This is a genomic window from Methylobacter svalbardensis (assembly GCF_037671525.1).
Classification (GTDB): domain Bacteria; phylum Pseudomonadota; class Gammaproteobacteria; order Methylococcales; family Methylomonadaceae; genus Methylobacter_A; species Methylobacter_A svalbardensis.
The window spans coordinates 1-45,169 of record NZ_JAWPOH010000030.1 but is presented as its reverse complement, the minus strand read 5'-3'; the positions used below and the strand labels follow the sequence as shown (position 1 = coordinate 45,169).

47 protein-coding genes and 3 pseudogenes are annotated in these 45,169 nt (G+C 46.7%); 17 read left to right on the top strand and 33 right to left on the bottom strand.

The window, feature by feature from the left end; all coding sequences use genetic code 11:
* The 5 genes and pseudogenes from RW114_RS12510 to RW114_RS12490 form a co-directional block, all read left to right on the top strand.
* Nucleotides 1-121, top strand: a pseudogene (locus RW114_RS12510) (IS701 family transposase); the annotation flags it as partial.
* A 318-nt stretch (nt 122-439) separates the two neighbouring features.
* Nucleotides 440-787: a hypothetical protein gene (locus tag RW114_RS12505; RefSeq protein ID WP_340123091.1), complete on the top strand. Its 348-nt coding sequence runs from the start codon at nt 440-442 to the stop codon at nt 785-787.
* 18 nt (nt 788-805) lie between these two features.
* Nucleotides 806-1,630 carry an MOSC domain-containing protein gene (locus RW114_RS12500; protein ID WP_340123090.1) on the top strand — a complete coding sequence of 275 codons (825 nt, stop codon included), beginning with the start codon at nt 806-808 and terminating at the stop codon, nt 1,628-1,630.
* A gap of 78 nt (nt 1,631-1,708) precedes the next feature.
* Nucleotides 1,709-3,517, top strand: a complete 1,809-nt coding sequence (locus tag RW114_RS12495) for a Na/Pi cotransporter family protein (protein ID WP_340123089.1) — start codon at nt 1,709-1,711, stop codon at nt 3,515-3,517.
* 46 nt (nt 3,518-3,563) lie between these two features.
* Nucleotides 3,564-3,821, top strand: a complete 258-nt coding sequence (locus RW114_RS12490; RefSeq protein WP_340123088.1) for a hypothetical protein — start codon at nt 3,564-3,566, stop codon at nt 3,819-3,821.
* A 10-nt stretch (nt 3,822-3,831) separates the two neighbouring features.
* Here the strand turns inward: RW114_RS12490 and RW114_RS12485 are convergent, their stop codons facing one another.
* Both RW114_RS12485 and RW114_RS12480 read right to left on the bottom strand, forming a co-directional pair.
* The gene (locus tag RW114_RS12485; protein ID WP_340123087.1) at nt 3,832-4,485 is read right to left on the bottom strand and encodes a M48 family metallopeptidase; all 654 of its coding nucleotides are present in this window, start codon (nt 4,483-4,485) and stop codon (nt 3,832-3,834) included.
* A 150-nt stretch (nt 4,486-4,635) separates the two neighbouring features.
* Nucleotides 4,636-5,031 carry a group II truncated hemoglobin gene (locus RW114_RS12480; RefSeq protein WP_340123086.1) on the bottom strand — a complete coding sequence of 132 codons (396 nt, stop codon included), beginning with the start codon at nt 5,029-5,031 and terminating at the stop codon, nt 4,636-4,638.
* 137 nt (nt 5,032-5,168) lie between these two features.
* On the opposite strand from RW114_RS12480, the gene RW114_RS12475 reads away from it, so the two are divergent.
* Nucleotides 5,169-5,837, top strand: a complete 669-nt coding sequence (locus tag RW114_RS12475) for a Bax inhibitor-1/YccA family protein (protein ID WP_340123085.1) — start codon at nt 5,169-5,171, stop codon at nt 5,835-5,837.
* Between the two features lie 68 nt (nt 5,838-5,905).
* On the opposite strand, the gene RW114_RS12470 is transcribed toward RW114_RS12475, so the two are convergent.
* The 16 genes from RW114_RS12470 to RW114_RS12395 form a co-directional block, all read right to left on the bottom strand.
* Nucleotides 5,906-6,325, bottom strand: a complete 420-nt coding sequence (locus RW114_RS12470) for a DUF2802 domain-containing protein (RefSeq protein WP_340123084.1) — start codon at nt 6,323-6,325, stop codon at nt 5,906-5,908.
* The gene (locus tag RW114_RS12465; protein ID WP_340123083.1) at nt 6,325-6,483 is read right to left on the bottom strand and encodes a hypothetical protein; all 159 of its coding nucleotides are present in this window, start codon (nt 6,481-6,483) and stop codon (nt 6,325-6,327) included. The genes RW114_RS12470 and RW114_RS12465 overlap by 1 nt, the downstream gene beginning before the upstream one ends.
* Nucleotides 6,484-6,545: 62 nt before the next feature.
* Nucleotides 6,546-7,412, bottom strand: coding sequence for a flagellar motor protein MotD (motD, locus tag RW114_RS12460; RefSeq protein ID WP_340123082.1), 867 nt, complete (start codon nt 7,410-7,412; stop codon nt 6,546-6,548).
* Nucleotides 7,413-7,424: 12 nt separating this feature from the next.
* Nucleotides 7,425-8,186, bottom strand: coding sequence for a flagellar motor protein (locus RW114_RS12455; RefSeq protein ID WP_340123081.1), 762 nt, complete (start codon nt 8,184-8,186; stop codon nt 7,425-7,427).
* Between the two features lie 18 nt (nt 8,187-8,204).
* Nucleotides 8,205-8,933, bottom strand: coding sequence for an RNA polymerase sigma factor FliA (locus RW114_RS12450; RefSeq protein ID WP_340123080.1), 729 nt, complete (start codon nt 8,931-8,933; stop codon nt 8,205-8,207).
* A complete protein-coding gene (locus RW114_RS12445) occupies nt 8,930-9,763 on the bottom strand; it encodes a MinD/ParA family protein (protein WP_340123079.1) in 834 nt (277 codons plus the stop codon). The genes RW114_RS12450 and RW114_RS12445 overlap by 4 nt, the downstream gene beginning before the upstream one ends.
* A gap of 31 nt (nt 9,764-9,794) precedes the next feature.
* Nucleotides 9,795-11,240 carry a flagellar biosynthesis GTPase FlhF gene (gene flhF, locus RW114_RS12440; protein WP_340123078.1) on the bottom strand — a complete coding sequence of 482 codons (1,446 nt, stop codon included), beginning with the start codon at nt 11,238-11,240 and terminating at the stop codon, nt 9,795-9,797.
* A gap of 16 nt (nt 11,241-11,256) precedes the next feature.
* The gene (flhA, locus tag RW114_RS12435) at nt 11,257-13,356 is read right to left on the bottom strand and encodes a flagellar biosynthesis protein FlhA (protein ID WP_340123077.1); all 2,100 of its coding nucleotides are present in this window, start codon (nt 13,354-13,356) and stop codon (nt 11,257-11,259) included.
* Between the two features lie 6 nt (nt 13,357-13,362).
* Nucleotides 13,363-14,487: a flagellar biosynthesis protein FlhB gene (gene flhB / locus RW114_RS12430; protein ID WP_340123076.1), complete on the bottom strand. Its 1,125-nt coding sequence runs from the start codon at nt 14,485-14,487 to the stop codon at nt 13,363-13,365.
* A gap of 8 nt (nt 14,488-14,495) precedes the next feature.
* Nucleotides 14,496-15,269: a flagellar biosynthetic protein FliR gene (gene fliR, locus RW114_RS12425; RefSeq protein WP_340123075.1), complete on the bottom strand. Its 774-nt coding sequence runs from the start codon at nt 15,267-15,269 to the stop codon at nt 14,496-14,498.
* A gap of 3 nt (nt 15,270-15,272) precedes the next feature.
* Nucleotides 15,273-15,542 (bottom strand): flagellar biosynthesis protein FliQ, encoded by a 270-nt coding sequence (gene fliQ / locus RW114_RS12420; protein ID WP_340123074.1) that lies wholly within the window; start codon nt 15,540-15,542, stop codon nt 15,273-15,275.
* Between the two features lie 33 nt (nt 15,543-15,575).
* The gene (fliP, locus tag RW114_RS12415; RefSeq protein WP_340123093.1) at nt 15,576-16,304 is read right to left on the bottom strand and encodes a flagellar type III secretion system pore protein FliP; all 729 of its coding nucleotides are present in this window, start codon (nt 16,302-16,304) and stop codon (nt 15,576-15,578) included.
* Nucleotides 16,305-16,341: 37 nt separating this feature from the next.
* Nucleotides 16,342-16,785 (bottom strand): flagellar biosynthetic protein FliO, encoded by a 444-nt coding sequence (fliO, locus tag RW114_RS12410; RefSeq protein ID WP_340123073.1) that lies wholly within the window; start codon nt 16,783-16,785, stop codon nt 16,342-16,344.
* On the bottom strand, nt 16,785-17,165 hold the full coding sequence (fliN, locus tag RW114_RS12405; RefSeq protein ID WP_340123072.1) for a flagellar motor switch protein FliN: 381 nt from the start codon (nt 17,163-17,165) through the stop codon (nt 16,785-16,787). Before fliN ends, fliO begins: the two co-directional genes overlap by 1 nt.
* Nucleotides 17,166-17,219: 54 nt before the next feature.
* On the bottom strand, nt 17,220-18,215 hold the full coding sequence (gene fliM, locus RW114_RS12400) for a flagellar motor switch protein FliM (protein ID WP_340123071.1): 996 nt from the start codon (nt 18,213-18,215) through the stop codon (nt 17,220-17,222).
* A gap of 1 nt (nt 18,216) precedes the next feature.
* The gene (locus RW114_RS12395) at nt 18,217-18,720 is read right to left on the bottom strand and encodes a flagellar basal body-associated FliL family protein (RefSeq protein WP_340123070.1); all 504 of its coding nucleotides are present in this window, start codon (nt 18,718-18,720) and stop codon (nt 18,217-18,219) included.
* A 652-nt stretch (nt 18,721-19,372) separates the two neighbouring features.
* Between RW114_RS12395 and RW114_RS12390 the strand changes: the two genes are divergently transcribed.
* Complete coding sequence (locus tag RW114_RS12390) at nt 19,373-19,567, top strand: Hpt domain-containing protein (RefSeq protein ID WP_340123092.1); 195 nt, start codon at nt 19,373-19,375, stop codon at nt 19,565-19,567.
* A 53-nt stretch (nt 19,568-19,620) separates the two neighbouring features.
* Here RW114_RS12390 and RW114_RS12385 read toward each other — a convergent pair whose 3' ends face one another.
* The 3 genes from RW114_RS12385 to adk form a co-directional block, all read right to left on the bottom strand.
* Complete coding sequence (locus RW114_RS12385) at nt 19,621-22,617, bottom strand: motility hub landmark protein FimV (protein ID WP_340123069.1); 2,997 nt, start codon at nt 22,615-22,617, stop codon at nt 19,621-19,623.
* A gap of 42 nt (nt 22,618-22,659) precedes the next feature.
* Complete coding sequence (locus RW114_RS12380; protein WP_340123068.1) at nt 22,660-23,682, bottom strand: aspartate-semialdehyde dehydrogenase; 1,023 nt, start codon at nt 23,680-23,682, stop codon at nt 22,660-22,662.
* A 171-nt stretch (nt 23,683-23,853) separates the two neighbouring features.
* Nucleotides 23,854-24,492, bottom strand: a complete 639-nt coding sequence (gene adk / locus RW114_RS12375; protein WP_340123067.1) for an adenylate kinase — start codon at nt 24,490-24,492, stop codon at nt 23,854-23,856.
* A gap of 194 nt (nt 24,493-24,686) precedes the next feature.
* On the opposite strand from adk, the gene RW114_RS12370 reads away from it, so the two are divergent.
* A complete protein-coding gene (locus tag RW114_RS12370) occupies nt 24,687-25,163 on the top strand; it encodes a CBS domain-containing protein (protein ID WP_340123066.1) in 477 nt (158 codons plus the stop codon).
* Nucleotides 25,164-25,233: 70 nt separating this feature from the next.
* Nucleotides 25,234-25,800: a DUF1415 domain-containing protein gene (locus tag RW114_RS12365; protein ID WP_340123065.1), complete on the top strand. Its 567-nt coding sequence runs from the start codon at nt 25,234-25,236 to the stop codon at nt 25,798-25,800.
* 8 nt (nt 25,801-25,808) lie between these two features.
* Here the strand turns inward: RW114_RS12365 and RW114_RS12360 are convergent, their stop codons facing one another.
* Together RW114_RS12360 and RW114_RS12355 are read right to left on the bottom strand one after the other, a co-directional pair.
* Complete coding sequence (locus RW114_RS12360; protein WP_340123064.1) at nt 25,809-26,207, bottom strand: lysozyme inhibitor LprI family protein; 399 nt, start codon at nt 26,205-26,207, stop codon at nt 25,809-25,811.
* Between the two features lie 36 nt (nt 26,208-26,243).
* Nucleotides 26,244-27,041 (bottom strand): TPR end-of-group domain-containing protein, encoded by a 798-nt coding sequence (locus RW114_RS12355; protein WP_340123063.1) that lies wholly within the window; start codon nt 27,039-27,041, stop codon nt 26,244-26,246.
* Nucleotides 27,042-27,162: 121 nt separating this feature from the next.
* Between RW114_RS12355 and RW114_RS12350 the strand changes: the two genes are divergently transcribed.
* Entirely contained in the window at nt 27,163-27,462 is a 300-nt protein-coding gene (locus RW114_RS12350) for a DUF2288 domain-containing protein (protein ID WP_340123062.1), read from the top strand.
* A 28-nt stretch (nt 27,463-27,490) separates the two neighbouring features.
* Here the strand turns inward: RW114_RS12350 and RW114_RS12345 are convergent, their stop codons facing one another.
* Together RW114_RS12345 and moaA are read right to left on the bottom strand one after the other, a co-directional pair.
* On the bottom strand, nt 27,491-28,816 hold the full coding sequence (locus RW114_RS12345; protein ID WP_340123061.1) for a DEAD/DEAH box helicase: 1,326 nt from the start codon (nt 28,814-28,816) through the stop codon (nt 27,491-27,493).
* Nucleotides 28,817-29,079: 263 nt separating this feature from the next.
* On the bottom strand, nt 29,080-30,087 hold the full coding sequence (gene moaA / locus RW114_RS12340; protein ID WP_340123060.1) for a GTP 3',8-cyclase MoaA: 1,008 nt from the start codon (nt 30,085-30,087) through the stop codon (nt 29,080-29,082).
* A gap of 188 nt (nt 30,088-30,275) precedes the next feature.
* On the opposite strand from moaA, the gene RW114_RS12335 reads away from it, so the two are divergent.
* Both RW114_RS12335 and RW114_RS12330 read left to right on the top strand, forming a co-directional pair.
* Nucleotides 30,276-30,566, top strand: coding sequence for a nucleotidyltransferase family protein (locus RW114_RS12335; RefSeq protein ID WP_340123059.1), 291 nt, complete (start codon nt 30,276-30,278; stop codon nt 30,564-30,566).
* Nucleotides 30,559-30,912: a HepT-like ribonuclease domain-containing protein gene (locus RW114_RS12330; protein WP_340123058.1), complete on the top strand. Its 354-nt coding sequence runs from the start codon at nt 30,559-30,561 to the stop codon at nt 30,910-30,912. The genes RW114_RS12335 and RW114_RS12330 overlap by 8 nt, the downstream gene beginning before the upstream one ends.
* Nucleotides 30,913-31,062: 150 nt before the next feature.
* Here the strand turns inward: RW114_RS12330 and RW114_RS12325 are convergent, their stop codons facing one another.
* From RW114_RS12325 to RW114_RS12300, 6 genes and pseudogenes are all read right to left on the bottom strand, one after another.
* Entirely contained in the window at nt 31,063-32,034 is a 972-nt protein-coding gene (locus RW114_RS12325; RefSeq protein WP_340123057.1) for a Nudix family hydrolase, read from the bottom strand.
* Between the two features lie 259 nt (nt 32,035-32,293).
* Nucleotides 32,294-33,508, bottom strand: a complete 1,215-nt coding sequence (gene argJ / locus RW114_RS12320) for a bifunctional glutamate N-acetyltransferase/amino-acid acetyltransferase ArgJ (protein WP_340123056.1) — start codon at nt 33,506-33,508, stop codon at nt 32,294-32,296.
* Nucleotides 33,509-33,521: 13 nt separating this feature from the next.
* The gene (locus RW114_RS12315) at nt 33,522-34,667 is read right to left on the bottom strand and encodes a cation diffusion facilitator family transporter (RefSeq protein WP_340123055.1); all 1,146 of its coding nucleotides are present in this window, start codon (nt 34,665-34,667) and stop codon (nt 33,522-33,524) included.
* A 78-nt stretch (nt 34,668-34,745) separates the two neighbouring features.
* Nucleotides 34,746-34,976 (bottom strand): sulfurtransferase TusA family protein, encoded by a 231-nt coding sequence (locus tag RW114_RS12310; RefSeq protein ID WP_340123054.1) that lies wholly within the window; start codon nt 34,974-34,976, stop codon nt 34,746-34,748.
* On the bottom strand, nt 34,973-36,019 hold the full coding sequence (locus tag RW114_RS12305; protein ID WP_340123053.1) for a tRNA (5-methylaminomethyl-2-thiouridylate)-methyltransferase: 1,047 nt from the start codon (nt 36,017-36,019) through the stop codon (nt 34,973-34,975). The genes RW114_RS12310 and RW114_RS12305 overlap by 4 nt, the downstream gene beginning before the upstream one ends.
* Nucleotides 36,020-36,160: 141 nt before the next feature.
* Nucleotides 36,161-37,153: pseudogene (locus tag RW114_RS12300) on the bottom strand (integron integrase).
* Between the two features lie 134 nt (nt 37,154-37,287).
* On the opposite strand from RW114_RS12300, the gene RW114_RS12295 reads away from it, so the two are divergent.
* From RW114_RS12295 to RW114_RS12285, 3 genes are all read left to right on the top strand, one after another.
* Nucleotides 37,288-37,620 carry a hypothetical protein gene (locus tag RW114_RS12295; RefSeq protein WP_340123052.1) on the top strand — a complete coding sequence of 111 codons (333 nt, stop codon included), beginning with the start codon at nt 37,288-37,290 and terminating at the stop codon, nt 37,618-37,620.
* A gap of 185 nt (nt 37,621-37,805) precedes the next feature.
* Nucleotides 37,806-38,048, top strand: coding sequence for a type II toxin-antitoxin system Phd/YefM family antitoxin (locus RW114_RS12290; RefSeq protein ID WP_340123051.1), 243 nt, complete (start codon nt 37,806-37,808; stop codon nt 38,046-38,048).
* Entirely contained in the window at nt 38,042-38,308 is a 267-nt protein-coding gene (locus tag RW114_RS12285; protein WP_340123050.1) for a Txe/YoeB family addiction module toxin, read from the top strand. The genes RW114_RS12290 and RW114_RS12285 overlap by 7 nt, the downstream gene beginning before the upstream one ends.
* A gap of 168 nt (nt 38,309-38,476) precedes the next feature.
* Here RW114_RS12285 and RW114_RS12280 read toward each other — a convergent pair whose 3' ends face one another.
* Together RW114_RS12280 and RW114_RS12275 are read right to left on the bottom strand one after the other, a co-directional pair.
* On the bottom strand, nt 38,477-39,913 hold the full coding sequence (locus RW114_RS12280) for a PilT/PilU family type 4a pilus ATPase (protein WP_340123049.1): 1,437 nt from the start codon (nt 39,911-39,913) through the stop codon (nt 38,477-38,479).
* Nucleotides 39,914-40,180: 267 nt separating this feature from the next.
* Nucleotides 40,181-41,368 (bottom strand): PilT/PilU family type 4a pilus ATPase, encoded by a 1,188-nt coding sequence (locus tag RW114_RS12275; protein ID WP_340123048.1) that lies wholly within the window; start codon nt 41,366-41,368, stop codon nt 40,181-40,183.
* 704 nt (nt 41,369-42,072) lie between these two features.
* On the opposite strand from RW114_RS12275, the gene RW114_RS12270 reads away from it, so the two are divergent.
* Both RW114_RS12270 and RW114_RS12265 read left to right on the top strand, forming a co-directional pair.
* Nucleotides 42,073-44,643, top strand: a complete 2,571-nt coding sequence (locus RW114_RS12270) for a chemotaxis protein CheW (RefSeq protein ID WP_340123047.1) — start codon at nt 42,073-42,075, stop codon at nt 44,641-44,643.
* A gap of 202 nt (nt 44,644-44,845) precedes the next feature.
* A pseudogene (locus tag RW114_RS12265) lies at nt 44,846-44,992 on the top strand (IS110 family transposase); the annotation flags it as partial.
* Nucleotides 44,993-45,169 lie beyond the last annotated feature (177 nt).

Below are 45,169 nucleotides of genomic sequence, written 5' to 3'. Positions count from 1 at the left end.
GTTCAAGCTGGAATGTCTGAAGATAAAATACAAGGCCAATCATTTTGCGCTAAGAACTAAGCTATTTATCAAAGCGAACCAGATAGCTTATGAAGAGTTGCAAAAATTACTGGCTGCGTAACATCAGATAATAAAACACACAGGCGCTAATTTTAACGGATTCATTCACTTTGTTTAGTTTTTCGATGAAGTTGACTAAAACTAGCATGAAACATTTCATTCTAAAATTGCCAACCTACCGTAAAACTAGTGGTTATAACATTAACAAAACTCATTCTTTTTAGAATGCCAGTATCATTGGCAAATAGTCTATTGACTTCATTCAACAAAGAGCTCAGCATCAACAAAAATACCTATTATTTCAGGCCTAATCTTAGGTTCAAGATCAAACCATTGCCGTTTTTTACGGCCCGATTAACTCAGCTAAAAGGACATAATAATGGACGCCAGCAAAGTACAACCACGACAAGAACCGCTTATTACCACGACATTCCAACGCGCAAAAAACGTGGAAAGTAATGAGTCCGTTATCGCAACCCAGTCAGCTAAGGACCAGGACGACAGTTCAAAAGTTTCTACTCAAACAGTACAGCTTTCCGATACCTCAATAAGGTTATCTGCATCTTCACCGGTAAAAAGCAGCGACAGATCTGCCCCGATAGAAAATAAAGAACAAGCTCAACAAGCGGCCCGCCAAATTATCGCCGATTTTCAAAGCAACCCGGTCCAGGCACAAGGAACTCACAGCAATATAACTGAAAACGCAGTAAAATCTTTGTTAGGTTAAGACCACCGCTCATCGCCAATGACACATTTTATTTTAAGCGGAATTGCCGTCTATCCGGTAAAGTCATTAGCAGGCATTCATGCAAACAGCTGGCCTGTCACTGAAAAAGGCTTTCAGCACGACAGAAAATGGATGATTATCGACCCTAACCGGCAATTCCTTAGCCAGCGCAAGTTGCCGGAAATGGCTTTAATTAAAACCGCACTGACTCCTAAAAACCTAATCCTGTCAGCGCCGGGCATGGAAGATTTATTCCTACCCATTAAACCCGTTGATGGACAACTCATTAACAGCACCATCTGGCATGACCAGTGTGACGCCCATAGCGTTTCAAAAGAAGCCGACCAATGGCTGAGCGATTTTTTAAAACAAGATTGCCAGCTGGTTTACCAGCCCGACGAGGTCATTCGACCGGTTGATCCCGACTATGCTAAGCCTTCCGACAAGGTGGCATTTTCTGACGGTTTTCCTTTCCTGATCATTGCAGAAAACTCTCTGACCGTATTAAATAACGAAATGCAGCTGAATTTGGCTATGACCCGTTTTAGACCCAATTTGGTTATTTCCGGCTGTCCCGGCTATGCAGAAGACAGCTGGCGCGAAATCAGCATTGGCACTATCGATTTCAGACTCCCCAAACCTTGCTCCCGCTGCTCCATTCCAACAATAGATCCTGAAACTGCACAGACCGGCAAGGAACCGCTGATTACGCTCAACCGTACCCGGAAATGGCAAAATAACGTTTATTTCGGACAAAATGCCCTGCATAATCAATGCGGTCAATTGAGTGTCGGCGATACCGTGCACATCAAACTAACCGGCGCAAAACAACCGCCAATCTAGCCTGTTTAGGCGAATAAACAGCCGCCTTTCATTCACTTCGACTTCGCTCAGTCAAGTAAAAAAATCCTCCAACTAACCATGCATAAAGCCCTATTGTTGATTGTCATTCCGCTATTGTCTTACGGCTTTTGGCTCAGTGAAGAATTTAAAGGCATTGCGGCGGGCGTCTCAATTTTTCTGTTCGGCATGCTGTCCCTGGAGCAAGGATTTAAAGCATTTACCGGCGGCGTACTGGAGCGAATTTTACAAAAAACGACCAACACCGTCTGGAAAAGTTTCGGCTTCGGCTTCCTATCGGCTTCCTTGATGCAATCCAGCAGCTTGGTCTCCGTCATCACCATATCATTCCTGAGTGCGGGCTTGCTTGATTTAGTTGCCGGCATCGGTATTGTTTTCGGCTCCAATCTGGGTACGACAACCGGTGCATGGCTGATCGCAGGACTGGGACTGAAAGTTAATATTGCCGCCTACGCCATGCCGCTGCTGATTTTTGGCGTTTTATGCGTGTTCCAGAACGGCAAACAGTTAAAAGGCATCGGCTATATCCTGACCGGCTTGGGTTTTTTGCTGCTCGGCATACATTACATGAAAGAAAGTTTTGAGCACTTTGAAAGCACAATAAACTTGGCCACATACGCCATGCCCGGCGTCAAAGGCTTACTTATTTATACGGCTTTAGGCATCATCGCCACCATTATCATGCAGTCCAGCCACGCCACCATGCTGTTAACCATTACTGCGGTTTCCGTGCATCAAATTACTTATGACAATGCGCTGGCGTTGGCAATAGGCGCCAATGTCGGTACAACAGTTACCGCGATCATTGCTGCTCTTAGCGCCAATGTTCAGGGTAAACGTCTGGCAGGCTCACATCTGTTAATCAACCTGTCTACCGGAATCATTGTACTGATTTTTATTAAACAATTCGGTATCGCTGTTGACATCATCAGCGCAAATTTGGGTATTGCCACCTCGGATCATGCTATGAAACTGGCAATATTTCACAGCCTGTTTAATCTTGCCGGCATTATCCTGTTTTTTCCACTTATTAATCAACAGGTTACTTTACTGGAAAAAATATTTATCGAAAAACGTCCCGCTATTTTCAAACCGATATATTTGGACCCGTCCGCCATGGATTTCCCTGAAACAGTCGTTGAATCGGTCAGACTGGAAAGTATTCATTTATATGAAAATGCCATTCATATTATTTTGCACACTTTTGGCCTACATCAACGCGATCTCCAAAAAAACGACTCACTCAAGCAGCTCATAGAGCAAAATAAAAATCCGATTGAATACGATATAGACGCCAGCTATGAAAAGCGGATAAAAGGTATCTACAGCGCTATTATTGCCTTTATCAGCCAAGCCGGATTCACCTGGGAAATGGCCCAGTCTTCAAGACTTTCCTGGCTACGCGAGGCCAATAAACATCTTGTAGAGGCCATTAAAGACACCAAGCATTTGCAAAAGAACTGGGTTCGAGCCAGATCCTCAACCAATCAAATCAGGATCGATGAATACAATAAAATTGCCTACCAAATAGTCTTGCATATCCAGAAAATTGAAACTTTCAGGCATGAAATTGAAGGCAACGAATTACCGTTATTATCGTTGGACACATTAAAAGCATCCATTAAAAATGATGACATGCAAATGAATCGCGCCATTGAAACACTGATTAGAGAACGAAAAATATCCCCTGAAACCGGATCTTCGCTGATTAATGACAGCGCCTATATGCGCAGCATTAAAAAAAATCTGCTGAAAGCCGCCGAAACGCTGTTTTTGCACGGCAACATCGGCGATGCCGATGTTGAACATCAATTAAGCCTAAATGAAACCGAAATCAATGATGTTGTTCACACTATGGATACCCAATAACATCATCGTTACACCATTTAACTAAACTCAACCCGTCATTCCAGCCATGAAAATAGAAAAATTGCTCCATAAATTACAGGCCTTTTTTGACACCGACAAACACAAAAAAAGACAACATATCGATGAATTGAAAAAAATCCTGCTTAAACTGAAGAAAAAAGAACGAAAAATCACCGATACCTTGCAACAGACTGACGACGATTGCTTAACAAAACATTATCAAACTGAACTGGAAATTATCAGGGCACAGCGAAAAAAAGGCATTGAAGTTTTGCAGCAACTTAACGAACGTAAAAAAACCTGAACCGATGATATTACAAACCCATCATCAAACTGCTTCCATGCTTTTTCAGCCAGTGCCTTCGGCTTTGATAATCCGGCAAATGTTCTGCAACCAGAGCCCAGAAATGGGCGGAATGGTTTCTGATCTTGATATGGCAAAGCTCGTGTACCACTACGTATTCCAGAACTTCGGGCGGGGCTATGATCAACAGCCAATTGATATTGATGTCGTTATGAATGCCGCAACTGCCCCATCGGCTTTTTTGCGTTTTGATTTTAATCGTCTGGGGAAATAACTGTTTTTTTTCCGCATGCTGTTTTACCAACTGCTCTACCTGGCTTTTCGATTCCTTTTTCATCCAGCGTATTAACGCCTCTTTTATCTCGGCACTGTGGTCTTTAATCATCAATGCGTCGGGGACATGGGCAATAAATTCTTGGCTAAATTCTATTTTTATCCTTTTTAATTTTGTGGGTCTTACTGCCAATTTATACGATACTCCCTGATAAGGAATTTCAGCGCCATGTCCGTAAACAGCCGGAGCCAACGTTTTATGCTGATGACTTTTAGTTGCGATTTTAGCCAATGCCTGGACTATCCACTGCTGCTTGGACTGAACGAATTGATGGATTTTATGTTCGGCGACTTTTAACGGGGCGACGACTTCCACTTTACCGGGCGTCACAATGATTCGCGTCTGCGTAGCCCGCTGACTGCGTCGGATTTGATAGGAAAATGCTGGATTAGAAATGACAGTTCTCTTTACTGGAGGTTTTACACTATTCTGATTTATTTCGCGTCTTTCCTGGACTAATCGTCTTTTTTAGGTGTAAATCTAACCATCCTGATTAATCATGTGGGTTGCCAATTGCTGCAAAGCCTGACTTAAGTTTTCCCTGAAATTGGCATCCATGGTTATTTCATTTAGGGCTTTATTCATGCATAACATCCACTGATCTCTTGCAACTTCGTCTATTGCAAAGGCAATATGCCGCTGCCGCAATCTTGGATGCCCGTACTCCTGAATAAATAAATCGGGACCGCCCAGCCAGCCAGACAAAAATTTGAACAATTTGTCATGCGCAGCCGCCAAATCCGCCGCATGCATACCTCGAACTCCGGACGTTTCAGGCAAACTATCCATAAAAAAGTAAAACCGTTCCACCAGATTGAGTATTGCCGTTTCTCCGCCTATCAGTTCATAAGGTGTTGTTTGTTTATTTTCTGTCATAACCCTGTATTCTGAAAAATCATTCTTTCAATAATTCAGTATTCTACTAAATATTCTTACCAATACCTCAAAACTCTTGTAAAATCTAAAGGGCTATTTGTTATGTTAACCATGTATTTTTAAGGAATCCAAATAAAATGAAACTAAATACCGCTATTCCACGCACGGAATCCAGTATTCTGGCAACCAATAAAGTACTGAGAAACACCTATTTGTTATTGTCGATGACGTTGATTTTCAGCGCGATGACTGCCGGTGCAGCGATGGCACTGAATTTGCCGCATTTTGGCATTGTCATCACCCTAATCGGCTATTTCGGCCTGCTGTTTTTAACGACCAAATTCAGTAACAGTAGCTTAGGCTTGGTTTTTGTTTTTGCCTTGACCGGTTTTATGGGACTAACTCTCGGCCCTATTTTAACGATGTACATTAAAGCCTTCAGTAACGGTCACGAATTGATCATGACTGCATTAGGCGGAACCGGCGTTATATTCCTGGGACTTTCCGGCTATGCCCTAACAACGCGCAAAGATTTCAGCTTTATGGGCGGCTTCCTGATGGTAGGCGTTCTGGTCGCATTTCTGGCGGGTCTTGGCGCAATATTTTTCGCTATACCGGCCTTATCGCTGGCAGTATCGGCGATGTTTATCCTGCTGATGTCCGGTATGATCTTATACCAAACCAGCGAAATCATTCACGGCGGCGAAACCAACTATATTTTGGCGACTGTTTCTTTATACGTTACCATCTACAACCTGTTCTTAAGCTTATTACAATTGTTGGGCGTATTCAGCGGCGAAGACTAAATAATCTTTGACGCCCATCCCACATTAAAAAGCCCGACTAACTTTGGTTAGCCGGGCTTTTTTTCCTTTCATGACTGGTTTTTAGAGCCATGCAAGCGAATCAATAAAGCCGCCTCATCATGGCTCAATCCTGAGCTTTGCATTAATTCATTGATGCCGGCTCCACTTTTTACTTTTCGGATGTCTACGCTGTACGGGTGATCCGACTGGTCATTTTGCTCGACCTCGGAAAGCTTTGTTGCCAAATCGTTGATCTGCTCGTCCGTAACGGCTATCCGGTTATCCACTGTGGCTATTCGGCCATCCACCGTTAAAGCGGCGGTACACAAGCCGACAATATCATTAGTATTACCGTGAACAATATCATTAAGAACCAGGTACTTGTGTTTAAGCTTCCGTTGAGTACGCGCCAGCCAAAAAAGTACCACAAGCATAATAACAATCGCCACGCCCTCAATGATAAGAACGGTCATCAAAGGATTATTCATCAAACAACTTCATCAATATGTTGTATAGGTTCAGCACCCTGTTCTTCCGCTTCTTGTTCTTTTCTACGCGGATGTTTCTCTGGGCGATTATCATCCCTTTTAATTTTTTGGGGTTTTATGACTGGAAAAGAGAGTGCTATGGGTTGTATTTCTAGCATACCGACCTCCTGTGACTGACATTATTGTTTATTTAATATTAGCTGTTAGCTATTATTCTACTTTATTGTTGATCAACAACCGTCGCTGTCGGCGCCAAATTTAATAATTTGGCACGTTGTTCATCATTAGCACCATAACGAGCAAAAGCCTGCGCCATTAATACCAAAACCACTCGCCTATTCTTAAATCGCCCCGCCTCTATCTTGTTATCGCCAATAGGATGAAACTCGCCATAACCAATGGCTGACAAATGGGGCGGATTAATGCCGTCCTTGACAAACTCATGTACGACGCTGGTCGCACGAGCAGATGACAAATCCCAGTTCGACCTGAATTTTAGGTTATCGATAGGAACATTATCGGTATGCCCTTCAATATTAATCATGTTTGGCAATAGCTTGATCACTTCGACAATCTTTTTCAACACGGGTATCGCTTTTTTGGACAATTCCGCCTCACCACTCAAGAATAACAGCTCACTATTCATTTCCAGCTCTATCCAATAGTCGTTTTTTTTAACTGAAACCAGCTCATCATCAATAAAAGGCGCTAAAACCTGTTCGAATTGATCGGACACTTGGCTCAACTGCCTTCTTTCTTTTAATATTTCTTCGCTCAGCTCCCGCCTTTTTTCAATTTCCACCGTCGTGGGATTTTCTAATGGAATAGGCTGTATGATCGTCGACAAAGCGCCAGCCTCAATGGAGATAACTTCATTGCCCTGTTGTTCTTTATTTGAAAATGCTTCACCTAATGAATCGGACAGCGACTTGTACTTCCCTTCATTGACTGATGAAATTGAATACATGACCACAAAAAATGCAAATAATAAGGTAATGAAATCCGCGTAAGAAACCATCCATCGGTCACGATTTGTAGTAGGCGACCGGTCGGATGCCCCTACATACCTTTTCCTACGCCTCACCATAGCCAAGCCTTACTATGCGTCATGCAGATAACCGCCCAATTTAAGCTTGATATTTCTTGGATTTTCGCCATCTGCAATAGCGATAATGCCCTCAACCAGCATTTCCTTAGCTTGAGTCAATGCAAGTACATGGGTTTTTAATTTATTCGCAACCGGCAAAAAAATCAGGTTGGCAGAACCCACACCATATATTGTCGCGACAAAAGCAGTCGCGATCCCTTGACCTAAAAGTTCCGGGTTAGTCAGATTCTGCATCACATGAATTAAGCCCATCACGGCACCGAGAATACCGATGGTCGGCGCATAACCGCCCATAGCTTCATACAACCCTGCCGCCTGTAAGCCCCTATTTTCCTTGGAATACATATCCAGATCCAATATCTCACGTATCGCATCAGGATTATTTCCGTCAACCAACAACTGCAAACCCTTTTTTATAAACGGATCTTTTTCGTTAGGCAGCGCATTTTCAAGACCTAACAAACCTTCCTTTCGCGCCAGATGGCTCCAGTAAATCACCTTGTCGATTTGCGCTGAAAGATCCACTTCCTTGGGGATTAATATCCACGAAAACATTTTCATGCTTCTGACAAAAATAGCCGGTGGAAATTGCAAAAGTGTCGCCCCGAATGTCCCCCCAAACACAATAATAAGTGCCGGTGCATTAACCAACGAACTGATGTCACCACCGTCCAACACGATCCCCAGCAGAATCGCACCGACACCGACTAAAACACCGGTGATGCTTAAAATATCCATTTTTTTAGTTTTCAACTTGGCCACTAAAAACTATCAATTTGCTGTCCATTCAGACAGCCTTGAACGTAATCTCAATACGGCCTGAGTGCTGATCTGGCTAACCCTGGATTCACTCACATTTAAAACTTCGCCGATTTCCCTCAAATTAAGTTCTTCATCATAATAGAGCGATATAACCAGACGCTCACGCTCGGGCAAACCCATGATCGCGTCTGCCAATGCCTGTTGAAAACTTTCACGACCTAGGCCGTCTGCCAGACCTTCTTGCTGACGCAGGGATTCATCAAGATAATGATCGCCATCTTGCGTCAATTCTTCGACACTAAACACACGGCAGCTGCTTGAATCCTGAAGAATGTGATTGTATTCATCAATGGCTATACCTAAATACTCGGCCACATCAACGTCTCTTGCCTCGCGCCCGGTTCTGTTTTCAATCGCACGTATCGCGTCGGATACCCTACGCGATTTTTTATGCACGGAACGAGGCGTCCAGTCACTGCGTCTGACCTCATCCAACATCGAACCCCGAATACGAATACCGGCATAGGTATCAAAACTGGCTCCCTGCGAGGCGTCATAATTCCTGATAGCCTCCAGCAAGCCAAGCATCCCTGCCTGAATCAGATCATCGACTTGAACCGAATCGGGCAGTCTGTTCAATAAGTGGTAGGCAATGCGCTTAACTAACGGTGCATGCTGCATGACACGCTCATCGGTGCCACCCGCCTGTACCGCTGTGTACATTGCCACGCCACTCATGCAACATCCTTTTGGGAACCGTACTGAATCATTCTTTCAATAAAAAACTCGATATAACCGCCCGCCTGAGATTTAAGCGGCCAGCTGTCAATTCGTGCGGCTATCGTTTTCAATGCGAGAGCGGCTTTGCTTCTGGGGAAGCCGATAACAACCGGTGTTTGCTTTTGAACCGACTTACGCAAATATTCGTCATAAGGCACTGCACCGGCAAACTTCAGCGTAACATCCAGATAACGATCGGTTACTTTATTTAATTTCTGAAACAACGCGTGGCCTTGTTGAACAGTCTGAACCATATTGGTGATCACATGAAATTTGGACAAACCATAATCCCGGTTAAGCAACTTGATAAACGCATAAGCATCGGTTAACGAGGTGGGTTCATCGCAAACAACAACGACAATTTCCTGACAGGAGCGGGCAAAATTCACCACACTCGCCGATATGCCGGCCGCTGTATCGACAATCAATACGTCGATATCTTGATCGATCTCGCTGAAGGCATGGATCACTGAAGCTTGTTCAATCGTCGTCAATTCAGACATCCTCTGAATACCCGATGCCCCTGGAATCACTCTCAAACCCGAAGGCCCCTCAATCATAATTTCATCTAAGGTTTTTTCTCCTGAGAGCACATGAGAAAGATTGAACTTGGGGTAAACGCCTAACAAAATATCAACATTAGCCAGACCCAAATCAGCATCCATTAATACCACCCGCTGACCCATTTGCGATAAGGCTATGCCGATGTTAACCGACAAGTTTGTTTTACCTACACCGCCCTTGCCGCTGGTGATTGCGATAACTCTGACAGGCTTAATTTGATTCATTTTTCTTATTCCCGCTGCTTGATCAGATTGCTTATGCATAACCTTGCGCCGCCCAAGCTTCATTATTTGCATCGTTATAGTCGCTCTCTTCATCCAACTCAGCCACACATTGTGCGACCAAAGTCCGGGCACAAGGACTATGCATGTCTTCAGGTACTTGCTGACCGTCGGCAATAAAAGACAGCGGCAGGTTATGTTCTATTATTGAAGAAATGGCCGAACCAATCGTTGCCGCCTCATCAAGTTTAGTCAAAATACAGGCTTGCGGTTCAAAAACCTGGAAGGCTTTGATAATTTCATTCATGGCCTTGTATTCAGTCGCAGCCGACATCACCAGATAGGATCTAATGGCTTGTCCGCTTTGTTGCAGGGTATTAATCTGCTCGACCAGTTTCATATCGCGTTGGCTCATACCGGCAGTATCAATCAAAATAAGCCGTTTGTCTGCAAAACCATTGATAATGTTGCACAACTCAGAAGCGCTGGATGCCCCCCGAACCGGAATGCCTAATATCCGTCCATAGGTATTCAATTGCTCATGAGCGCCAATACGGTAATTATCGGTAGTAATCAAGGCAACCTGTCTTGGCCCGTGCTTTAAAATGAATTTGGCGGCCAGTTTGGCGATCGTTGTGGTTTTACCCACGCCGGTAGGTCCTACTAAGGCGGCAATGCCACCGTTCTGGAGCAAATCATCGTCAGCTACCGGCAACACTTTAGCCAGCAGCTCTTGAGCCTGGCTAAAAACAAGTTCAGGATCCGTGTGATTAGCAAAACGATTGGCAATTTTAACACTCAATTTTCTTGAAATACTCATGCCAGCCAAACGTTGCAGCAATTCAGCCCTGACCGGGTTGGTTTGCGCATTATGCGCCCAACTAACGCTGGACAATTTGGAGTCCATCGCCGACCTTAAGGACTTGAGTTCCCGGCTCATTTCCAGCAACAAATTATCTGACGGATTGCTCTGTTTTTCCTCCGGCATGGCTATTTGCATAGGCCTTTCTGTTGCTACAGCGGCAACCGGCTTGGTGACTTTTGCTGTTACCGTTTCCAGATTTCCGCGTAGATGTACTTTTTCTGCGTAGCCCACATATTGGTCAATATTCCGGCGACTGCCAGGGATGGTGGAAGTGTCGGAATCGGTAGGGAACCGATGCGACCGCACTGAAGAATTCTCAGCCAAAAAACCATCCGCACTTTGTTTTCTTGAGCTGCTTAAAACATGCAATCGATTTTTTTCTGCATCAAAATCAGGCAAATCCATTTTTTGCGACCGAGAGGGGGACTGTTGCTCTTCGGCCTGTTTTTGCAACTTGCTCTGAATCAACTGCTCATCAAAATCTCGCGCGGCAACGATCTCAACACCGCCGTCAACCGACTTGTTTGACATGATGACTGCATCGGCGCCCAATTCTTCTTTGACCATGCGCATGGCTTGGCGTATATCTTCTGCAAAAAAACGTTTAATTTTCATAGGGTAGCCTCATGTGCTATGTTCGTCGCCCAACAGTTGAAACCACTTTGATCTGGCGATCAGCAGGTATTTCATTGTATGCCAAGACATGTAATCCGGGAATGGAATGGCGAACGAATCGGGATAACCAGGGGCGGATATAAGAAGAAACCAGCAACACCGCCGTTTGTCCTTCCATTTCCATTTTCTGCATACTTTCCTGCAACGATGCATGCATTTGTTCCGCCAATCCTGGTTCGATCCCGACACCACTTTCGCCTGCCGTTTGCAAAGACTTATGCAACAACTGTTCCAACTCATGATCCAGCGCAATAACCGGCAATTCATCCTGCATCCCACTGATTTCATGGATAATTAACCGACCCAATGCCGCACGTACCGCCGACGTCAAGATGTCGGGATCTTGACTCTTGATCCCGTACTCCGCCAAAGTTTCGACGATACTACGCATATCCCGGATAGGTACATGCTCTTGCAACAAGTTTTGTAATACCTTGACCACCACGCCTAGCGGCAATGTTTTCGGCACCAAGTCCTCGACCAACTTAGGCGCAGACTTAGCCAAGTTATCGAGTATTTTATACGCCTCTTCATAACCGAACAATTCATGGGCATGCGCCTGCAACAGATGACTCAGATGGGTCGCCACCACGGTCCCAGGATCAACCACCGTATAACCCAGAGTTTGCGCATGATCTTTCTGGCTCGGCTCTATCCACACCGCATCCAAACCAAAAGCAGGATCCTTGCAGGCATTGCCCTTCAAGGTACCAAAAACACGCCCTGGATTAATCGCCATTTCCATTTCCGGCATAATTTCAGCTTCGCCTACAGTCACTCCCATCAGCGAAATCCGGTAAGCTGTCGGACTTAAATCAAGGTTATCCCGGATATGCACCGATGGTATTAAAAAACCTAACTCTTGAGACAGTTTTTTTCGTACGCCTTTGATTCGAATCATCAGTTGCCCGCCCTGGTTCTTGTCCACCAACGGAATAAGCCGATAACCCACTTCCAGTCCGACAACATCGACCGGCATCACATCATCCCAGCCCAACTCTTTAGTCTCAGGAATAACGGTGTTTTGAGCCAACTCCTGCGGATAATCGACAGCAACTAATTCAGCTTCTTTATGCTTTTTGTCAATTAAATAGGCAGAACCGGCTAAAATCATGGCCAGCAAGATAAAGACCACATTCGGCATGCCTGGAATAATGCCCAGCCCACCTACCACCGCTGCCGTCACCGTCAACGCTTTGGGATTGGCAAATAGCTGCGAAGTGACCTGTTGTCCAATATTTTCACCGGTGCTGCCAACCTTGGTGACCACCAGCGCGGATGCTGTCGACAATAACAACGACGGAATTTGAGCGACCAAACCATCACCAATGGACAGTAATACATAAATTTCACCGGCCTCGGCAAAACTCAAGTTGTGCTGAGCCACACCAATGGCAAGACCGCCAATCATGTTGACAAATAAAATAATAATCCCGGCAATTGCATCGCCCCTGACAAATTTACTCGCGCCATCCATAGAGCCGTAAAAATCCGCTTCGGTAGCCACTTCCGCACGCCGCTCACGCGCTTCATCCTGAGTCAGCAAACCGGCATTCAAATCCGCATCTATAGCCATTTGTTTACCCGGCATCGCATCCAGCGTAAATCTTGCCCCAACTTCCGCAATCCGTCCGGCACCTTTGGTAACGACCATGAAGTTAATGATGATCAATATCGCAAAAACCACCAGACCGACTGCAAAGTTACCGCCAATAACAAATGCACCAAAGGCCTCAATCACCTTACCGGCCGCATCGCCGCCCTTATGTCCGTCGATCAATACAACACGCGTCGAAGCCACGTTCAGCGCTAGTCGTAATATAGTTGCCAGCAGAATAACGGTTGGAAATGATGCAAATTCCAACGGCTTAACTGTGTAGACAACAACCAGCAATATAATTAACGAAAAAGCGATATTAAAGGTAAAGAACAGATCGAGTACGAATGCCGGCAACGGTAATATCAGCATCGACAGCACCATGATGATAACTAATGGCGCACCCATTTCGGCTTTGCCCAGTATCGCCAACGCTGTTTTTAATTTAGTAAAATCCATACCCGGTTAATCTCGTTTAAATTCGTCAGGCACGTTAATATCTGCCGGCGGCAACGGCACTCTCCAATCATTTTTCTGAGCGGCTTTTAACTGATAGACATAGGCGAGAATCTGAGCTACGGCCAAATAAAGCCCCTGCGGTATCTCGCTATCTATCTCGGTCGAATAATACAACGCTCTGGCTAACGGCGGAGACGCCACCAGCGGTACGTCAGCGCCTATCGCTACATTACGTATTTGGGCGGCGATCAAATCGACACCTTTGGCAACCAGTTTTGGCGCGCCATTTGAATTCTGATCATATTTTAAGGCCACCGCATAATGGCTGGGATTCGTAACAATAACATCGGCGTCCGGCACGGCCGACATCATACGTCCTTGCGACATTTCCATTTGCGCCCTGCGCTGCCGGCCTTTGGTTTCGGGACTTCCCTCGGATTCTTTATTTTCATCCTTGATTTCCTGCTTGGACATTTTCAGATTTTTGGTGTGCTCCCACAACTGATAAGGCACGTCGATCATCACTATTAACACCAACGAAGCGCTAAGCACTAAAAAGCATATACCAATAATATTCAGTGCATGACTGACTGATTGCCCTAGCGGCTCTGCACTCAATCCCAACAATTCTCCGATAAAGCTTTTGTACAAAGCCACCGCTACGGCGAAAACCAATAAAATTTTTAACAAGGCTTTGAATAGCTCAACCAAGCCCTTTACCGCAAACATCCTGGCGATCCCGGTAATAGGATTCATTTTTGACGGTTTAAACGCTATAGCCTCCCAACTGAACACCCAGCCGCCCATCGATATCGGGGTAATAATGGCGACAAAGACCATCAGTGCAAAAAACGGCGCCAGCAATAGGAGACCGTCAATCATCGCTTGTTTAAAAAAGACTATCGGGCTAGCGGGATCGAAAATAACCTCGCGGCTCAACTGAAACTGCGCCTGCATTCCCGCTATCAGGCCCTTGCCGATTTGTCTTCCCTGGATAAGAAACATCGCGGCACTGGCTATCAGCATCACAAAGGTATTGAGCTCCCTGGACCTGGCAATCTGGCCTTTCTTTCTGGAGTCTTCTAGCCGCTTACCGGTAGGCTCTTCGGTTTTGTCGTCTTTATCTGCCATAATTTAATTTACAAGTGCAATAGTTGGCCGATCAAATCGTAAGCATCCGTCAACATCCCGGGAAATTGAGCCAGCACATCAGGTAATGTTTTCCAAACCAACAGCATTCCCAACATCAAGGTTACCGGAAAGCCCACCGAGAAAATTTGCAATTGCGGTGCCGCTCTGGCCGCTACCCCAAAAATGATATTCACCAACAACAGACTGGCCATAACAGGCATGGCCAGCAATAAGCCGCCGGTGAACAACCGACCACTCCAGACGATAATTGACCAGATACCCGCCTTGTCTATACCGTCTATACCAATAGGCAAGGTTTTAAAGCTGTCCAGAACCATTTGTATCAACAACAAATGTCCATTCAAACTGATAAAAACTAGCGTAGCGATAATAGTATAAACTTGCGCAATCACCGGCACCTGCTGCCCGCTTTGCGGATCTACCATCATTGAAAAACCCAAGCCCATGCTTAAAGCAATAGCTTGCCCCGCAAAAACGACGGCGGCAAAAACCAACTGCACGATAAAGCCACTGGTCAAACCGATCATAGTCTGAGCAATAGCCATCATAAATCCAGTGTAGCTAAACATTTCAACAACGGGCAAAGGGGGGAGTAAAGGCATGATAACCAGCGTTATTACCACCGCAAGAATCAGCCTGACTCGGGCCGGAACGGCTTGAATGCTAAACAACGGCACCGATACAAACATCGCACTAACGCGCATTAAAGGCCATATAAATAATGCCGCCTGGTCGAGAAGCTGCTCTTCGGTAAAGTTCAACGTTCAGCCAATTAATTGAGGAATATCCCTGATCAAGCCCTGAAAATAATCAAGGAACAGTTGCAGCATCCCCGGCCCCATAATCAGCAAAACAAGCCCTATAACAATTAACTTGGGGATAAATGTCAACGTCGCCTCATTAATCTGTGTAGCCGCCTGAAACATCGCGATAATCAGGCCAACAGCCAATGACGGCAATAACACCGGTGCGGTCAGTTTAACCGCGACAATCATCGCATCCTGCGCAATCATAGAAATGGTTTCCGGCGTCATAATCTACTCGCCCGGGCGACCGACCGGTCGCCCCTACACAACATAAAAACTCGCTGCTAACATTTCCATAATCAACGACCAGCCATCGGCCATAACAAATAGCATTATCTTAAAGGGCAGAGAAATAATCATCGGCGACAACATCATCATACCCATGGACATCAGCACACTGGCAACCACCAAGTCGATAATCAAAAATGGCAAGAAAATCAAAAAGCCTATTTGAAACGCCGTTTTCAATTCACTGGTCACAAAAGCCGGCAGCAATAACGAAAACGGTACGTTTTCGGCTGATTCTAACTCCGCATTGCCCGAAATTCGGATAAATAGTTCGAGATCAGCCTCTCTGGTCTGCTTTAACATAAATTGCCTGAATGGCTCGGAAGCCTTTTCAATAGCGGCAGTCACATCGATTTTATCTTCCAGATAAGGCTGGACGGCTTCGCTATTCACCTTATCAAAGACCGGCATCATAATGAAAATAGTCAAGAACAAAGACAAGCCCAATAACACCTGATTACTGGGTGCCTGCCCGGTGCCTAAAGCCGTACGCAACAAACTGAGGACAATCATGATCCGGGTAAACGAAGTCATGGTCAACAACAACGCAGGCAACACGGTCAACAAGGTCATTAACGCCAGAATCTGGATCGTTACCGTATAAGTCTGAGCGCCTTGCTTACCCGTAGTGACGGTGACCGCGTCAATTCCCGCTGCGGCATAAGCCGGTGTTTCGAGCAGCAAAAAAGCGAGACCTATCATCAGCAATCGAAATGCCACTGATCGAAATAAAGCGCTTTTAATCATCGGATCGTCCCTTCATCACTTGCATCAGTTTTTGCGCAAATCCGCTGTCCCTAGCCATAGACGGCGACGGCTCGCTGTTCAAGCAATCGTCACCCTCCAGCACATGCAATGCCTCTATACGTCCCGGTGTCACACCCAAAATAAGCTGCTTTTTTCCGACCTGGAGTAAAATGACTTTTTCCCGCATACCCAGCGACAGGCCGCCGACCACACGCATTTTTTCAGCACCGTTGACAGAGATTCCGCTTAACTTGCGCATTCCCCAAACACAGAGAAAAAAAATAGCTAAGACTATCAGCAGTCCAACTCCCCAATGGAGCGCATCACCGGAAGAAACCGTCCTGACCGCCTGCTTTGAAGCATCAGCACCCGATACGGCAAAGCAGGAAGGAAACCACCAGAACAACAACCAGGTGACAGTTTTTTTTCCAATCATCAGGCTAATCTTTTAACGCGTTCCGATGGACTTATGACATCGGTTAAGCGTATGCCGAACTTGTCATTGATCACCACCACTTCACCATGCGCAATCAGCGTACCGTTTACCAGCACATCAAGCGGCTCACCGGCAAAACGTTCCAACTCAACAACCGAGCCCTGATTTAACTGCAACAGATTCCTGATATTAATCTGTGTCCGCCCAATTTCCATTGAAATAGTCACGGGGACATCCAAAATAACATCCAGATTGACTTCATCACCTAGACCTGAAGACGATTTTTTATCTTCAATCTGATCATTAAATTCCTCAAATGCGGCGGTCTCAAAATCACTCATTATTTCAGCACTCTCAGGCGTATTTGGATTTTCACTCATCTTATTCCCAACCTACTATTGTCATAATCGAACTCTACAGCGCGTCAGCTTGATTCAAGACCTTACCTTATCAATAATCTGGATGGCATAATTGCCATCCGATATGCCGACCTTACCTTCAAACACCGGAATTCCTTCCGCTTTAAGAATCACCGTATCCGGCATATCGATAGGTATGACATCACCTTTCTTTAACCGCATAACGTCTCTTATGCTCATGTTTTTTTCCACCAAAAGACTGTTCACACTCACTTCAGCTCTCAGCACTTCACCACGCAATGAGGCCTGCCAACTGCCGTCAACCTCGCCACTGTCACTACTGATAGCATCCAGTAACTCCCTGATTGGCTCAAGCATCGCATAGGGCATCGCAATGTTTATATCACCGCCCCCACCTTCCAACTCAACATGAATGGTAGAGATCACAATAATTTCTCCAGGACCGATAATATTGGCAAACCGTGGATTGATTTCTGCTCCCACATATTCAAAGTCGAGATCCATAACCGGCTTCCAGGCTTCCTTCAAGTCCTTGAAAATCATATCAATGATAATCCGGACCACCCGCATTTCGGTCGGTGTAAATTCCCTGCCTTCGGTCTGATTATAAAATTGTCCGGCACCACCGAAAAAGTTGTCCACCACGGTAAAAACCAGCCGCGGATCGATGACTATCAAGGCTTTGCCGCGCAAGGGGTTAAATCGAACAATCGTTAAATTAGTCGGAACCAGCAACCCTTGTATATATTCAGAAAACTTTTGAACCTGAATGCCCGATATAAAAATTTCTGCCGATCGACGCAGGAAATTGAACAGCGAAATACGGATAAACCGGGCAAATCGTTCATTAACCATTTCCAGGGTCGGCATACGCCCACGAACAATTCTTTCCTGGCTGGCAAAGTCATAATCTCTGACTACGCCTTTTTCATAAAATTCTTCGGTATCCGCTTCAGCATAAAACTCGGACTCATCTTCCGTGTCAATATCTCCGTCGCTTACACCATTCAACAGCGCATCGATTTCTGCCTGCGAGAGTAAATCACTCATGTTATTGCATTACAAATGAAGTGAAGAATATCTCATTAACCTTACCCTTTCCTGCCATTTTCACTAGAACGGCAGTCACCGCATCTAGCATGAGTTGGCGTAACATGTCTTTTCCTTCACGGGTATTTAATACGCTGCTGTCCTGCGCACTCATCAGCATCAACAGATTATTGCGTATCATGGGTTCATTTTTTGCTAACACGGCAATGGTTTCAGCGCTTTCAACCAACATAGATACCGTAATTCGCCCGTGCTTAGCTGTCGACCCCTTGGGGAAATCAACAACAATGGGTTTACTCATCTCAAAATAGAGTTTTTCTGCTGGAACTGCCGACTCATCTTCATCAACATGTTCAACTGTTTCGCCTTCACTGGAATCCCCTTTCATAAAGAAATAAGCGGCACCTCCGCTCATTGCTAATAAAATCGCTACAGCGACAATTATAATGATCAGTTTTTTAGGAGATTTCTTTTTCTCTCCATCTTCTTGTTCAAGTTCAGCCATGTTGCAAACCCTTTAGTTTTTAATAAATATGCAATCTAAAGACCATAAAAAATAATCCATATAAAAACAATAATATATATCTAAATTACGCATCCGATTACAACTGTGGATAACCCTAACACACGGCTAAATATTAGCATTGGCCTGCATCACAAAATCAAATCATACAAGAAAAAAGATCCTTTTAAAAGAATAAGATAGGAATACTTATAAATGTTAATAATTAACTACACCCGGTATCAATTATTAATTCAGCATCATTAAACAAATAAATACACCCAAAAAATCGCAACATTAAAAATGAAGGTGTCACGAAACCGACACCCTCACCCATATTGAAATAAATCTTTCTATGGCAGCCAAAACATAAAACCACTCTACGATGAATACGCTGATGACTCAATACAAGCACGCATCAAAGCAACATCCTTTATCAGGAAAACAAACGTGCCTTTGAAAATCAAGCAACGTGGACAATTTATTTGATGAGCTCAAAGACGTTAGCTTTAGCTTATATCCAAGTAATCTTGAGTATAACCAATAACAACAAACATCTTGCTTTGACCCTTTTTAAAAAGCTATTCGAGGAACCGCTCTTGCAAGTCATTGACATTAAAGATGCGCTGGCAAACAATACGATCTTGCCAAAGAAATTACACACAAACTCAATGGTTCGGCAAGCTTTTGTGGATTGATGGCTATCCAGCAATCGGCAAATATCTTGGAAAACTGCCTGTTAATCAATAATTACGCCACAATTGACCGGCACTTTCTGCTGCTGCAACAACACATCTTAAATTTCACCCGTCATCAAGAATTCATCCTGGTAAATCTTGATAAATGCTAAGCCCATAAAAAAAGCCCATAAAGGGCCTTTTTTATGGGCAATAAAAATCAATTTTAGCCCAACTCGTCAAGCAATGCTTGGGCTATGTTTTTTTGCTCAACCGTACCTTGCTCAAGTACTTCCCTGGCCAGATCCTTGGCCGCATCGGCATCTCCCATATCGACATACGCTTTTGCCAAATCCAGTTTCGTTTCCAACTCATCCATATCGGTGAGAGCAGAAACACTAAACTCCTCATGCTGACCAAACTCCTGATCCTTTGTTGTCGAGGGCAGATCCAAATCAAAATTAAAGTCAAAATCCCCCCCCATATCATCATTAAAATTCAACGAATTATCGGAAGAAACATCATTATTATCTATAGCACTAAAATCAAGACTATCAACTTCTTTTATTTCAGCATTATCGAAACTAAAATCAAATTCATGCGCTTCATATTCCTGCTGTTTATTGCCTACACTTGTCTCTGGCGGCGAAGACACTAAAGCACTAGAATCTATAAGACTTTGATCTGCCTTATCTGATTCGTTGGCATCCATTGAAAACGGACTAAAATCAAAATCAATATCTTCTATCTGTGCTTTTGAGGACTTACCTGCCTGCGTATTGGGAGCTACAACACCATTATCTGATTCTATGGAAAATGAACTTAAATCGAAATCAATGTCCTCTCCTGTCGTTCCGAAGGACTTACCGGTAATAGTATTGGATGCAATTACACCTTGATCCGCTTCATCGGATTTCATTGATAATAAACTTAAATCGAAATTAATATCCTCTACCTGCTCTCCTGAAAATGCATCAGCCTGAGCACCGAGATCAATAGCATCTTTTTCCGCCTCATTAGACTCTTTGGTATCCATTGAAAATGAACTTAAATCAAAATCAATGTCTTCGTTATTTTGCCGCGCCTCAACAATAACTTCACCTTTAATTTTATCGGATGAAGTTAAATCAAAATCAAGTTCGTTACGCTTTGACTCAGTCGCTTCCTTCCCAAAATCATTGCCATCTGCCTTCACAAAAGAAACAACTCCAGGAATTACGCTCTCTATATTGGGCGCATTATCCCCAGTGATACTTTCGCCAGTATTTTCAATGGTTTCATCCTCAGTCATAGCGAACAGATCATCCCCGGACGAAAATAATGGCGAAGCAGGACAAATTTCACGTCCCATTTCCGCCACTTTTTCCCAAAAATCAGCCTCATTACGCTTACCGGATTTCGCCAGTTCAGTGGCATAAGCTTCAAAATCTGCTTTGCTTTCATTAGCGTAAAAAATTTCCAGCAACTTCAATTTACATTCATCTCGGTCCGGTTGATCTTTAATTGCCTGCCGTATTAATTCTTCGGCCTGCTGATAACGACCATAAGCAAGATACACGTCAGCCTCGGATATCGGATCAATTTCCCCCTGATCGGTATCAAATGAGTCAAAGTCACTGGGTGTAAACTCACTCAAGAAAGAACTTTCACCCACCGTACCTGCATCATTATCGTGAACAGCTAAACTAGCTTCGACAACCGGCACAGAAATATTTTCATCGGCTTCAGGTGCTTCAGTCATAATGGCTGAAGCAAACATACTCTCTGTATTCGTTTCCTCATCAACCTTGCGTTTCCTCCACCAAAGCCAGCCCAGCAGAGTCAAAATTGCCGCACCGGCACTTCCCACCACCAGATAGTAAGTATCCAGTGAACCGCTGGTTTCAGGCTCCGGCTGAGCCAATGGCTTCACTGGCTCAGCGGATTGAACAACTGTTGGTTGGGGAACGGGTGTTATTTGATTCTCAAGTTTGGCTGCCACACCCTCACCTGGCACCGGCCGAGTCGAGTCAACCGGTTGTTGGGTGACTGGCCTTGTTTGATCCTCAAGTTTAGCGGCCACATCTTCAGCTGGCACTATCTGCTGTTGAGCAACAAGATTTGCCTGGGATTGTTTCTGCAAAACTGCAAACTGTTGATCCTTTAAAGCGATCAACTCCTGCATCATCGCCAGTTGTTTTTCCAGCTCTGCTACCTTGCTTTGTAACGCACCATCTGCCGGCACAGCTGCACTTCCATTTTCTTCGGCATTACCCTTAGCTATCTCCGACCGATCTGCTGCATTCTTGTCAGAACCTTCCTGCTCATTCACTGAGGCTATAACGGCATGATCAGCAACCGCCTGTTTAGCCGGAGCCGCCAGGGTTAACTGATTATCGACAGGTGCTTCGATTCCGCTCTGGACAGGCTTTGCCTTTTCCGTATCAACGTAAGCAGGAGCTGAGTGATTTTTCCACGCTTTTGTCTGCCGCCTGAACTCCGTTAACGCCTGATTTCTCGATAATTTAAGAACAATCCCTCTTTCAGGAATCTTCAGCATTTTTCCAGCCGTTAATGCATGAACATTTCCCTTATAGAATGCATGAGGATTTGCGTCATAAATCGCAATCATCATTTGCTCTACAGAAACGTCGCCCTGTTCTCTGGTTCGTTCAGCCACGCTCCAAAGCGTATCACTTCCAAGTGTAGGCCCATATTCGCCCTCACTGCTTTGTCCATTGGCATGCGACTGACGTTGAGGCGTAACGACTGGGGGTTGAGCATAGCTTTCAGTGCTGGTTGAAACGGGAATGATTGCCTGGTTATAAACTGAAGGAGGATCCACCAATACCGTAAATTCACGATACAAATTGCCTTTTGGCCAGCTTACTTCGAGCAGAAAATCCAAAAAAGGTTCCTTTAATGCTTCGTTCGAAGTCAGCTTAATAATCGCCGAACCATTAGACTGAGTAATGGTTTCAAATTTAATTTTCGACAGAAAATAAGTCCATGACACCCCCGCCTCATCAAATTTTTCAGGGGGAGCCAGTTTCACTTTAATGTCAGATGCGATCTCGCCTGACAAGACTAAAGAAATCTCAGCATCCAGATTTTGATTAAGGGCCGAGTGCAATTTAATCTCACCAATACCTAACGTATGTCCACTGGCCGGTGCCAGTAACGATACAACCGCTAAAGTTTTAGTTAAATTACGCACGCTGCTCTTCTTCACAATAATTACCACAGTTTCTTACCGCGTCCAGTCAAATATGTAGACAAGCTTAGACTAGATGTAATTTTTTACCAGCACTTCTGCTATTTGCACACTGTTTAATGCCGCGCCTTTTCGAACATTGTCACCCACCACCCACAAATCAATTCCCTGCGGGTGCGATATATCTTCCCGGATACGCCCTACAAACACATCATCATGGCCTGATGACTCGGTAACCGCCGTTGGATAACCGCCGTCTTTACGTTCATCCATAACCGTCACACCGGGCGCTTGTTCGAGCAAGGCTCTTACTGTAGCGACATCAATTTTCTTACGGGTCTCGATATGCACCGCCTCGGAATGTCCGTAAAAAACCGGAACCCGCACTGCGGTTGCGTTAACCAAAATACTGTCGTCACCCAGGATTTTTTGAGTTTCCCACACCATCTTCATTTCTTCTTTGGTGTAACCGTTGTCCATGAATACGTCAATCTGCGGCAACACGTTAAAAGCAATCTGTTTGGGATAGACATTGATGATAATGGGCTGCATGTTAAGCAAACTGGTGGTTTGCCGAACCAATTCTTCTATCGCTTCTTTGCCGGTACCCGAGACAGCCTGATAGGTACAGACATTGATACGCGAAATTCCCACTGCATCGTGAATAGGTTTTAACGCCACCAACATCTGAATGGTTGAACAATTCGGATTAGCGATAATGCCACGATTTTTATAGTCGGCGATTTTTTCGGGATTGACCTCCGGCACTACCAGCGGGATATCATCGTCATAACGAAACTGCGAAGTATTATCAATAACTATACAACCGGCAGCGACGGCCTTTGGCGCATATTCTGCCGAAACAGAGGCACCCGGCGAGAACAAACCGATTTGCACCTTTGAAAAATCGAAGCTAGCCAAATCTTTTACGACTAATGATCCGCCTTTAAAAGAGATTCTTTTACCTGCCGAATTGCTGCTGGCCAAGGCATAAACCTCGCCGACAGGAAAATCGCGCTCTTCCAGAAGAGACAGCATGGCTTCACCTACTGCACCGGTAGCACCAACCACGGCAACATTATATAGTTTGGTCATCTTAAGCTCCCTTCTGGGCAACAGAAACTGCTGCGCGCATCAATTGCATCGCAACGGAACCTATATAACTATCAGCCGGTAAAACTACATCTTTCTTTGTCATTAACTTTAAAACCTTTTATCCTGAGATTTGAACACCGATGATCACTACGTTTTTTTATGCCTGCCATCCTATGCCAGAACAGCAAAAACCTTTTTGGTGATATCACTAACACTGCCGACACCTGCTATCGAACTGAACTTGACCTGCTGCTCTGGCGCCGAATAATAGCCAACCAAAGGTTTAGTCTGCTGATGATAAACACTGAGTCGTTTGCGTACAGTTTCTTCTTTATCATCATCGCGCTGAATCAAAGGCTCGCCGGTCACATCATCGACGCCATCAACTTTAGGCGGATTAAACTCAGTATGATAAGTACGCCCGGATGGTAAATGCACTCTTCTGCCAGCCATGCGTTTGACAATTTCCTCATCTTCCACCACGATTTCAATAACCGTATCGATGCTGACGCCCATCTCCTTTAGGCCTTCAGCCTGAACAATGGTGCGGGGAAAGCCGTCCAGCAAAAAGCCGTTAGCGCAATCGGCTTGGGTAATACGCTCCTTGATCAAGCCTAAAATAATGTCATCGGAAACCAAGCCGCCGGCATCCATCACTTTTTTTGCTTCAACACCCAGCGGCGTTCCCGCCCGCACTGCGGCTCGCAACATATCCCCCGTTGAGATTTGCGGAATAGCATATTTTTCAGTAATAAATTGCGCTTGAGTTCCTTTGCCGGAACCGGGACTCCCTAACAGGATGACATGCATAACTAACTCCATTGTGTCGCTAGGACAGATGTAAACTCTAAATAACACTCGTAGGAATCGGACTAGCTTAATCCGACCCACAAAACCAAACAAAAACATAACGGACCATTTTATAACACATCAAATTTTATCTCTTGTAAAAATACCTATATGTCCCTATTCTTATCGATTTTTTTACATTCAGGAGAATAATAATGCGTGTTGAAGATTTAATGACTTCAAAAGTATTTACAGTCGAGCAGCACGACTTGATTGATCGTGTCTTTTTCTTAATTCATTACGAAAGAATTCGTCACTTACCCGTCGTTGAAAAAGGCAAAGTTATCGGGATTGTATCGGACCGGGATCTGTACAAAGCCTTAGGTCCAAAAAGCAACTCTCAAGCCATTGAAGCGACAACCGGAACCGGCACGACAGAGCTTCATGTCGTCCCTAAAAAAGTGCAACATATCATGCACCGGGGAGTCATAACCGTTAACCGTGACACCTACGCATCGGAAGCGGCTGCACTCATGGCCGAACATAAGATTGGCGCATTGCCTGTCGTCGATAAAGATAACAAACTGGTCGGCATTCTATCCTCCACCGACATACTCCGCGTTTTTTCAAAAATCGAAAAAGCGGACGAAACACGGGAGCAAAGAATCGCAGCCGGCGTCAGCCATAAATAAAGCGATGCAATTTGCGTAATCCCAAAGCCCCGGTGTAATGGGGCTTTTTTGTTTTAACCGGCAACCAACCATGACCCATAAAACACTTCCAGATCAAGCTATTAATGCCGCAACACAGGCCTGGCTGAAGTCCGTTATCATTGACTACGGCATCTGCCCATTCGCAAAGCGTGAACTGGAACGAGGCAGCATTCATTTCAGCGTCAATCACGATACCACCATTGAAAATTGCCTACTGCATCTGATACTCGAATGCGCTCGGCTGGATACTGATTTAGACATTGAAACCACGCTACTGATTTATGCCGATGCGTTTACGGAATTCGACGACTATCTGGACTTTGTTGGAATCGCCGAATCCTTGTTAATTGAACAGGGCTATGAGGGCGTTTACCAACTGGCGAGCTTTCATCCCGATTACTGCTTTCAAGGCAGCGATCCTGACGATGCGGCAAATTACACCAACCGCTCGCCTTACCCGATGTTACATCTGCTGCGGGAAACCAGTATAGATAGGGCCATAGCCAGCCACCCCGATCCAGAAAGCATCCCACAACATAATATTGAATTAACCCGAAAGCTGGGCTTGGCCAAAATGCAGGCTTTATTAGCGGGGTGTTATCCGGTTAAGCCATAAGAAGCGGCTCAGTCTTGTTGCTTAAAAGCCTCTAACTCCTTAGCCCGCGCGGCAGTCGCAGACATGAAACAGTCATTTGCGCTAACGCGAGCCAAGGTACCGCCATCGGGATCGTAATAAAAATCGCAATTGGCTTTTCTGTATTTAAGCCATAAACGCTGAACTTCCTGCAATTGCTGCTTACGTTCGGAAGAAAGGCTGGCCATCACCTCTTTATAAGCTTGATTTAACAGAACATCTTGCCGTTCGGTTTCAGCGCCCATACATTCAATCATTGCTGTAGTGACGCCGCCGGACTGATCCATGCAGGTCGAAAATGTTTGACTTAAATCCTCGTCAGCTGCACCGGCCGGCTGAACTATTGCAGCCATTAACCCGGCAATCGCTGCATATTTAAAAAAAGACATCATCGCACCCTTACAGCCTTGCTATAAAACAGCATACTACTTGATCTCTGCTGCTGCGGCGACAACAGTTTCAACCGCAACTTCAGTTTCATCGCTGACAGGCGCCTCTTCAACAGCCGCCTTGAATGGGTCCACAGCGGCAGCGTCATTTTTAACCGCAACGTCAGGCTGCACATCGTCAACAACAGCTTCAACAACTGCTTCGTTAATTTTAGTCTCAGCTCCCGGAACCTTATTTAAGGACTCCATAAAAGCCACAAACCAATCCTGATTTTTAACGCCGTTAAGATCAGGATCTTCACGTATGTCGACAGCTGCCGGCAAACTGCCCTTCCCTTTAGAGATTTCCAGTGCGGTCAGGCACGCTTCTTTATCGCCGCGCAAACCATAGATACAGGCCAAATTATAAGAAGCCGATCCGGCCTGTATCGCGTTGGCTTTTTCAAAATAGCTCTGGGCGCTTGCATACAAACCATCATTAAGTCCGACCGCTTTAATCCGCGCCAATTCCATGAACGCCACGCCGCCATCGATAGCCGCACCAAGATAGGCAGGTTCAATAGTCAGGCAAAAAGAAAATTTGGCAATGGCATCCTGGTAGAGCTTGGCCGCCTGATCGCCAGACTTGGTCCTCGCCTGATGCAGCAAAGCAAATCCCCAGTTATATAATGCCTCGGCAATTAACGGCTCGTTAGCGACGACCTCGGCATAATCATGATAGACCTTATTAAATAATTGATCAGCCTTAGCGCCTTCGCTGCTGCGCGCTTCGGTTGTTTGTTTGATAGCAGCTTTCAACTTAGCTTTTTTTGTTATTGAGTCAAAAAACGACATGATTTATCTCTCTTGATTTAGTAGTTTATAATCGTACGATATAGAATAACAGCTGAGCTGATAACAACACCATTCAAAATCTGTACGTATCAGATTACCGGAACACTATAAAGAGAAAAACATGTACGAATCAAACTGTTGCGATATCGCCAAAGAAAAAGTAAATTTGGAAACCTCACAAATTGCCTGGAAAGAATTGCAACGTTTTTTTGCTAGCGGTACTGCAGTATTCGTCGCCCCAGACCTGGATTTAGTCGACGTGGCCTACCAATTTTCCATTGACCATAAAGGTCAGGTTGCTACCTGGATGCAAAGCAATCAGGTAGCGCTGGTATCCGATCAGCAGGCAACCGACTGGTTTAAGGCCGATGCCGAAGTATGGGCTGTTGTGGTAAAACCCTGGATACTGGTCCAACAATAACCCATACCGTTTAATCCGCTACTTTAGCTTAATCCTTGCCCCTGGAACCTGATCTTCCCTTACCTCTTGCTTCGATCCGCTTGCTGTCAGGCTGCTTAACGCCACGAACCGTCGGTTTAGCGCCGCGAACCGCAGGTTTTTTAGTATGCCGTAAATCCTTTTTACCGGTCGTTTTATGGGGCGCGTTCTTTTTAGGCGCATCATTGACCTTTAACGATACCGGCTCATAGCCGGTATCAGCGACACGCGGAATTTGCCGCTTGAGCAGTTTTTCAATTTCCACCAGCATATAGGCTTCTTCCGGACATACCAGCGACAAGGCTTCACCATTGGCACCGGCACGTCCGGTTCGACCAATCCGGTGAATATAATCTTCCGGTACATGCGGCAAATCAAAGTTCACCACATGCGGCAAGTCATCAATATCCAGCCCGCGTGCGGCAATATCGGTAGCAACCAATACCGAAACTTTACCGGTTTTAAACTGCTCCAACGCCTTGTTGCGTGCGCCCTGCGTTTTATCGCCATGCAGCGCCGCGGTGCGGATACCGTCCTCAATCAACTGTTTTTCCAGACGGTCAGCGCCCTGTTTGGTGCGCACAAACACCAGCACTTGCTTCCAATTATTGCTGCCGATCAGATAGGACAATAACTCGCGTTTGTACTCACGACCGATTCCGTACACACGTTCCGAAACGTTTTCAGCCGTGGCATTTTGCTTGGCGACTTCGACTTCAACGGGATTGTTCAACAACTGCGAAGCCAGAGATTTAATGGTATTAGGCACAGTCGCAGAAAACAGCAGGCTTTGCCGCTTCTTAGGGATAAGCGCCATAATTTGCTTAATATCGGGCAAAAAGCCCATATCGAGCATACGATCCGCCTCATCCAGCACCAGTACTTCGACGTTGGACAGATTAATATTGCGCTGCTGCACGTGATCGATCAAGCGCCCCGGCGTTGCCACCACGATGTCGCAACCCCGGCGTAACTGACGGGTCTGGATGCCGATACTTGCACCGCCGACCACCGCTTCCACATGCAACGGCAAATGCGCGCCGTAGGTTTTGACGCTTTCATAGACCTGCGCGGCCAATTCACGGGTCGGCACTAAAATCAAGGCGCGAACCCGGCGCGGCTTTTGATGCGGATCATGATTTTCAGCCAGCCGTTGCAATAACGGCAAGGTAAAACTGGCGGTTTTACCGGTTCCGGTTTGCGCGCCAGCCAATACATCCTTACCGTCAAGGATCAAGGGAATGGCTTTTTGTTGTACCGGTGTAGGGGTGATATAGCCTTGATCGGCTACGGCTTTAAGGAGTTCGTCGGTTAAACCGAGCTGGGCGAAAGACATTGTTTAAATCTCAGGTAAAGGGGAAAGAAGGCAAAGGGCTAAGGGCGAAAGGCCAAGGGTTCAAGGGGATTTTTTCGCCTTTCGTCCTTAGCCTCCAGCCGGGCGGGGCATGTTACCCTGCCCGAAACGTTTTGCTTTGGTTAAGTGTAACTGTTTAGCGTAGACATCTCAGAAACGTTAGGAACGGGTTACAAACCCTGTTCCGCTTGAAACAAAAGACTAGAGACGAAAGGCTAAGTTTTTTTGCCTTTCGCCTTTCGTCCTTAGCCTCCCGTCATACTCATATAGCGCAATATAACCGGCTGCTCGTTAATATTAAATTCGTGTTTTTCCGGCTTGATCAGCATCGCGTCAACAATGGCCTGTTTCAGCGCCGCCATGTCGCCCGGATGAGTCCTGATGACCTGCTTTAAGTCGACCGAATGCTCATTGCCCAAACATAGCAGCAGCCGCCCTTCAACGGTCAAGCGCACCCGGTTACAGCTGCTGCAAAAGTTCTCGCTGTGAGGAGAAATAAAACCGACGCGGCTTTGTGTGCCTGCCACATTAAAATAATTCGACGGCCCGCCGGTTTTTTCAGGGGTAGCGACTAAAACAAATTTTTGTGCCAAATCGGCCTTGATCAAAGCACTGGAATAATAGGCCTCCGCCCGGTCATGCTGACTGACGATGCCCAGCGGCATTTCCTCAATAAAGCTGATATCAATGCCGTTATCGACCGCAAACTGAACCAGATCATTGACTTCCTGATGATTTCTATCCTTAAGAATGACCGCATTGATTTTTATCCGCTCGAATCCTGCGACTTTAGCGGCTTGAATACCTCTAAGCACCTGCTGCAAATCGCCGGTTCGGGTTATCGCCTTAAACTTGTCGGCATCCAGCGTATCCAGGCTGATATTGATGCGTTTTACACCCGCGTCTTTTAAAGACGCGGCCATTGTTTCAAGTTGAGAGCCATTGGTCGTTATTACCAGCTCAGTCAGACTTTCGATACGTCCGATATTTTGCAACAATCCCAGCGCACCTTTTCTGACCAAAGGCTCGCCGCCGGTGATTCTGATTTTTTTTACCCCTAATTCAGCGAATGCTTGCGCTAGGGTATAAAGCTCTTCCAGCGTTAAAACCTGCGCGCGCGGCAAAAACGTCATGTCTTCAGCCATGCAATACAGGCAACGGAAATCACAACGGTCGGTAATCGAGATTCTTAAATAATCGACAGTTCTGCCGAAACGGTCGATTAATTGAGTGGGAGGGGGCGTTTGAGTCATTAGACAGGCGATAAAAAATCCAAGACGCTAATATTAACATAGTATTGGCGTTTTATAGAGGGCATCTGCTAACCTGATTTACCGCGCTTAACGGCGTCTTTAATATTTCCACCGGTCGGCCGCGATTTTTTTGGTATATTGAACATACACTGCCTCTTGATAGCTTGCATCATTGATAGAAAACCACCATGAAACGCAACAATGCCCTGACCATACTCAGAAAAATAAAGCCCATACTGACACAGCAGTTTGGTGTTACCCAAATGGCATTATTCGGCTCAACCGCACGCGATGATGCCCGTGACAATAGCGATGTGGATATTCTGGTTGGGTTTGATGGCCCCGCCACCTCGGCGCGCTATTTTGGCGTGCAGTTTTATCTGGAAGACCAGCTAGGTTGTCAGGTCGACCTGGTCACCGAAAAAGCCTTGCGCCCTGAGCTACGCCCATTTATTGAAAAGGAAGCCATCAATGTCTGAACCGATAGAACGTGAATGGCGTTTTTATCTGGACGATATGATTTCCTTCGCCGAAAAAGCACTCAGTTATACCGATGGCTTTGATCAGCAGCGTTTTGTCGCTAGCGGCTTAAACTACGATGCCACCGTGCGCAATCTGGAATTAATCGGCGAAGCCGCCACCCATATTCCCGACGAAATCCGCCAAAATAGCCCGCAAATTCCCTGGCGGATGATCATCGCTACCCGTAACCGGTTAATTCATGGTTATCTGGGGATTGATAACGACACTTTGTGGAGCATTATCCAGACGGATATTCCCGCATTGTTACCGCTGTTGCAGCACCTACAAAAAACAGAAATATAAGCGTATGTTGTCCAAATAGTCATGTGCCGACGTTTAGCGGCTGCCATCAATCCCGAACGATGGACTTTCGCAAGCTCAGTCCATCCTACTGCCCTAACCTATCGTTCAAGCGGGACGGGATTTGCGGTACAGCCCCCCATCCTACGGCTCTCAATCCAGAAACGCCCTAATCGCAGCTATTCCCTGGCCTCCGCTTTGCTGCGCCGTAGTCAGGCTGGTTTCGGTCATGCCGCCCAGGGCATAGACAGGCATATTGACCTTGGCGACCAGATCGGCAAATTGCTCCCAGCCCAGAGATGCGGCACCCGGATGGGTTTGGGTTGCCAGTACCGGGGCCAGAACGACAAAATCCACGCCTATTTTTTGCGCCTGTTGCAGTTGTTCAAGGTTGTGGCATGACGCGGCGAGCCACTTGCTGTTTCCGGAGCGCGTGGTCAAAGCCTGTCCTGAGCGTAGCCAAAAGGGCTGTCCTGAGCAAGGCCGAAGGGCCATTAAGTCACGGCTGGTCAGGTGGATGCCGTCCACTTCGACTGAACAGTCAACGGCGGAATTCATTAACAGCAAGGCTTGCTGCTGTTGGCATAAGGGGTAAGCCTGTTCAATAAACTTTGCGACGGCGGCGGGCGGCAGGGTTTTCAATCTGGCCTGGATCAGTTTGACGCCTCGGTTCAATAGCTTTGTCAGGTTAGGCAATAGCACGGCTTCATCTGCGTCATCCAGAATCGCGTAATGATGCGGCAACCGGGCGGCGGTGATAATGGGCTGATTGGCGGTCGGAAATACGTAGTGTTCCAGTTCAGCCGGTGTTACCCATTTAAACGGCTGGCCTTCCAAGCTTTTAGCTTCGCCTGAAAACTGCTCGACCAAGAAAACGTTGAGTTGTACGAACCGGTCGGGGTACTGGTGGTTGATGGTAATCAGCGGGGTTGCCGCTGTTACGGTGATGTTGAGTTCTTCCTTGAGTTCACGAGCCAAAGCAAATTTCGCTGTTTCCGATGCTTCAATCTTGCCGCCGGGGAATTCCCATAAGCCGCCTTGGTGCAAATCGGCATGGCGCAGGGAAATCAGGATTTTTCCTTCCGGGTTTTTGACTACGCCTACGGCGACTTGGAGTGGATTCATATATTTAGTGGGACGCAGGAACGGTCATCGTAATACACAAGTTTCTGAGGTATACCGTCATTCCGGCAGGGATTGCCGGAATCCAGAACACAAGGATGTGAAAAAATAAATCAAAATGGGGTTCATGTAACTAAAAACGGCTAGCAAGTTCTGGAGCTGCCATCCATGGCTACTGGATCCCGGCATTCCCTGCCGGGATGACGAAGTCTTATTATTTTCTACGCTCCGGCATCTTTCACCTTGTACCTTTCACCTGCTTTTAAGTCCTGTATTCCGCATTGATTTTCACATATTCATACGACAAATCGCAGGTTAACACTTCCTGTACAGCATCGCCGCGACCCAGTTTGACGGTCACGGTGATTTCTTCCTGGTTCATCACCCGCTGCCCGGCTTCCTCGGTGTAATCGTCGGCTCTGCCGCCGTTTCTGACGATGCAGACATCATCCAGATACAGTTGCACGTTTTCCAGCACCATGTTTTCGACGCCGGCGCGGCCGACTGCCGCCAATATCCGTCCCCAATTCGGATCGCTGGCGAAAAAAGCGGTTTTCACCAGCGGCGAATGGGCGATGGTTTTACCGACGCGCACGGCTTCTGCATCGGTCAAGGCCTGCCCGACCACGATGCGCATCAGCTTGGTTGCGCCTTCGCCGTCCCTGACGATGGCTTCAGCCAGTTGTTTGCAGACGGCCATCACCGCATCGGCAAAAATCTTATAATTTTTGCTGTCCTGTTTGATTTCGGGAGCCAGCGAGCAACCGCTTGCCATCAATACGCAGGCGTCATTGGTCGAGGTGTCGCCATCAACGGTAATGCGGTTGAATGATTGTTCAACGGCCAGCGCCAGGCAGTTTTGCAACAAGACTTGGTCGATTTTCGCATCGGTGGCGATAAAGCCCAGCATGGTCGCCATATTGGGCTGGATCATGCCCGCGCCCTTGGAAATGCCGTTGATGATGATGGTTTGACCTTCAATTTCGATGACCTTGGATACGCCTTTGGCAAAGGTGTCGGTGGTCATGATCGCCTGGGCGGCCTTGTCCCAGTTGTCGGTATTCAGGTTGCTTACAGCTTCCCGCAAGGCGGCTTTGATTTTTTCTACCGGCAGCGGCTGGCCGATCACGCCGGTAGAAAAAGGCAGCACCTGGGTTGCTGCGCCATCCACGACTTTGGCAAGGTCGGCGCAGGTCGCCAACGCATCCTTCATGCCCTGCTCGCCGGTGCCGGCGTTGGCATTGCCGGAATTAATCAGCAGCCAGCGCGGACTATGAGCCAGATTCGCTTTTGCCACATGCACGGGCGCAGCGCAAAATGCGTTCTGGGTAAAAACCGCCGCACAGGTCGAATGCTCGGCCATTTGTATCACCAGAATATCATCCCTGACGGTTTGTTTGATGCCTGCACATGCGGTACCCAGCGTCATTCCAGGTACTTCGTGCATGGTCGGGAAACTGCATTGCCCTACTGCCATAAGTTAAGCCTCGTTAAACCTTAAAAAACACAAACACGTTATCGATTTTTTTAATTTCCGTGCTCATCAGTTGGCATTGTTTTTTTAGAGCCTCTAACTGTTGCGACTGTTCACTGATCGCAAAAGGTAAAATCAATTCCACTTCTATCTGGCCGTCCAGATAATGGATTCTAAAATCATCTATAACCAACTTAACGTCCACCAGATAGCGATTCAACAATCGCTGCACTTCCCCGCGAGACAGCGGCCTGGATTGCTCTTGCAAACTCTCGTCATCTTCGGGATCGACATGCACCAGCACATCCATCACGTCGTCAAAACGCCTGATCAAGTCATCCCTGACCCTATCGCCTATCATGTGTCCTTCAGAAACAGTAATGCGTGGATCAACGACGATATGCGCATCGATCAATGCATCCTCGCCCATTTGCCGGGTACGCAATAAATGGATGCCTTCAACGCCGTCAATCGCATGAATGGCAGTTCTGATGTCGGCGACCAGTGCGGGCGGCAATGAGGTATCGACCAGTTCCTTGATGCTTTCAAGCACCAGGTTCAAACCGATTTTAGCCACCATCAATGCGACTACGACGGCCGCAACGCCATCAGCCAACGGATAGCCCATCATCACCGCACCTATGCCGAACAAAACCACCAGCGATGAGATCGCATCACTGCGCTGGTGCCAGGCATTGGCCAGCAGCAATTTGGACCGGGTCTTTTTGGCGATGCGCTTGGTGTATTGGTATAGCCATTCGTTAATCAGGATTGACAGGGTCGCAACGCCCAATGACAACACGTTGGGCACAGGCAGATGCTCGGGATCCGCCATGCGCTCCATGACCGACCAGACGATAGCGCCGCCGATCGCGATTAAGCTACCCCCCAAAATGACCGTCGCGATGGTTTCAAAGCGACGATGGCCATAAGGGTGTTCATGGTCAGCCTCGCGACTGCCCAACTTAACCGCAATAATCACCAGCAGGTCGCTGAGCAGATCCGATAGCGAATGAATACCGTCGGCAATCAGCGCCGCCGACTGCCCAAGGATGCCAAAACCGATTTTGATCAGCGTCTGGAGAACATTAATCGCCGCCCCGACATAGCTGGCCCTGGCTTTTAGTTTATCCATTTTTACGGCATCTGAAACTTCAGCCATTATTCGTCTTCTTCCAAAATAATAATGTATTCATGATTGCCTGAAATGGCTCGTAGGTTGGGTTAGGCGCAGTCCAACTTACGAATCTCCCACTTCCAGAATGATAATGTATTCATGATCACCTGAAATGGTTTCCAGTACCTTATGGCCATTGATTCGGCACCAGGTCGGAATGTCCTGCATCACACCCGGATCGGTACAGATAACCTCCAGCTGATCGCCCGCTTTAAGCTGTTTGACCTTATCCTGGGTGCGAATGACCGGCAACGGACACAGCAGGCGGCGGGCATTGAGAATTTCCCTGTTCATATAAACCATTCTTGTGGAATTTCGTCCGCAGCAAAAGGCTTGACCTGAATAATCCGTTCGGAGCCGTCCTTGTCAGTAATACTCACATCGACTTGTTCCGCATCGCGCCCTTGGCCGTAGCGGGCGGTAATTCTTGCGGCCAGGAACAAGTCCTCGGCGGAAGGCGAGCCATCCACCAGCACCAGTGGACCGGGATGACTGGCGCAACTCAGGGTAATAAATTCTTTTTTGTAACCCTGCATAAAACGGCCTTCGCCTTCTTCCCTGGCTACGATGACTTTAAAATTTTGCTCCGGCCTGATGTGCCTGCCGACTTTCAGCAGCATCACGTCGTCCAGGTCATATTGTTTATCGCCGTCACGCGCTTTCCATAGATCGACCAGTTTGGACGAATAACTGGCATCGGTCAGAAAACAGCAGCCGCCCGCAGGCTGGGCATAGTCATCAAAGCCGAATTGCTCGGCCATCGCCATCTGCGGCTTGCGCGAGCGTCCGCTAAAATCGTGCAGTTTTTCCCGGTCGACCCAGCCTTCACGTTCCGGCAGCGTTGCCGGCAGATTCTTGGCGCACAAAGGCCGCAATAATAAATCATCGGCACCCGACTCTCGGGCCACTATCGGCATCGTCGCTTTGCGTTGCGACATCGGCCGTTGGCCGATCACTTCGCCGGTGATAATAAAATCGAAATCATTCTCGACTATCCACTGTTTGGCCTTGTTGACCATGAAAATCTTGCAATCCAGGCAAGGATTCATGTGCGCGCCGTAGCCGTGTTTGGGGTTAATCAGGACGTCTTTGTATTCCTCGATCACATCGACGATATGTAGCTTCATGCCCAGCTGTTCGGCGACCCATAAGGAGTTATTGCGTTTAGGTTTGGCCTTGTCATGGGCTCTGATCGCGTGGGTGTGGCCTTCTACGCAAAAACCGGTAAAGAAGTTGATCCCTTCGACATGAACACCCTGCTCCATGATGGTTTTCGCCGCCAGCATTGAATCCAGCCCCCCGGAAATTAACGCCACTGCTTTTCTTTGTTTACTCATATTCACTCAAAAAAAATTGAAATTGTTGGCTATTGTACCGGCTTATTTTCCAAAGTGACTTTCAATTACATGTACCGGCGTCGTAGGTACGCTATGTACATCATGACTACCTTTCCTCAAGCGGATACGGCGTACTCCGGCCTACAACCGATCCAGCGGACTGATCACACCTTTGCCGCCTTTGTTTAACACATGTGTATAAATCATTGTCGTGGCGACATCGCTATGTCCCAGCAATTCCTGGACAGTGCGGATGTCGTAACCCGCCTGCAAAATATGCGTCGCAAAACTGTGGCGTAAAGTGTGCGGAGTAGTCGGCTTGGCGATACCCGCCGATTAAGCCGACCGCTTAACATAACGTTGCACCTGCTTTTCTTCAACATGATGACGACGTTCCGATTTGCTGCGCGGATCGACGGAATAGTTTTTAGCCGCAAACACATATTGCCATCCCCATTCTTTCGAAGCGTTGGGATACTTGGTTGCCAACGCATCCGGCAACCACACATCGACCTTGCCCAGAATAACATCCTGCTCGTGCCACTCCCGACGCAACGCCAGCTGAACGCGCATCGATTCAACCAGACTCTCCGGCAACATAGTCACCCGATCTTTGCCGCCCTTACCGTCACGCACGATAACTTCCCTGCGTTCCAGCTCAACATCTTTCACCCGTAACCGCACCGCCTCCATCAAACGCATACCGGTGCCATACAATAACTTGACGATCAAGCCAATCGGTTCCGGTGATGTGGAGGCCTCGTTTAATAGGGCCTGTATTTCCTGGATGGTGAGCACCACCGGCAAACGCCGGGGCTTTTTCGAGCGCTCAAAATTATCCAGCCACGGCAAATCGACGACCAACACCTCGCGGTACAAAAACAAAATTGCCGACAGCGCCTGATTTTGTGTAGAACTGGACACATGCCGCTGCGTAGCCAGATAAGTTAAAAACGCCTCCACCTCAAGTGCACTCATTTCCAAGGGATGGCGCTTTTGATGATATAAAATAAACTGTTTAATCCAGGAGAGGTAAGTTTTTTCCGTACTCAAGCTATAGTGCTTAAAACGAATTTTGTCGCGGACTTGGTCGAGTAATTTTTTGGGTTGTGCCGATGTCGTATTTGTTTGCATGACCTGTCGCCTTGACTTATACTCTAGCCCAGTAAAAACAATAAGATAATTTTAATTAAAATGATTATACGACATATCGCCTGGATTATTGGACAATTGTTGTCGTATATATTACGTTAGGCATGGGGAGCCAAATGTCATCGGAAGCTATCTTCGGAATTATTATCGCAAGTGTCATTATCCTGTCCTTTGTGAGTAAGCTTCTGCCGAAGCGTCGGCCCAAGGAAAAACACTTTAAGTGCGCACGTTGCGGCGCAGTTTCGCATCATACCGAACGTACCATCGAGGCATGGCGCAACAACAAAACCAAGTTTTTCTGCCCAGCGTGTCATGCCAAGTGGCTTCAATCCAAGCCGCCTCAGTTTTCCCGTGGCCGTGGCAGTGCCGGTTCAGGCTGTCTCGGTATCGTTGTTTTTTTCGCGTTTATTCCGCTGGCAGGCTATCTTCTGGTGCGAGCATATGCCTAATGCCTAACATAGCGGTCAAAGGGACGCGCCGCCCTAAGGCGGTTTTGAAGGTTGGTTTTTTTATCGGGTTCAGTGGCTTCGCTTGGCTTTCTTTAGCGGCGCGCCCCTTACCTTTACGTTATGTTCAAAAAAGTTCTTGATATTCCGTACGTATAGTCGTACGCTTAATTAAGGAGGTATTTATCATGACTATTTTGAATGCTACAGAAGCTCGTTCTAAGCTATACACCCTAATCGACGAGACCATGGAAACCCACCAACCTATTGTAATCACGGGGAAAAGGGGTAATGCGGTTCTTGTCTCTGAAGAAGACTGGAACTCCATTGCTGAAACTCTCCATCTACTCTCTGTACCTGGAATGAGAGAGTCAATAAAAGAGGGGATGAAGGAAGACCTATCAGAATCTTCTAAGGAGCTCGATTGGTAAGTTGGGAGCTGTTGTATACCAAACAAGCACAAAAAGATGCTAAGAAACTGTCAGCATCTGGGTTAAAGAAAAAAGCGCAAGCACTTCTCGAAGTGATAAAAGAAGACCCGTATCAAAACCCACCTCCATATGAAAAGTTGGTGGGTGATTTATCCGGTGCATATTCAAGACGAATCAATATTCAACATAGGCTTGTCTATCAAATCTATGAAGAAGAGCACGTAATAAAAGTCATTCGTTTGTGGACGCACTACGAATGAAAATTGAACATAACAAAAACGTTCAACTCGGACATACCTTCGCGGTGATCGGGGTGATCTTGTCTGACCCTCAGCACTAATTTTGCTAGCGGTTTTTTAATCGCTTATTTTGGATATTGTGCATCAATTGGCGGTTTGCTGGCGCGAAACCACCTTATAGCCCTTATCTCAGCCAAAATTAATCCTGGCTTCCAGGTCATTACTGGAATCGGCATTTTTCAGCGCTTGTTCCAAACTGATTTTTTCTGTTTTGTACAGTTCAAACAACGCGTCGTCAAACGTCTTCATGCCTTTGCTGCCGCTCGATGTCATGGCCGATTTAATTTCATTTAATTCCCCTTTTAAAATCAGATTCGCTATATGCGGAGTGTTGATCATCACTTCAATAGCGGCACAGCGCTTCCCGGCTATATCGGGAATCAGGCGTTGGGAAATAACGCCATTTAAATTGACGGCAAGATCCATAAACAATTGCGGATGATATTCATGGGGGAACATATTGACTACCCGCTCCATAGCCTGATTGGCATTGTTTGCATGCATGGTCGAGATGCATAAGTGACCGGTATTAGCCAACTCCAAAGCTGCCGACATGGTTTCCCGGTCCCGAATCTCGCCGATTAAAATAACATCGGGAGCTTCCCGCAAACAGGCTTTTAGCGCTCTGGCATACGAGTCAGTATCTACGCCGACTTCGCGCTGATTGACGATTGATTTCAGGTTCGGGTGCGAAAATTCGACCGGATCTTCAATAGTTAAAATATGACCTGCCGAATTAGCATTGCGGTGGTTAATCATGGCCGCCATCGTGGTTGATTTTCCCGATCCGGTGCCGCCTACCATTAATAACAGCCCCCGTTTGGCCATGATTAATTCCATTAAAATATCCGGCGTGCCTAAATCCTTACCGGTAGGAATTACCGAAGGAATCAGCCGCATAACGAGACCGACGGTTCTGCGTTGATAAAAGACATTGGCGCGAAACCGCGCACTGCCATCCGGCAGACTGATCGCAAAATCCAGGTCTCTGGCAACAATAAACTCGTTTTGTTGTTCCTGGGTCATAATCCCGAAAGCCCCCGATTGCGTTAATTCGGGAGTCAGCAGAAAGTCATCCATGGAGACAGCACGCCCGGAAATTTTGACTTTAACCGTCGAACCAACTGTTAAAAACAGATCGGAGGCATTCAATTTAGCCATTTCCGCCAGATACGGAAGAATATTTAAACAACCATCTTCCGGCATTGCACCCAGAATCTGATAACTTACCGTTTCCGGCTCAGCAGGTTCGATGTTTACTTGTCCTGAGTCCGGGACGACCAATAACACCAAGCCGCTACCCTCAAACTTGGCACTCACCGTAAATTTCTCGCCCTCCGGCGCGGCGCAGTTAAACATTAGCGCCTTGTTTTGGATTAATTCCTGTTTCTGCGCGTCATTAAGCAGACCAAAGGCAATTTCTTTTATTATATTTGGGCTTAGCTCATTTTTGCCCAAGGGATATTCCTCCCCGGCTAATCCCAGGAGTGCCGGAGAGCCGGCTTTTAAAGACAAACTATCCGCTTTTTTTTCCAGCATTAATTTTAAATAAGGTGTTAGGCTCATGTCGGCATCTGGTTTTGTATGGTAAAAAGGGGGTTAAAAAACTGCCTGCATCACTGCCATTAAGTTGAGGATTTGGCGTTGTGTGGGCGCGAATTTATTCGCGCCCACAATATTCAATCATCACTTTTTCAGCCTAACTTAATGGCAACGACACTCCCGCGTGGGAACGCGGGAATGATTTTTCTCTTAAGTTGGCACCTATGGTTTACAAACTCCGTCCCGCTTAGGAAAAAACCACGAATTCTGTCCCGCTTAAGCAGTAATTCCTTAGTTTCTAACAATTTCCTTGGTTATATTTTCTGATGGAAAACTATCATCCTCATCGCCACCATCATTTTTTGATTGCAACGAAAGCCCGCCTAGCGACCGGTCTTCACCGGAGGCTAGTTTGATCTGCAAGCGCAACTCATTTTGGGAGTCGGCATTTCTTAAGGCTTCTTCGTAATCTATTCTGCCCGCCTGATAAAGTTCCAACAAAGCCTGATCGAAGGTTTGCATGCCCAGTTCGCGGGATTTGGCCATCAACGGCTTGATGCTGGAAGCCTCGCCTTTGGCGATATAATCCGAAATCAACGGTGTATTTAATAAAATCTCAATGGCTGCACAACGCCCACCATCAACGGTTTTAACCAGACGCTGAGAAATAATGGCGCGTAAATTGACCGAAATATCCTGCATCAATTTCGTCTGGCTCTCAATAGGAAAGAAACCTAAAATCCGGTCGATAGCCTGATTGGCATTGTTCGCATGCAAGGTAGCTAAGGCCAAATGGCCGGTTTGAGAGAACTCCAAGCCGTAATTCATAATCTCGGCGCTACGAATTTCTCCCAACACAATAACATCGGGAGCCTGGCGTAAGGTATTATGCAACCCCGCTTCCCAGCTCTTGGTATCGACGCCGACTTCTCGTTGCATGATGATACAGTTTTTATGGGCATGCACGTATTCAATAGGGTCTTCCAGGGTGATGATATGGCCGTAACTGTTCTCATTACGATGGTCGATCATTGCTGCCATAGACGTTGATTTACCGGAGCCGGTACCGCCGACCATGATAACCAGGCCGTTTTTGTTCATCATCACTTCTTTTAAAACAGACGGCAATCCCAATTGATCGAAATTGGGTATTTCTGCGGCAATTACCCGGATAACCAAGCCCTGGCAGCCTTGCTGAACATAGGCATTAACCCGGAACCGGGATAACCCGGCAGGCGCAATCGCAAAATTACATTCTTGCGTTTCTTCAAACTCCTTAAGCTGCTTGTCATTCATGATGCACTGCGTCAGGGCCTTGGAATCATTAGCCGATAATGCCTGCTGCGCAACCGGTGACATTTTGCCTTTGACTTTTATTGCAGGTGGAAAACCGGCGGTAATAAATAAATCAGACCCTTCTTTATGTAACATAAGTTTTAATAACTTAATCATAAAGTCCATCGCTTCTTTTCTTTCCATTGACTTCCCCCCTGTATTGGTTGTCTATAATTGGTTTTATCCTGAATGGAATAATACCCCTTGATTATAATTTTAATTTTTAAAGATACCTAAAAAAACACCTGCCAGTTGGGTTTTATCCAAAACGGACAACAGCATAGCTTAGCCCGGCAAACTGATTTGGAACGCGCCTAATCTTTCCGGCGGTAATTCCAGCCAGCTGGTGATCGTCCACAGTATAGCGAGCGGTTCCCTTTCTATTGAGACGGTGAAAGTATTATCCAATTCAGGAAAAAAGATTATTCGCCACAGAGAGCACGAAGAACTCGAAAAAAAACAATCCTATTAATTCAATAGATTGACTCCGCTAACGATGAGTGCGGGAAAGATTAATCTTATCATGCTGATCGGCGTCGAAAAACAATCCTTTTTGTCGAATCCCGATAGCATAAAAGCTAGACAATTCAGAGCAGCTGCATGGAAACAGACATAAAACCAGGGTCGCCAAACGACAGACTGGCTTACCTGGACACCCCGCCAGTCGCACAACATTAGCAATCAACATCTGATTTAACGCACCATTCTTGTGCGTCACCTAAGATACGGTTTTAACAACATCCTCTCAAAACCTTAGCTGCGTAAGGTTCCAGGAACTATGGCTTGCTTATTGCTTTACATCAAAAATGTATTGTTTCATTTTTAACGCATAACTAAGGATAAATCACATGCTGTCAGAAACTGAACGTTTCGAAACTTTCTCCCCCTATATTCGGAGCGTTGCCCAGTGCAAGGAAATTCTCCGCGATTTGAATGGAACCTGGGGACTGGTTTCCGCCATTGCGGAAATCAGCTGCCCCACAGAAGCCGCCACCATACTGCCGGCGATGGAAGCGACAAAAAAAGGTTTTGCCGATCTTGAAAGCAAACTGACCAGCCAGCTGGTATCCGAAGAAATCAAAAAGACCTGTCTTGAACTCGAATCCAAAGCGCAAGTATCGATAGATATTCTGGTACGCAACCTGTATGAGCGCACCGCAGACATCGGCTTTCTGGCGACCAACGCCGATATCTGCAATTTTGTGCTGGCCTCCGTAAGCGGCGAAAGAACCGATATAAATTCACTTAACCAACTGCTTGACGAATACGGCTTAAAATATACCGTATACGACGATATTATCATTTTGGATACCGACAGCCGCATACTGGCCAGACTTGACCGCAACACGCCCACAGTCACTCAAAGCATTTTCGACCCGATTATCCGCCAGACCTTGCACTCAATAGAGGATTATGTCGAAACCTTTGGCAAAACCAATCTCCGCCCGGGCATAGACCGGGCTCTTATTTATTCGAAACGCATCGTCGATCCGGTCGATGATTCGGTGATCGGCGTTTTGTGTTTATCGTTTCGTTTTGATAACGAAATGAAAGGCATCTTTCGCAGCCTGCAAAAGAAAGGAGACAAAGCTGTCATGTTGCTGCTGGATGCCGACTCGGTCGTCATTGCCACCAGCGACTACGACCATGTACCGATCGGCCGCGTCATTGAAGCCGTTCCTGAAGGAGATCACTACGGCATGCTCGACTTTGCCGGACGCGAATATCTGTCGGTAACGCACAGAGGCCGTCCCTACCAGGGTTATACCGGACAGGAATGGTACGGACACGCGATGATTCCATTGCAGTCGGCATTCGGTTTTTCCGCGTCCGACAAGGAGATCAATGCCGAAATTCTCCAGCATGGCGACTCGCTGTCTACCGAGCTGTCGAGCCTCATTGCCGACGCCGCCGAAGACATCAACCTGTTTCTGCACCGCGTGATCTGGAATGGTCAGGTCATGGCGACTAACGAGCACGGCAACCTGTTATCGCTGAAGGCGATTCTAAAACAGCTTCGTTCGATGGGAGCTCGAACTGCGCAAGCGCTTGCCGACTCCAGCAGCAAGCTGCATACCACGATGATTACCTCCGAACTGCGCAATGCCGAATCCATCGCGCGGCTGATGATCGATATTATGGATCGCAACCTGTACGAGCGCAGCAATGATTGCCGGTGGTGGGCGCTGACTTCGGAAATCCGGCGCATTCTCTCCGAAGGCCGCCTGAGCGCCAATGATAAAGCCAAAATCACCGACATCCTGGTCTACATCAACAAGCTTTACACCGTCTACACGCGCCTTTTTATCTACGACATCAAAGGCACTATCGTCGCCGAGTCCAATCTGCATAACGACCCCATGGATGCCGTAGGCAGACAGGTGCATGCCTCGTACGCGCAGGAGACTTTTTCCTTGCGCTCGCCGCAGGAATACCGGGTCTCGCCCTTTGAAGAATCCTGGCTGTATGGAAGCAATCCCACCTATGTTTACAATGCCGCGATCCGCCATATTGACGACATCAACAAAGTGGTCGGCGGCATCGGCATCGTTTTTGACTCTACGCCCGAATTCAAGCACATGCTTGAAGATTGCCTACCCGACAAACCCGGCGCTTTCGGCCTGTTTGTGGAACGGCCCAGCGGCCGCATTATTGCAGCAACCGAAGCTTCCAATTACCAGAACGGCGAGATTCTTTGGATAGACCCTGAATTTTTTGAGCTGCAAGAAGGCACAGGAAAATCCAAGATCGTGCTTTATAACAAAAAGTACTATGCGGTCGGCTGTTACTCGTCGCGAGGATACCGCGAGTTTAAAACCACAGGGGACTATCATAACGATGTCGCTGCGTTCGTGTTTATTCCGATCGGCGAGAAAGCCGAGACTACCGGTTCCGAACAACGCGTAGCCATCACTTACCCGCAAGAGCCGATAACCGGAGATGTTGTCGATCTGGCAACGTTTTACATCGGCTCGGAAGTTTACGCATTTCTTGCCGCCGACGTGTTGGAAGCCATGGATGTTACGATGATCAACAGCCTGCCCGGCGTGAAATCCTATATCGTCGGCAGCGTCATGTATTGCGATAACAGCCCCGACGGCATCAACGAAAAAATCCCGATCATCGTCATCAGCGGCCGGATTCTGACCAACACGCCCGTTGATTCGGATAGCTTGGAAAAGAATAGCGGTGCAATCATTGTTGTCCGGACCCAAGCAGGCCCGATTGGCCTGTTGGTTGACGGACTTGATGCAATTCCGAGCTTTGAAACATCGCAAGTTCAGCCGGTTAATGAATTATTGCGTGGTGACGGTGGCTACGTAAAATCATTGGTCAACATCCCTGAAAGCAACACGTCCGGAAAAATGCTTATCGTATTGAATCAAGAACTGATTCTTGCGTCGGTTCGCAAGCAATAACTATATCTGCTCGCGGATGGTTTTATCAATACTTGGGGTAAAGGAGGACAGACTCCAGCCCCTATAAAACATAAATTCCTGATTCCCACGGCTCCAAGGGAATCCCGATAATATAAAAGCTAAACAACCGTCTCAGCAGGTGACTAAACATCCCGTGTGGTACATCACTCATGCCACTAATAAAAACGCATGCCGGCCAAAGAAAGACGACGCCCAGAGTCGTTGGATCAACGACTTGGTAAAACGGCGTAATGCCAACATCGCGGCGGTGGCGGTAGCCAACAAGAACGCACGAGTCGTCTGGGCCAGAGGCAGCAAAGATCTCATTAACAGGCCGGATATAGGGTAGCAACTGGGTTGGCTGACCGTAGCGATCAAAGAGAAAAAGATTGCAAAACGGCGGGGAGTCGCTATTTTTGCGACAGCTTTTATGGGCATCCCTGCCCAACAAGCGGCAAAAATCACGCGACCGCTGATGCCTGCGGCTGCCCCAGCCGTCCTGGTCACTCGATCGCTACCCAACAAG

Coding starts and splice junctions, on each gene's coding strand:
- RW114_RS12505 (WP_340123091.1), top strand. CDS start 440: ATGGACGCCAGCAAAGTACAACCACGACAAGAACCGCTTATTACCACG.
- RW114_RS12500 (WP_340123090.1), top strand. CDS start 806: ATGACACATTTTATTTTAAGCGGAATTGCCGTCTATCCGGTAAAGTCA.
- RW114_RS12495 (WP_340123089.1), top strand. CDS start 1,709: ATGCATAAAGCCCTATTGTTGATTGTCATTCCGCTATTGTCTTACGGC.
- RW114_RS12490 (WP_340123088.1), top strand. CDS start 3,564: ATGAAAATAGAAAAATTGCTCCATAAATTACAGGCCTTTTTTGACACC.
- RW114_RS12480 (WP_340123086.1), bottom strand. CDS start 5,031: ATGACAGAAAATAAACAAACAACACCTTATGAACTGATAGGCGGAGAA.
- RW114_RS12475 (WP_340123085.1), top strand. CDS start 5,169: ATGAAACTAAATACCGCTATTCCACGCACGGAATCCAGTATTCTGGCA.
- RW114_RS12470 (WP_340123084.1), bottom strand. CDS start 6,325: ATGAATAATCCTTTGATGACCGTTCTTATCATTGAGGGCGTGGCGATT.
- RW114_RS12465 (WP_340123083.1), bottom strand. CDS start 6,483: ATGCTAGAAATACAACCCATAGCACTCTCTTTTCCAGTCATAAAACCC.
- motD (WP_340123082.1), bottom strand. CDS start 7,412: ATGGTGAGGCGTAGGAAAAGGTATGTAGGGGCATCCGACCGGTCGCCT.
- RW114_RS12450 (WP_340123080.1), bottom strand. CDS start 8,933: ATGAGTGGCGTGGCAATGTACACAGCGGTACAGGCGGGTGGCACCGAT.
- RW114_RS12445 (WP_340123079.1), bottom strand. CDS start 9,763: ATGAATCAAATTAAGCCTGTCAGAGTTATCGCAATCACCAGCGGCAAG.
- flhF (WP_340123078.1), bottom strand. CDS start 11,240: ATGAAAATTAAACGTTTTTTTGCAGAAGATATACGCCAAGCCATGCGC.
- flhA (WP_340123077.1), bottom strand. CDS start 13,356: ATGGATTTTACTAAATTAAAAACAGCGTTGGCGATACTGGGCAAAGCC.
- flhB (WP_340123076.1), bottom strand. CDS start 14,487: ATGGCAGATAAAGACGACAAAACCGAAGAGCCTACCGGTAAGCGGCTA.
- fliQ (WP_340123074.1), bottom strand. CDS start 15,542: ATGACGCCGGAAACCATTTCTATGATTGCGCAGGATGCGATGATTGTC.
- fliP (WP_340123093.1), bottom strand. CDS start 16,304: ATGATAGGTCTCGCTTTTTTGCTGCTCGAAACACCGGCTTATGCCGCA.
- fliO (WP_340123073.1), bottom strand. CDS start 16,785: ATGATTGGAAAAAAAACTGTCACCTGGTTGTTGTTCTGGTGGTTTCCT.
- fliN (WP_340123072.1), bottom strand. CDS start 17,165: ATGAGTGAAAATCCAAATACGCCTGAGAGTGCTGAAATAATGAGTGAT.
- fliM (WP_340123071.1), bottom strand. CDS start 18,215: ATGAGTGATTTACTCTCGCAGGCAGAAATCGATGCGCTGTTGAATGGT.
- RW114_RS12395 (WP_340123070.1), bottom strand. CDS start 18,720: ATGGCTGAACTTGAACAAGAAGATGGAGAGAAAAAGAAATCTCCTAAA.
- RW114_RS12380 (WP_340123068.1), bottom strand. CDS start 23,682: ATGACCAAACTATATAATGTTGCCGTGGTTGGTGCTACCGGTGCAGTA.
- adk (WP_340123067.1), bottom strand. CDS start 24,492: ATGCATGTCATCCTGTTAGGGAGTCCCGGTTCCGGCAAAGGAACTCAA.
- RW114_RS12370 (WP_340123066.1), top strand. CDS start 24,687: ATGCGTGTTGAAGATTTAATGACTTCAAAAGTATTTACAGTCGAGCAG.
- RW114_RS12365 (WP_340123065.1), top strand. CDS start 25,234: ATGACCCATAAAACACTTCCAGATCAAGCTATTAATGCCGCAACACAG.
- RW114_RS12360 (WP_340123064.1), bottom strand. CDS start 26,207: ATGTCTTTTTTTAAATATGCAGCGATTGCCGGGTTAATGGCTGCAATA.
- RW114_RS12355 (WP_340123063.1), bottom strand. CDS start 27,041: ATGTCGTTTTTTGACTCAATAACAAAAAAAGCTAAGTTGAAAGCTGCT.
- RW114_RS12350 (WP_340123062.1), top strand. CDS start 27,163: ATGTACGAATCAAACTGTTGCGATATCGCCAAAGAAAAAGTAAATTTG.
- RW114_RS12345 (WP_340123061.1), bottom strand. CDS start 28,816: ATGTCTTTCGCCCAGCTCGGTTTAACCGACGAACTCCTTAAAGCCGTA.
- moaA (WP_340123060.1), bottom strand. CDS start 30,087: ATGACTCAAACGCCCCCTCCCACTCAATTAATCGACCGTTTCGGCAGA.
- RW114_RS12335 (WP_340123059.1), top strand. CDS start 30,276: ATGAAACGCAACAATGCCCTGACCATACTCAGAAAAATAAAGCCCATA.
- RW114_RS12330 (WP_340123058.1), top strand. CDS start 30,559: ATGTCTGAACCGATAGAACGTGAATGGCGTTTTTATCTGGACGATATG.
- RW114_RS12325 (WP_340123057.1), bottom strand. CDS start 32,034: ATGAATCCACTCCAAGTCGCCGTAGGCGTAGTCAAAAACCCGGAAGGA.
- argJ (WP_340123056.1), bottom strand. CDS start 33,508: ATGGCAGTAGGGCAATGCAGTTTCCCGACCATGCACGAAGTACCTGGA.
- RW114_RS12315 (WP_340123055.1), bottom strand. CDS start 34,667: ATGGCTGAAGTTTCAGATGCCGTAAAAATGGATAAACTAAAAGCCAGG.
- RW114_RS12310 (WP_340123054.1), bottom strand. CDS start 34,976: ATGAACAGGGAAATTCTCAATGCCCGCCGCCTGCTGTGTCCGTTGCCG.
- RW114_RS12305 (WP_340123053.1), bottom strand. CDS start 36,019: ATGAGTAAACAAAGAAAAGCAGTGGCGTTAATTTCCGGGGGGCTGGAT.
- RW114_RS12295 (WP_340123052.1), top strand. CDS start 37,288: ATGTCATCGGAAGCTATCTTCGGAATTATTATCGCAAGTGTCATTATC.
- RW114_RS12290 (WP_340123051.1), top strand. CDS start 37,806: ATGACTATTTTGAATGCTACAGAAGCTCGTTCTAAGCTATACACCCTA.
- RW114_RS12280 (WP_340123049.1), bottom strand. CDS start 39,913: ATGAGCCTAACACCTTATTTAAAATTAATGCTGGAAAAAAAAGCGGAT.
- RW114_RS12275 (WP_340123048.1), bottom strand. CDS start 41,368: ATGGAAAGAAAAGAAGCGATGGACTTTATGATTAAGTTATTAAAACTT.
- RW114_RS12270 (WP_340123047.1), top strand. CDS start 42,073: ATGCTGTCAGAAACTGAACGTTTCGAAACTTTCTCCCCCTATATTCGG.